Source organism: uncultured Dysosmobacter sp. (assembly GCF_947631165.1).
Classification (GTDB): Bacteria; Bacillota; Clostridia; order Oscillospirales; family Oscillospiraceae; genus Oscillibacter.
Genome location: NZ_CANRKH010000023.1, coordinates 1 through 42,651 on the forward strand (window position 1 = coordinate 1; position 42,651 = coordinate 42,651).

Here is a 42,651-nt window from a genome sequence, read left to right on the forward strand (position 1 = left end):
ACGCCCTTGCATACGATCCGCTGGTTTCTGGGATTGTCCGGGTCATCCAGATTGCTGATGATGGTGTGCCGCAGATCCGTGCCGGCGCTGATGGCGGCGCCCAGCTCCGAGGGGATATCGCTCTCCCGGTAAATGGCGTGTACGCCGTTGGCCTTGGCGTCCCGCAGGATCAGGGCCACATTGCCTGCGGATACTCGGGCCGCTACCGTTTGGGCGGCCTTCCGCAGGGAAAAAGAAAGTTCAGGAAGTCCCATTGTATGCTCCTCTCAATTACTGTCTTGCGCCGTGGCGCTCCCAGTATTTCCGTCACCAGTGAAAAGTCTTTCACTGGTTCCTCCTTTACGGTTGGCGTCAGTCCAATCGTTTTTCTCGACTGCGAGCCAGAAAGAGGGCCGGGCAAAGTCAACGGGCAGACATCCACATACACTGTCCGATCAGGCCATTTCTTCACCAGCCGGGCGTTGACGGCGTCCAGAATATCCAATACTTTCAACAAATCCCCCCTAAGAACATGGTCGAAAAGCGCGCTTCATGTAATACCTGCCCGGCAGTTATAGTTGTACATTTTTGTACACCAAACAGAAAATTAATTTTTTCAGGCTTTGCAAAACAGCATCTTCAATGCGCTTTGCCCCGGCCTCTGCCAGCCGGCAGCCTGGCCCTCCCGGATCACTCCGGGGGCTGCGTCTAAGGCGGCGGTCAGCTCTTTCAGACCGGTGATCTCAATGCTCTGCATCAGATGTCCTCCTGCCGCTCGATCACATACTCGTTTTTCCACTGGTCCAGGTCCAGGGCCTGCCGCACTGTGTAGGGCGCCCCGGTTCCAGGCTGGACCAGATCCCCCAACCGCAGGGCCACAGCCTTGGGCGTCACCAGGACCCGCCGCAGGGTCTCTGCCCTGTATATCTCATCCTGGGCGTTCTGCCGGTACAGTTCCGTCAGGATCCCGGGAAAGGTGAAGCTGGGCTGCTGCGAGGCAACAGGACGGTTCAACTCGTTTCGCTCAGTCCGGGCCTGGAGCCTCGCCGTCAGTGTCACCGGGTCACACAGGGCCGCCTTCAGTTCCAGCCGGTCCCGGTTCGGACTCAGGATTATAGAGGTCAGAAACAGGAATTGGCCGTTCCATCGCATTGCGTGGTGCAGATCCAGCCCCAGGCGGGGCCGCATAGTCACCGTGGCGCCGCGGGCACCGATGCCGACGGAGGAAAACAGGTTGTTTTTCACATCCAGTTCTATATCCGCCCAGCAGCGCCCGTTTTCTTCCCAGACAAAGCCGCCAACGGATGCATCCCCGGATATCCGCAGGATCTCCACCTTCTGCGTCAGCCGTGAGGAAAGATGGTCATGTTTCATCCACATCGTGGCCAAACAGGCTGTAGCCCCACTTGTAGGTGGCGTCCTTGTTCAGCAGATAGTTTCCATCGCCGTCCTTCAGCTTGCGGATGGCCGAACGGTAGCACGGCTCATGACCCAGATGTAGCCTGTCTGCAGCTTGTCGGGGATGCTCTCCTGCAGGTCGATCAGCTCGTCGGCGGCTGCGGTGCAGGTCTCTACCTTACCCAGAGCATGAGCCTGGTCGGCTGCGTCCAGGGTTGCGTCGATAGAGCGTACCTCGCCCAGGATGCCGGCATAAGTAGTCTGCTCCTCCTCGCTAAAAGCGCGGGTCTCCGTCTCGCAGGTCTGCACCATGCTCTCCAGCTGGCCCATCAGCTCCGCGCGGCGCTCACTCAGCTTCTTCAGGTTAAAAGGTCCCTTCATGTTCACATTCTCCTTTTCATCTTGTAGTTCTCAATGGTTTTACTGGCACAGGACATCACGCTCTCGTCCTCGGGCGTCTGGGTGGTCGTTTTGGCTTCCGTAGTCTGCTCTGTCTGGCGGATGTAATCAATCCCCTCCTCCAGTGGTTCATCAACACGGTATTCCACCAGAATATCACCGTCATCACGGGTCTCAACGCTGGTGGCAATGTTTGCTGGGGTCTTATCCAGCAGGGACACCTCCCGCAGCAGTTTGGTGGGCGGATGCAGGACAGAGGAGTGCTGCTTGACCTCCACGCATTCATATCCGACAGCCTCCAGCTTCTGGACCGTGGAGGTGGCGTTATAACGGTCGTAACCTATCTGCACGATCTCAACGCCGAACGTTTCTTACAGGCTCATAATCAGCCGCTCCACAAATCTGTAGTCGATGACCTCTTCACCCTCGGCAAAGCAGTTTCCGGCAGCGATCAGTCTCTTGTAGTCCACATCCTCTTTTTGACTTTTGATCTCCACCCGGTCCTTGGGAAGGATCCCCCAGACCTTGGCGCGGATCTTGCCGTTGTCCTCGGTCACCATGGAAACGGCGGTATTATCATCCGTCTGGGCCAGGTCCAGCCCCACATAGACACGGCGCCCCTTCCACCATGCCGGATCCTCCTCGATGCGGCACCGCTTGACCTTCTGGACGTCTCCACATAGCCCTCCACGCCCAGGCCCTTGTACATGATGTTGCAGTGCTTACAGAGGAAATTCTCCCGCTTATTCTCATAGAGGACAGCCATGGAGCGGAGATCCTTGATGGATTCAAAGGCCCCCTGGTTGTTGACTGCCACGGGATTGGCCTGATAGATAACCAGGTCATCCTTTTTCCACCGTTTTCAGAGCACGTCATCCGGCTCATACAGCAGGACGAATGCATTTTCCTTGTCCAGCACATCATCCAGCACTTTTTTTACGATGTCGATCTCATTGATCATCACATTTTCCATAACACGAAATTTGTGCAGACGGTGCTTGCACAATTTATATAACGTTTCTGAGCAAGAATTAAATTTGAGATTAAAACCGTAACCAAAAAAAGAAACCGCCTCTATTATGAAGCGGTTTTCTTGTCCTTTATGGCCTTATCCCTTGTCACCTTTACAGAAAGGAAGGGCCTTTTACAAAGTCTCTGTCCTGGTATGGTCATAAATCTTCATCAGCATCTTCAAATCGCTGTGTCAAAGCAGACGTGCCGTCATATGCGGGTCCATCCCCTGAGCAAACTGACAGGCACTATCGTACTGATCCTGTGTATATGACTGTTTGACTCTTCGAGTCTCATACTTAGGCTAACACTCTTTGTCATTGGAGCTCTGCTGCAAATCTAGTTATCCATAGCGGTTTCAAAGATCAATTTCAGGACGTTATACTCCCTATTGATCACTTCCGGCACATACTTCTTAGCGGTCTTATTGATATATTTTTAAATATGCAGGAGCTTATCCGAAAGTTTTAATAGCACTCTCCCCAATATGTGTTCAGTGGAAAATAATTCTGGTTTGCTCGAAATATCTACTATAAGTGCAATTAGAAGTTGAAAAAAATTTTCTGCCCCGAATATGTAAAATTCACTCGTGGAGTGATAAAAATTCTTTCACCTGTTCCACCACACAATGGCCGATGGCATTATCCGCTTCCATTGTTAGCCCTGCAATATGCGGAGTAAAAATGAAATTGTCGAACTCAATAAGTAGTGTTGTAAACGGAACATCTTTGGGTATACCGTCTAGCTGCATCTCAGCTGTCATAACATCCGCAGCACAGCCGCCCACGCGATGCTCACTAAGTGCTGCATACATGGCATCTTCATCTACAATGCCTCCCCGAGACATATTCAGTAACACACCCGTTGGTTTCATTTACGCGATACGGTCTGCCGTGAACATTTTTTTGTTTCTGGAGTCAGAGGAAGGTGAATCGTAATAAAATCTGCTTGAGCAATCATATCATCCAATTCCATCTTCCTCATGCCATATCCAGCAGCAGCTTCCGCTGTGACATAGGGGTCATAACAGAACACATTCATCTGAAAAGGTTCCGCCAACTCACGGAGCCGCCTGCCAATGCGGCCAAAGCCCACTAGGTCCAATATTTTACCAGTTACCTCGGTTCCATACCATTTGTACTTGTTAAAAACGTCGTTTAAACGAACATCATTGTATGCAGCAATCGTATGTCGAGATATTTCCAGCATTTTAGTCAAGCAAAGCTCTGCCACAGCATTGCTGTTCAGGCCAGCACAACGGGTTATCAGAACATTATTATGCAGGTACAATATCACTATATAATTCTGACAACACAATTTCGTGTGCCCGAGCGGTTTTCTGCCGCCCGGGCGTTTTTGTATTCTTACGGAGCCGCCTCGGGCCAACTTGGCCCGAAGTCCAGACCCGTTGCCGCTCCCTGCCGCCCTTCGTTTCGGCCACCCGACAGACCAAACACCGAAACGGAGGTACACAATGGAGGAAATCAATTTACGGGATTTTTACCCGTGGTATAAAGAGAATGTCATTATCGAAGTCGCAGAGGAAGTTGCGGAATAACTGCTGGCAGTCAATCCATTTTGAAAAGGAGGCTTCAATGGTACAATCCATCACTTATCAGAGCGAAACCAAGACCGTTCCTTTTCAGGGGAAAAGCATTGTGCTGGAAAATCTCACGCCGGTACTTTCCCCCAAGGAAAAGGAGAAGCGGAAAAAGGAGATTGAACGCTGTCTCTATGAAGTGTTCAGTAAGTACAAAAGGGCTGGAGATACCCCGGCCTGACCATCGACAACATTGCCCCTCGGGGCTATCAATGGTATCATATACTTGTAGGTTGGTAGCTCCATTTCCACAGGAAAGGAGCCCAACATGAATATCAGAGAAGATGTAATTTACGCAAGACAATCCGTAGACCGCAAGGACAGTATCAGCATTGAGAGCCAGATTGATTTCTGCAAATATGAGTTGAAAGGTGGTAGCTGTCGAATTTTCAAGGACAAGGGCTATTCGGGAAAGAACACCGACAGGCCCGAGTTCCAGGCGAGATCCGCAAAGGCAAGGTGCGCCGGGTAGTCGTTTACAAGCTGGACAGAATAAGCCGTTCTATTCTGGACTTTGCGAACATGATGGGGCTGTTTCAGGAATACGATGTGGAGTTTGTTTCCTCCACAGAGAAGTTTGATACCTCGACCCCCATGGGCCGGGCCATGCTGAATATCTGTATCGTATTCGCCCAGCTTGAACGGGAGACAATTCAAAAGCGTGTCACGGACGCTTATTACTCCCGGTGCCTGAAAGGCTTTCACATGAGCGGCCAAGCCCCCTATGGCTTCGACTTGGAGCCGACTGTGGTAGAGAATATCCGCACAAAAATGATGGTGGCTGACCCCATAGCCGCCGACCATGTACGGCTGATGTTTGAGATGTACGCCGAGCCGGAGACTTCTTTCGGGGACATTACCCGATACTTGGAGGAACAGGGTATCAAAGTGTATGGAAAATCTCTGACCCGCACTTACTTGTCCCAGCTACTCCGCAATCCTGTCTACGCACAGGCTGACTTGGAAATGTACGAGTTCTTCAAAAGCCAAGGTGCGGTAGTAGTCAATGCCGCCGCCGACTTTGCCGGGACAAACGGCTGTTATCTCTATCAGGGGCGGGATGTGAAAGAGGACAAGAACAAGAGCCTGAAAGACCAGATACTTGTGATAGCTCCCCATGAGGGCTTTGTACCGTCGGATGTGTGGCTTCGTTGCCCCGCAAGAAGCTGATGACGAACACCACCTTCCAGAATGGCCGCAAGGCCCGGAACACTTGGCTGGCCAGGAAAATCAAATGCGGGAAATGTGGGTACGCACTCAAAACGACCCACAATCCCTCTGGCTATGAATACCTGCGCTGTTCCAAGAGGGCCGACCACAAGGGCTGTCCTCCCAGCAGATTGAATTGCTGTCCGGGTATCTGGACGATTGGGAGCATATCAGTTTTGAGGACAAATGGAAAGCCGCTGACGGCCTGATTTCTTCAATCAGCGCAACCAGTAACTATGTAAAAATAGAGTGGAAAATATGACCCCTTTTCCACTCTGTCAAACCACTTGTTTCTTTATACCGCTTGTAGCCCCTTGTACACCGATGCTTTTGAATGTTGAGGTAGATAGTCAAGCAAAGGAAATCGTGTGGAATCAGTTGCTGCTGACATCGGTACAGGGAAATCTGGTCAACGGCAGAGGGAAAGAGCTTGTTGTCGACACACAGGGTATTTTGTTGCTGGACGTATTGAAATACGCAGATGTGCCCATACACACAGAAGTAACTGTCATTACAGAGGACGCGTATCGTGCTGTGGTGACCAGTCAAGAAGGTTTTGCTGAAGGGCAGGTCTATTGGGTTGTACAGGATGACGGCGGTGTTCAGCTGGTAGTGTTTGGTGACAGCAACAGCAAACGCAATGTCTCTGATGTGAAACAGCTGGTGGTATCATGATTCCTTTTTACAGCAAGCGCAATCAGGTCTATCCGGTTGTATGGAAAGGCCGTACTGCTGTGGAAAACATTTTGCATTTCTCGAGGGCTGGCAGCGTGAATCCGCTCTTTACACCATGCTTGCAGGAAAACTACCGCTGCCGGATGTCCTGGAAAAGTGCCCCGGTGTTCTGATGCTGGAATATTGCCCCTTTGTCACCATGTTGGATGTTCTGGAGCGACAGGAGAAAACAGGACCTGAGCGCGGGATCGTGTTGGCAGGAGGAGCCTCTCGCCGGATGGGACAGAGCAAAGCAGAACTTCCGCTTTTGGGCAGGTCCTTGTTGGAATGGCAGGTAGAAAAGTTTCGGGCTATGGGGATCGCGGACATTCTGCTCTCCGGAGAAAACTGCCCGGCAGGCGTGTGATTCCGGATAAGTTTCCAGATCGCGGACCACTGGGCGGCCTTCATGCCTGCCTGCGTGCGGCGAAACATGCCCAATGCCTTGTACTGAGCGTTGATGTACCGCTGGTACCATGCTCTGTCTTGTCGCATCTGTGCGGAACGCACACGGAAGATGTTATCGTATTGCGCCATGCTGGTAAAATAGAGCCATTGATTGGGATCTACGATAAATCGTTATGTGATGTTATCGCGCAGCTCATTTCCAACGGCGGTGTCTCCGTACAAAAGCTAGCTGATTGTACAGCTTGGACGTTCTTTGATTATGTCGGCCCCGAAGTGTTTTTACAGAACTGCAATACTCCGGAAGAATTTTTAAAAATTCAAGCCGTGGAGGCGCCGCTACTTAATGCGTGATAAGAGAAAAAGCAAGGAAATGGGGCTGTTGACAAAGTCTGTTTGGATAGCCGGGGTAGGGATTTTTGCGGCAGAGAAAACAAAAAACGTAGCCAATACTGGATGTCTTGGCGAGGCTTTTGTGATCTGTGACGGGCAAAGGCACATCCGGACGCCGAACAAGGATTTTGTCAACAGCCCCGAAATATCGGCAATTTCATCATTACGCAGACGCACGGTCTGTTGGCGTCGCCAGGGTGTCAAATACAGCCGCATATAAAAAGATCGTCCTCCCGGTGCGCAAGCACTGAGAGGACGATCTTTCATTTTGCGGAATACGGCATTTTTGCGGAGTCTGTTCGTAATACCGGAAGTGAACTTTGCACTTTACTTCTGCCCCGGCGTGAAAGCGGCTGCCGAAAAGAATCAGAGCCAATGGAAACGTCGAAGTGATCTGCGTGTCTCCTCCTCTGTATGCCTGTATCTTTTTCAGCGAAGCGATGGAAAGCTCATCCGCGCAGAGAGACCGGATAACTGAAAGGCCCGACTCGCTGTGCGGATCAAATCACGGCGCCACTTCGTTATGCAATTTGCATATTGCTTATGAAATCAAAAAAGACACGCCCCGCCGTTTCCATGTGATTTCGCAAAATGCTCCCTACTCAGTCTGCATCTCTGTCACGAAAATGGTTGATACTAAAATACAGCACCCTCAGTGGATAATGGACAAACGGCCCAGATCAACCCGGCAGGCATATTGTCCTTTATCCACAGAAGGCGCTGTTTCCTCGAAACCTTTAAGGTGTTTTAGCACTCTATCAAGGAATAAGATCACACCAGCGCCGTGATCCACTCATAGGCCCAAATCAACGCCGGCATAGTGACAACACTGCACAGCATCGTCACGACAGCCATAAAGCTGGCATAATCCGGATCCTTGTCAAACAGCTGCGCCATTTGACTGACGACGACGCCGATCGGCGCGCCCGCACCCAGTGTGCTGATCATAATGATTTGATGCGCACCGGGGAAGAGCGTGTCCAGCCGCAGCAGCAGGAAAATTGCCAGCATGAGGAGTGGATAGAGAATCAGCCGGTGCAATGTAACAGCCAGGACACGAAAGATCCGCTTAACGTCGATACTCTTGATCGTAGCAACGGAAATGCCGATGGACAGCATACTGGCGGCTCCCAGCGTGTCTCCAATGCCATCTAGTGCAAGTCCGATGTCTTCAGAAAATTGGATTTTCAGAAGGAACAGGATCAGGCCAACTGCCACAGCCAAAATATTCAGATTGCAGAATGCCTTCTTCAGGTCGATTTGCGGTTCCTCGCAGATCATGCTTTTGCCATGGGTCCACACGAAAATCTGAAGTACGCCCATATAGGCGCAGGAGTAGAACATCCACTCCTGGCCCATGGTGGCGGCGACCAGCGGCATCAGAAGATTCCCACTGTTGGAATAGATCATGGAAGCCCGCTCAACAGCGGTAAAATGATATAAGCCGCTGCCAAGTAAACGTGTGATAAAAATAAATACGACATGTGACAACACCGCCGCAAAAACAGCCAGCAGCAGCCCCTTGAGCCGTTCTGGAGTGTACTCCACCTGAAAGGCATAGAGGATGGCGCATGGCCGGATCACGCCCACGATCACCTGAGAAAAGCCCTTTCCGCAGGAAGCGGGCATGATGTGCGCCTTGACCGCCAGGAACCCGATCAAAAGCATGAGGAACATTTTCAAGATCTGATGGAAAAATGTAATGGTCAATTCTGGCATGGGATGAACTCTCTTTCTAAGGATGATCGTCCGGATTTTTATGATTCAAAATCAGCCGCGGTCATTTCATAAAGAGATCTACGACCTTGGAATCCAGCCCGTACATCTCCTGGCAGCGGTTGACCACTGTCTGGACATAAGCGGCATCATCCCGGTTCATCAGTGCTTCAATGATATTTTGATGGTGTGATTGCCGTTTCGTGGGTTCGCTGCTGTCATGGAAAGCCACTTGCAGCTGAAGCAGATGCAGGCGGGAATAGACCTCCTCCTGATACTTCATCAGCAGATAATTCTTTCCGATAGAAGTAACGTAGAGATGAAAATCCCGGTCCGCACTGATGCGGCCATACAAATCGTTGGACTGGTGGTATCTCTCGCATATATCCGCCAGATTGCGGAGGCGGGCAAATTCTGCATCACTGCCATAATAAATTGCCAAATGCCCCGAGAGAATGTCCTGGGACATACGGATCACACCAAGACTGGACGCCATTTCAGGGGTAAAATATGTGACCTCCGTATGGCGTTTGGGATAAATCGTGACCAATCCCTCATTGCTGAGCTTGCGCAGCGCCTCCCGCACAGGGGTCCGGCTGGTCTGTAAAATGCTGGCGATCTCATCCTCCAGGATCTTTTGACCAGGCTTTAACTGATTATGCATGATCTGGTTTTTTACATACTGATATACCTGCTCGCTTTTAGCGGGAGAGGAGCCTTTTTCCCTCTGTTCTGCCTGGGACTGTTGAAAAAAAGCCTGGGAAATAAGAATCGTTGTATCTATCATAATACTCAAACCCTTTCTGCCGGAAAAAAGGCCTGTGTGCTCCGGCATACTTATTTAATTTCTAAGAAAACTTGTACATATACCCCAAAGAGCATCCGAGCCATTTTTGAATACTACATTTAAAATCAGTGTTTATTAATAGCTAATCTAGCTTAATAGATATTTTTTGTATACATTTTAATTGTACCACACACAAGACTAAATGTCTAATGTCTTTTATAAAAACAATGTTTATATTAGTAACATATTGTTTTTATTATAGGCCGTTTTTTTGTAGTAAGATGTTCATGTTTTTGTGAATAAACACGGATAAAGAGGAAAATGCACAATATAAATCATCAATTTTGACGAAGTTTATAAAAATATGAAATTCACATGATAAAGCTTGACAGCAAGAAATCAATTAAATATAATGATCTTACTTCGAATACATAGAAAATAAATTGTATACAATATTATTTTAAGTATTCGAAGCACATGTGATATTGCTGTTGAGAGCCAGCAAATCACATGGAAATTTATAATTTGGAAAGGAATGGAACATCATGAAAAGAACGTTGGCTATGCTTTTGACCCTGCTGATGCTGCTGAGCCTGGCTGCCTGCGGCGGGCAGAAAGAACCCGCGAAAACCGAGGAGCCCGCGAAAACTGAAGAACCCGCGAAAACCGAGGAACCCGCTCCCGCGGCTTGGGCCCCCTCCGGCAACATTGACTTCGTGTGCCCCTATTCTGCAGGCGGCGGCTCTGATGTCTGCGCCCGCACCATTGCCACAGTCATGAAAGACGGCGGATACTGCGACGCCAATATCGTTGTCCAAAATCAGTCCGGCGCCAGCGGCCAGGTCGGAACCTCTTATGTCTATGGCAAGAAGGGCGACAATCAGTGCCTCATGACCTATGCCCCCGGCCAGCTGGGCGGTGCCATCGCCAATAACACCGAGTGCCAGTGGGATGCTGTGACTCAGATCTGCATCCTGGCCTTTGAGGAGCAAACTCTGGGCGTCCGCTCCGGTACCTTTGAGACTTTGGATGAGCTGATCGAGTATTCCAAGGCCAATCCCGGCAAGGTTGTCGTGGGCGGCACTTCCATCGGCAACGAGGACCATGTCTGCGCCCTGAAGCTGAATTCCGTCTGCGGTGCTGACATCACTTACGTCACCTATGATTCTGCCGGTGATATCATGACCGCGCTTCTGGGCGGCCACATCGATGCCGGTGTCTTCAATCCCTCCGAGTCTACCGCGCAGGTGAATGCCGGCGAAGTGAAAACGCTGTGCTCCTTCAGCGCCGATAACATCAACCACATCCCGGGTTTCGAGGATGTCCCCACTGCGAAGAGCCTGGGCTATGACATCGACTTTCGTATGTTCCGCGGCATTGCCGGCCCCCCTGAAATGAGCGAAGAGGCTGTGGCATATTGGGTCGACGTGTTCTCCAAGGTCGCCGAGGATCCCGCTTGGACTGAGGACTACCTGGCCGCCAAGGGCCTGATTCCCGCCTTCATGTATGGCGATGAGCTGAACACCTTCCTGCAGGATCAGTATGACACCTACTATGCCGTGCAGAAAGAGCTTGGCATCATCAAATAATGATTCAAAAGGCATAAAAGACCTCGTCTGATGATAATTGAGAAGAGCTGCGGAAACCACTTTCCGCAGCTCCTCTTGAAAGTGGAAAGGTAGAGACAGTCACATATCTCTCACTGTGAGAGGCGAGAATATGCGTTTATGAGATTTGAGGTACGAATATGGTCTTGATTGTAAATTTGGTTTTACTTGGCGTGGGCCTTTACTGGTGCATCACCGCCGTGACTACAATGCCTCTGTGGCAAGGGATATCCCTGGCAGGCGGTCTGCTGCCCGCAGTCGCCTCCGGAGTCATGGTCCTGCTGCTTATTTTTGAGTTGCTGGACATTTTAAAAAAGAATAAAATCAACAAGGAATATTTTGTGAATTCCTTTAAGGAAGTCAACTGGCAGGATATGATCCCTGTTGCGGTCGGTCTTGGCATCCTGGTCGGTATCAAGCTGATCGGCATGCTGCTGACCTTGACGCTTATGCTGTTCTGCTGGCTGAAATTTCTTTCCGGCTATTCGGTGAAAAAATCCGCCGTCGTGACGATTTGCGTGATGCTGTTCCTGTATGGCGTATTTAAGCTGTGGCTGAAACTGCCTCTGCCTCAGGGACTGTTGGGGTTGATTTAAGAAGGGCGGTACGAAATATGGAAAACTTCGCTTTACTGTTTCAAGGCATGGGTATTGCTTTGCAGCCCTATAACATCCTGATGGCAATTTTCGGCGGCATCATGGGCATCCTGGTGGGCGCTATGCCCGGCATCGGCTCTCTGCTGGGCTGCGCGCTGCTGCTGCCGCTGACCTTTAAGATGAACGCCACCTCCGCGATCATTATGCTGGCGGCGATTTACTACGGAAATATGTATGGCGGCGCGTTCAGCGCCATCCTGCTGAATATCCCCGGCGACTCTCCCGCGATCATGACGGCTCTGGACGGCTATCCCCTGACGAAAAAGGGGCGGCCGGGCGCCGCGCTGTTCACCGCCAATATGGCCTCCTTTTTTGGCGGTACGATCGGCATTCTCATCCTGACCTTCCTGGGTACCGCTCTGGCCGATATCGGCCTGATGTTCGGCCCCAGCGAGATGGTGGCCGTCATGGTGCTCTCCCTCAGCAGTATCAGCTACTTGCTGGGCGATTCTCCCAGAAAGGGTATGATCGCCACCATGCTGGGCATCATGCTCGCCACCGTCGGGATCGACAACACCACCGGTCTTCCCCGCTATACCTTCGGCAATATCAGCCTGTTGTCCGGCATCCAACTGGTGCCCCTGGTCATCGGCGTTTTTGGCTTTTCTCAGGTCATGCAGCTCTTCAGCCAGAAGGAAACTGATACCTCTGAACTGAAGGGGAAGCGCCTGCGCCTGAAAGACGCCATCATCACCAAGAAAGAGGCCAAGGAATGCGCGCCGTCCATTGCCCGTTCCGGCGTTGTGGGAACCATCGTGGGCATTCTGCCCGGTTCCGGCGCCACTATTTCCGCCTTCCTCTGCTATATCATGAATAAAAAGCTCAGCAAGCGCGGCGAGGAATTCGGAACCGGTATCCCCGAGGGCGTAGCGGCCTCTGAAGCGTCCAACAACGCTGCCGCCGCCGGTGCGTTTGCTCCCCTGCTGGCTCTGGGAATTCCGGGCTCCGGTACTGCAGCGGTGCTCCTCAGCGGCCTGATGATGTGGGGCCTGACACCTGGTCCCCAGCTGTTCACAGAACAGAGTGATTTCTGCTGGGGCCTGATCTCCAGTATGTATGTGGGCAATGTCCTGTGCCTGCTGATCGCCATGCTGGCCATTCCCATGCTGGTGAAGCTGATCAGCGTTCCCTCAAAGCTCATCTCCCCCGTCGTGGTGGTGCTGTGCTTCATCGGCGCTTTCGCCGCCTCCAACGAGATGACCAACATCTATGTGATGCTGCTTGGCGGCGTGATCGGCTACTTCATGAACAAGTATGAATATCCCACTTCCCCCATGCTTTTGGCCTTTGTGCTGTCCCCCACCATCGAAAAAAATCTGTATCGGTCTTTCCAGGTCAATGGCGGCAGCGCCTCTCTGTTCTGGACAAAGCCCATTACCATTGTTCTCCTGCTTGTGACCATCGCGCTGATGGTCGCGCCCCAGATCGTCAAGCGGGTCAAGGGCCGTCAGAAGAAAGTCTGAACGATAAAGGAGAAAAACAATGATCGTTGATCAGAAATTGTGCATTGGCTGCGGCCGGTGCCGGGTCTACTGCCCCGTGAGGGCCATCCGCCTTGAAAACCGAAAAGCGGTGATCGACCAGGATCTGTGCACAGAGTGTGCCAACTGCCAGCGGGCGAATATCTGCCCAAAGCAGGCACTGGTCAAGCCCGCCTTGGAATGGCCCCGTCAGGTCCGTTCTCAGATGAGCGATGTGACTACCGTGTACCGGGGCGTCAACGGCCGGGGCACGGAGGAAATGAAAACCAACGATGTGACAGGCCGGTTTAAAAAAGGCTTTGCCGGTATCGCCGTGGAGCTGGGCAGACCCCAGGTCTCCACCACCATGCGGGATCTGGAGAAAATCGCTATGGTCGTTGCCGCTCATGGCGCTGAGTTTGAGGAGTGCAATCCCATTACCAGCTATATCGTGGATAAGGCGACCGGAAAGGTGAACCCTGAGATATTGGATGAGCGGGTCATCTCCGGCATCATCGAAGTCACCGTACCCATCGAGCGGCTGCGAGAAAATGTGGAAGCGATCATTGCTGCCGCCGATCAGCTGGACACCGTGTTCAGCCTGGATGTGGTCTGCGTCAACAATGAGGACGGTTCCAATGACGCCCGAACCATTTTGGATGAAGCCGGCATCTGGTACCGCCCCAACGCAAAAAACAACGTGGGTCTGGGCCACTTGGACTCAAGGAGGGAAAAAGATGTCTCATACACTGCATAGAGAAGGCTCTGTCGAAAGTCTGAAGGGCGATTATGTTGTTTTGTGCATGTCTTCCCAGGGGCTGAACAAAGAGGGGTCCGGCCCTAAGTTCCAGCGGTATTTTGAGCTGGCCCGCCAGTTTCATCCCGTCAACATCGGCGAAAACAAGAACACCGGTTCCCTGGCTGCTTTCGATTATGATACCATTATAGAGAAGACCAATGACGGCTGCGTGTGCCTGGCGGTATTTGACGATCCAAAAAACCTCATTGGTTTTCTTGGTGCTCTGAAAAAGGAGGACCTGGGTCTGAGCGTTGTGGTCTCCGGCCTGATGGATCAGGTCAAGGAGTGCTGCGACCAGGTGGGACTGAAGGTACATACCGTCAACCTGTCGCTTGGTACATTTGGAAAAACGGAGAAGATGGCCGGCGAGAAGGAACGGGAAATCACCACCATGTGCGGACACGGCATGATTACCGGAGATCTGGTGCTGTACCATGTGGAACGGATCCACAAGGGGCTGGAGACTGCCGAGCATGCCTCCCAAGAGATCTGTAAGCTGTGCATCTGCGGCGCTTTCAACCCGGTCAGAGGGGCGAAGCTCTTCCAGGCCATGGCCGACAACGCCTGAAAAAAAGGAAAAGCGGCGGATGACAGATTTGCCGCTTTGTTCCCTTTCCTGTTGATCTGGAAAATGCAATGTTTGATTGGAGATGGAGCTTATGACGATTGACCTGATTGGAAAACGAGCGCTTGTCACCGGCGGCAGCCGTGGGATCGGCCGGCGGCTGGCTCAGGCGCTTCACGACGCCGGTGCGGAAGTCACTATTTTTTATAACAGCACAGATGGCGAGATCGTTGCGCAGGAGCTGCGGAACGGCGTGGGAGCCGCGGTCCACGCGGTCCAGTGCAATGTGGAAAAGCGTGAGGACATCCAAAAGGCCGTCCAGAAAACGCTGGAACTGATGGATGGCCGGATCGACATTCTGATCAACGCGGCAGGGATCAACCGCCGTTACTATCTGGACGAATTTCCCATGGAGGAATGGGACAAGGTCATCAATATCAACCTGAATGCCGCGGTGTACTGCACGCAGCTGGTAGGCCGCGTAATGCTGGAGCACGGCTATGGGAAAATCATCAACCTGGCCTCTATGAACAGCTTTGTTGCAGCACAACGGGTAGGCGCTTATGTCGCCTCCAAGGGCGCCATCGCCCAGATCACGAAGGCTTTTGCCAACGAGTGGGGCAGCCGGGGCATTCGTGTCAACGCCATCGCTCCCGGATACATCCGAACCGACATGACACAGGCGCTTCAGCAGGATGAGAAGAGCTATCAGGATATTCTCAAAAAAATACCTTTGGAGCGTTGGGGAACGCCGGATGACCTGGTGGGCCCAGTTCTGCTGCTGGCCTCCGATGCCTCCGACTATGTCAACGGGATCGTCATGCCTATTGACGGCGGTTACTTGACCCGGTAAGGGCGGAAATCGATCTGAGGAAAAGGGCTGCGGTCACAGCCGCCTCAGTTGTTTTGGGCCACACATTTTGTAAAAGAAGAATACGAATCAAAAGGAGTGGGTTTCTATGAAAATTAATCAGGAACTCTGTGTAGGCTGCGGCATGTGCGTGCCGTATTGCCCGGTCGGCGCTATCCATTTAGAGGACCGTAAGGCCCATATCGACGCGGACGCCTGCGTAGAATGCAGCTGCTGCCGCCGCAGCGGCGTATGCCGCAAAAATGCGATCGTTCAGGATGAGCTGAGCTGGCCCAGAGGGGTCCGCTCGGTGATGAGCGACGTGTTCACGGTCTATGAAGGCACCGGCGTCAGCGGCCGGGGTACCGAGGAAATGAAGACCAACGACGTGACAGGCCGGTTCCGTCCCGGCTGGGTCGGCGTGGCCGTTGAGATGGGCCGCCCGATCGCTGCCTGCACCTTCCGTCAGGTGCAAGAGGTGTCTGTGGCGCTGGCCGCCAGCGGCATCGTGGAATTCGAGCCCTGCAATCCCATTACCGCCCTGATGAAGGACAACAAGACCGGATATTTCCAAGATGACATCTTGGACGAGCGGGTTTATTCTGCCATCCTGGAATTCCCCGTAAAGCTGGAGGATCTGCCCCGCGTCCTGGAGCTGTGCAAGCAGGCGGCGGAAAAGACAGACACCCTGTTCAGCCTGGATGTGTGCAGCGTAACGCAGGATGGACAGAATCAGAAGGTCTTGGAGATTTTGGATAAGGCCGGCATGAGCGCGCGTCCCAACGGCAAGGTCAATCTGGGGCTTGGCAAGCCTGCTTATCAGTTTTAAAGGGGGAAAATCGACATGTCACACACTTTACATCGCAGAGGCAGCGTGGAGAGCCTGAAAAAGGACATTGTTTTCCTGGCCCTGCCGGCTCATAGATACAACGATCAGGATATCCCTATGGAAGAGGTGGGTGCTAAGCTCCGCCGCTTTATGGAGATCGGCCTGGAACAGGGCTGCATCTGCATCGGAAACGCTTCTACCGGCAATCTCCACACCTTGGGCGGCGTGCAGCAGATCCTTGATTCTACCACCAGCGGCGCTACTGTCCACTGCGTCTTTGACGATCAGGAAAAGGCCATCGCCATGATGCAAGCTTTGAAGGAAGCGGACCTGGGAATGAGCGTGGTTGTCTCGGGACTCTTCGATATGCTTGGCGAGTGCTGCCAGAAGAGCGGACTGCACATGCACACCGTTGAATATTCCCTGGGTATTTGGGGAAATACCTCCGGCCTGCCGGCAGAGCCCATCATGGAGATCAACACCATGTGCGGACACGGTATGGTCTCTGTGGGCCGTATCCAGGATGTGGCCGACAAGATCAAAAAAGGAAGAATGACCTGCGAGGAGGGCGGCAAAGAGCTGGCCAAAACCTGCACCTGCGGTATTTTCAACTGGAAGCGCGCCGCGGAGATCCTGGCTGAAATAGCCAGCTGAGAAAAAGAAGCGGGAGCCCCTCCAAGGCAACGCCCGCAGGAGTGAGAAGGGGGATCAAAATGGCAGAGATCATGACATTGAACCGTGAACAGGTCATGGCGATCATTCCCCATCGGGACCCTATGCTGCTCATCGATACCGTCAGTGAGCTGGTGCCCGGACAGCGGGCGGTCGCCTCTTTCTGGGTCGACCCCGCGCGGGAGATCTTCAAGGGGCATTTCCCCAATGATCCTGTCCTTCCCGGTGTATACACTGTGGAAGCCACTGCCCAGGCAACGGATCTGGTCTTTATGACGAAGCCCGCCTACGCAGGGAAAATTCCTCTGTTTCTTGGGATCGACCAGGTGAAATTCCGAAAAAAGATACTCCCGGGAGATACTCTGGAGATACATGCGGAGATGCTCCGTGAACGGGAGGAAAAAGCCATTGCCACCTGCCGCTGCAAGGTCTATACGGCGGGAGAATTGGCCGCGGAGTCCGAGGTCACTATCGCCATGCGCTGAACTGTGAGAAAAAGCGGCGGATGTCCTCGCCGGGAAAGCCGCCGCCTTTTCAAAATATTTTTAATATCTTTTCCCGCCTTGCTGGCGGCCTGACGGAAAAACGAAGTGATTTTGCGCCATACGCAGATAGAAAAGGAGGATATTATGGCAAAGGAATTGCCGATTTTAGGCGTTATGCTGGGAAATTCCGCTGGTGTGGGTCCTGAACTGGTAGCAAAGCTGGCGGTTGCTGACTACTATGCCGATTATTGCCGTCCCATCATCATCGGGGATGTCCGGATGTTTGCCCATGGACTCAAGGTAGTGGGCGGAGAGGTCCCCTATTATACCATCGACGATGTGAGCCAGTGTGACTGGACGAAGGGCTATCCCGTCCTGGATCTGAAAAACCAGGACCCTGAACAGGTTTCTTACGGAAAGGTCACGGAATACTGCGGGGCCAGCGACCTGGCACAGTTGGATACCGCCATTGACCTGTGCAAGCAGGGAAAGATCGAGGGATTCATATTCGGTCCTCTCCACAAGGGCGCTATGAAGCTGGCCGGACTGAAGGATGAGAGCGAGCACACCTATTTGGCCCACGCCTTTGGTGTGACGACCCCTTTCTGCGAGGTCAATATGATGGATGACCTGATGACCGTTCGGGCCACCAGTCACATTCCCCTCAATGAGGTCTGCGCCAACCTGACAGAAGAGACCGTTCGGGACGCCATTACAATGGGCGAGATCACCGGTGAGAGCTTCGGCATCCGCCCCCGCATCGCCGTAGCGGCGGTGAATCCCCATGGCGGTGAAGTGGGCCTCTGCGGCCGGGAAGAGGTCGATCTGCTCCAGCCTGTGATCAAAAAGGTAGTGCAGGAGACCGGTTGGAATGTTTCCGGCCCCTACCCCGCGGACACTTTGTTTATCAGCGCCTTGGAGGGCAACTTTGACGTAGTGGTCACCATGTATCACGACCAGGGGCAAATTGCCCTGAAGCTGGTGGGCTTCAAGCGCTGCATTACCATCGCCGGCGGGCAGCCTTACCCCATCACCACCTGCGCCCACGGAACCGCCTTTGATAAGGTGGGCGGCTTCGCCGCGACGGACTCCTTTGAACGGGCTGTCAAAGCGGCCTCCAAAATGGCGGTGGCCAAACGTGCGAAAACGTAAAAGCCGTCCGGGTTTTATATCAAATAGAAAGGAAGCGGTCCTATGGCTTTGGAAAGCAGTAAAAATAGCGTTGTAGAACAGCTTTGCGATACCATCACACTGCCTAAAATGATACGCGTACGGCAGATCTTCGATCAGACCCATATGGAACCCGCCGAGATCCCCGCCGCCGTTGCGGCGCAGCTGGAGCGTGACGCCATCAAGCGAAATATCAAGCCAGGCATGTCCATCGCGATCACCTGCGGCAGCCGCGGGATCTCCAATATCGCTATAATCATCAAAGCGATCGTGGATTTTGTCAAGGCGCAGGGTGCGGAGCCTTTCATCTTTCCCGCCATGGGCAGCCACGGCGGGGCTACCGCCCAGGGACAGTTGGATATTTTAAAGAGCTACCACGTGACGGAGGAGACCATGGGCTGTCCCATCCGGGCCACCATGGAGACCGTATATCTGGGCGATACAGTGGAGGGCAGCCCTGTTTATCAGGACCGCTATGCCCATGAGGCGGATGGCGTCATCCTCTGCGGCCGGATCAAAGCGCACACCTCATTCCGGGGCGCCTATGAGAGCGGATTGATGAAAATGGCGGTCATCGGTATGGGCAAACAGCACGGTGCGGAGAGCGTCCATGAATCCGGCTTCCAGAATATGGGCAGAGTGATGCCCCAGTTTGCCCGGGTGATCTTTGACAACACCAATATCGTGGCAGGGGTTGGGATCCTGGAAAACGCCTATGAGCAGACCTGCAAGATCGCCGCGCTGGACGCCGGAGAGATCTGGGAGCAGGAGCCTCTGCTGCTGCGGGAGGCCAACGAAAGGATGGGCCGTCTCTGGATCGAGAAGGCGGATGTTCTGGTGGTAGACCGGCTGGGAAAAAACATCTCAGGAGATGGAATGGATCCCAACGTCACCGGCACCTTTGGCAGTCCGGGACGTACAAAAGGCCAGGAGCCGGGTCCCATCCAGGCACAGCGCACAGTGGTTCTGGACCTGACGGATGAGACCCATGGAAACATGAACGGCCTTGGCGCGGCGGATGTGACCACCAAACGGCTGGTGGATAAGATCGATGTGGACACCACATATCCCAACGCTGTGACCTCGACTCTGGTCAACCTGGTGAAGATCCCTATTTTTACCCACAGCGACGCCCACGCCATTCAGTTGGCCCTGCGCATCTGCAACATGATCGACAAGGAGCATCCCCGGATCGTCCGCATCGAAAACAGCCTGGCGCTAGAACACATCTGGGTGTCCGAGGCCCTGGCGGATGAGGTCCGGCAGAATCCTCATATGGAGTTGGAGGGCGAGCCGGAACCATGGTCCTTCGACGAAGAGGGGAATCTTTGGTAACAGCGATTCACGGAGGAGAGCATTATGAAAAATGCAATGATGATCGACAGCAAGGATAACGTCTGCGTTGCCATTGAGGAGATCCCCAAGGGCTCCATTGCCGTGTATATGCGAGAAGGCAAGGAAATATCTCTTCCGGTGCTGGAGGATATCACCATCTACCACAAGCTGGCGGCTCGGGACATTGCCAAAGGTGAGCCTGTTGTCAAGTACGGCGAACATATCGGTGTTGCTTCCTGTGATATCAAGGCCGGCGAACACGTCCACGTCCACAACGTGGAGGGCCGCCGGGAGGATCTGGAAGCGAAAGAGTAAGGGAGGAAAAAGGCCATGACTTTTTACGGATATCGCCGTCCAGACGGCCGTGTCGGCGTACGGAACCATGTGCTGATCCTGCCCGCCAGCGTCTGCGCCTCCGATACGACCCGGATCGTGGCCCAGCAGGTGGCGGGGACTGTGACCTTCAGCAACCAGCAGGGCTGCTCTCAGGTGGCCTCCGACCAGCAGCTGACCATGGACGTAATGGCTGGCTATGCCGCCAATCCCAACGTCTACGGCACCGTGGTGGTGTCCCTGGGCTGTGAGAACTGCCAGATGGACCTGGTGGTCAAAGCCATCCAGGAGCGTACCAACAAACCCCTGAAGCAGGTCATCATCCAGGAAGTGGGCGGTACACTGAAGGCTGTGGATATCGCCGTGCGCTATGCCAAGGAGCTGGCGGCGGAGGCCTCTATGCTTCAGAAGGAGGAATTCCCCATGTCGGAGCTGATCATCGGCACCGAGTGCGGCGGCTCCGACCCCACCAGCGGTCTGGCCGCCAATCCCGTCATCGGCGAGATGAGCGACCGCATTGTGGCCGACGGCGGCACCTCCATTCTGTCCGAGACCACGGAGTTCATCGGTGCGGAGCATATCCTGGCCCGCCGGGCCGCCACACCGGAGGTCCACGACCGCATCTTTGAGATCGTCCACCGCTATGAGGCCGCTCTGCGGCTGGTGGGCGAGGAGGTCCGCGAGGGCAATCCCTCTCCCGGCAACAAGGCCGGCGGCATCACCACGCTGGAGGAAAAATCCCTGGGCTGCATCCATAAGGGCGGCCACAGCCCCATCTGCGCCGTGTATGACTACGCCAAGCAGGTGGAGGCCGGGCAGGGTCTGGTCATTATGGACACCCCGGGCAACGATCCCTCCTCTGTTGCGGCTATGGCGGCGGGCGGCGCCCAGGTAGTGGTGTTTTCCAGCGGCCGTGGCTCCCCCACCGGCAATCCCATCGTGCCAGTCATCAAGATCACGGGCAACAAGCTGACTTTCGCCAAAATGGAGGATAACATCGATCTGGACGCGTCCCCCCTGATCTACGGCAGCAAGACCCTGGAGGAGCTGGGCGGCCAGCTGTATGAAATGGTCCGCAAGACTGCCTGCGGCAAGCTGACCAAGGCTGAGGCGCTGGGCTTCACCGAAATGGCCATCGCCCGTGTCTGCAACTACGTATGATCCCTTTTTCAGCAATTTAATGATGGAGCGTGAGATTTCAATATGAATAAGGTCAATATGCCCTCAATGGACGCTGTCAAGCGCTTCAGAGATGGGCTGAATACCGAAAAGGGCGTCTTTGGCCCCTTTATGATCGCCACCGACCCTGCGATGGTGGAAAGCGCCGGGTATGCCGGGTATGATTTTGTGCTGTTGGATATGGAACACGGCACCACGACCTTCCAGACCCTTCCAAATCTGATCCGGGCCGCCAATGTGGCGGGTGTGATGCCTGTGGTGCGTGTGCCCCGCGGCAGTGATATTTGGATCGATCAAGCTTTGGATGTGGGTGCCGGCGGTTTGATGATTCCCCAGATCGACACTGCCGAGCAGGCTCGGGCAGCGGTGTCCGCCGCCAAGTTCGCCCCTCTCGGGACCCGGGGCACCTGCCGGTTCGTCCGCTCCGCCTGCTTCGGCGGCGTTCCTGGATCCGAGTATTTCCAAAAGGCCCAGGACACCGTGGTGATCGTGCAGGCCGAGGGCAAGAAGGCCGTTGAGAATTTGGACGAGATCTTGGACGTGGAGGGCATCGACATTGTATTTGTCGGCCCCTATGACTTGTCCAGTTCTCTGGGCGTCATCGGCCAGATCGACCATCCCAAGGTCATGGAGTGCATCCAGGATATCTGCCAGCGAGCCAGTTCCAAGGGCGTAAAGGTCGGCTGCTTCGCAGATACGGTACAGTCCGCCAAGCACCTGCGGGCCATGGGCGTCCGCTTCCTGGGCTACTCCTGTGACACGGCCATCTTCCAAAATGCCGCAAGAGCTGACGTTGCGGCATATGCGGAAGAAGTTTAAAATTGGAGGAGAACTGCTATGAATAAAAAATACGTTGTGATGGACGGCAACACCGCCGCGGCCCATGCGGCCTATGCCTTTACCGAGGTTGCGGCCATCTACCCCATCACGCCCTCCTCTCCCATGGCGGAGAAGGTAGACGAGTGGTCCGCCAAGGGCCGCAAGAACCTGTTTGGCTCCACGGTGGATGTGATCCAGATGCAGTCTGAGGCTGGTGCGGCAGGCACCTGCCACGGTTCCCTGCAGGCCGGCGCTCTGACCACCACCTTCACATCCTCTCAAGGTCTGATGCTGATGATACCTGCCATGTACGCCATGGGCGGCCAGTTCCTGCCCAGCGTCATGCACATCGCCTCCCGCGTGGTCACTTCCAACCACCACTCCATCTTCGGCGACCACACGGACTTCATGACCTGCCGCACCACCGGCTACGCCATGCTGATGTCCTCCTCTCCCCAGGAGGCCATGGATCTGGCGGCCGTCGCCCATCTGTCCGCCATCAGTGCCCAGTACGCCTTCATGCACTGCTTCGACGGTTTCCGCACCTCCCATGAGATGCAGCGCATCGAGGCACTGGACTACGAGGACCTGCGGGGTCTGGTGGATCAGGAGGCCCTGAAGGATTTCCGCCGCCGCTCTTTGAATCCTGAGCACCCCACCAACCGGGGCAATAACGTCAATCCAGATATCTACTTCCAGTGCAAGGAAGGCGCCAATATCAAGGCCGCCTCTGTGCCGAATACCGTCCAGCACTATATGGACGAGATCAACAAGCTGACGGGCCGTGATTACAAGCTCTTCAACTACTACGGTGCGCCGGACGCTGAAGAAGTCATCGTGGTGATGTGCTCCGCCTCCGAGGCGGTGAAGGAGACTGTGGACTATCTGAACGCCCAGGGCCGCAAGGTGGGCCTGGTGCAGATCCACCTGTACCGCCCCTTCTCCGTGGAGCATTTTGCCGCCGCCATCCCCGCTACCTGCAAGAAGATCGCTGTGCTGGACCGCTCCAAGGAGACCGGCTCTGTGGGCGAGCCGGTGTATCTGGACGTGGTCACCGCCCTGAACCAGGCGGGCCGGAGCGATATCCAGGTGGTGGGCGGCCGGTACGGCCTGTCCAGCAAAGACACGACCCCCGGCCAGTTCATTGCCGTATATGACAATCTGAAGCAGGCTCAGCCCAAAAACAACTTCACCATTGGCATCATCGACGACGTGACCCACACCTCCCTGGATTACCAGGAGATCGAGCTGCCCCATCCCGGCCAGGTATCCTGCAAACTGTGGGGCCTGGGCGGCGACGGCACCGTGGGCGCCAACAAGAACGCCATCAGCACCATCGGCCTGACGGCGGACAAGTATGCCCAGGCATATTTCTCCTATGACACCATGAAGTCCGGCGGCCTGACCCAAAGCCATCTGCGCTTCGGCGACCAGCCCATCCGGTCCACCTATCTGGTGTCCTCCGCCGATTTCGTGGCCTGCCACGCTCCCACCTACGTCAATAAATACGACACTACCGAAGACCTGAAAGAGGGCGGCATCTACCTGCTGAACTGCCCCTGGCCTGTGGAGGAGCTGGAGACCCGCCTCCCCGCCAAGATGAAGCGGGATCTGGCGAACAAGCACGCCCAGTTCTACATCATCGACGCCGTGAAGCTGGCCAGTGAGATCGGCCTGGGCAAGCGTACCAACAGCATCCTGCAGGCCGCCTTCTTTGCTCTGACAAAGGTCATTCCCCTGGACGTGGCTGTGGAGGATATGAAGCGAAACAACTATAACAGCTACTTCAAGAAGGCCGGTCAGAAGATCGTGGACCTGAACAACCAGGCTGTAGACGTGGGCATGAACGCCGCCGTGAAGGTGGACATCCCCGCAAGCTGGGCAAACGCCGAGGACTCCCCCGCCGCCGAGATCCAGGCCACGCCCTTTGTCAAAGACATCGTCATTCCCATGGATCACCAGCAGGGCAACAAGCTGCCTGTCTCCGTGTTCCAGAAGTACGGCGTGCTGGACGGCACCTGGGAGAACGGCACATCCGCCTATTCCAAGCGGGGCGTGGCCACCATGGTGCCTAAGTGGAACGCTGAGAGCTGCATCCAGTGCAACCGCTGCGCCATGTCCTGCCCCCACGCGGCCATCCGTCCCGTGCTGCTGAGCGAGGAGGAGAAGGCCCAGGTACCTGCTTCCTTTGTGACCGTGCCTGCCAAGGGCCTTGGCAAGGACGCCCCCGCCTACTCCTTCCGGATGCAGATCTCCCCCTATGACTGCCTGGGCTGCGGCGTGTGCCTGACGGCCTGCCCCGCCAACCAGAGCGATAAGACCGCGGACGCTCTGGTGATGACGCCCTTCGAAGAGATGAAGCCGGAGCAGGAGAACTTCGATAAGGTGGCTATGGACGACAGATTCCTGAAGAAGGATGTCATCAACAGCAAGAGCGTGAAGAACATGCAGTTCGCCAAGCCCTACTTCCAGTTCTCCGCCGCCTGCGCGGGCTGCGCGGAGACCACCTACATCAAGCTGCTGAGCCAGATGGTGGGCGACCGGATGTATGCGGGCAACGCGGCGGGCTGCTCCTCCGCCATCAGCGGTGGCGCGCCCATCCTGCCCTACTGCAAGGACAGCCAGGGCCGGGGCCCCGCCTGGGAGCACTCCCTGTTCGAGGATAACGCGGAATTCGCCTACGGCTTCTTCCACGCCCAGGACGCCATCCGCAAGGAGCTGCTGATCCGTCTGGAGCGCATGAAGAACGCCGGCGTCGCCGTGGAAGCCATCAGCGATTACCAGAACAGCTGGAACGACAGCGAGAAGTCCCGGGCTGTGTCCGACGCTCTGATCGCGGCCCTGGAAGCTGCTGAGCAGACCGAGGATGTGACGTACATCCTGGAAAACAAAGAGTACTTGTCCAAGAAGTCCATCTGGGCCATCGGCGGCGACGGTTGGGCCTACGACATCGGATTCGGCGGCATCGACCATGTCTGCGCTCAGAACCGGGACGTGAACCTGCTGGTGCTGGATACAGAGGTCTACTCCAATACCGGCGGACAGTCCTCCAAGTCAACCCCCACCTCCGCTGTGGCGAAGTTCGCCGCCGGCGGCAAGCAGGTGGCCAAGAAGGACCTGGGTGCCATCCTGATGAGCTACGGCTACGTGTATGTGGCTCAGGTGGCCATGGGCGCCGACCAGGCTCAGACCCTGCGGGCCTTACGGGAGGCGGAGGAATATCCCGGCCCGGCCATCGTCATTGCCTACTGCCCTTGCCTGGAGCAGCACATCAAGGCCGGCATGGGGTGCAGTCAGGATGAGATGAAGAAAGCGGTGGAGTGCGGCTACTGGCACCTGTACCGCTACGATCCCCGCCGCACCGCCGAGGGCAAGAATCCCTTCCAGCTGGATTCTCCCGCACCCAAGACGGAAAAGCTCATGGACTTCCTCATGGGCGAGAACCGCTTCGCCTCTTTGAAGAACAGCTTCCCCGAAAAGGCCGAGGCCCTGTACGCCAAAGAGATCAGTGATGTCAAGGCCCGTTATGCCAAGTATCAAAAAATGGCCGAAGACGCCTAAGCCTCTTTAAAATTGAGCTTGCCACATTCTCTCCTATAAAGAGCCGGGAGGCGCATGGATATGCTCCATGCGCCCCCGGCTTTTTTCCCAACCTCTCCTTTTATCGTTTACAGAAGGCGGGAATGGGGTTATCAGCCGAAATTTCGATCAGTCAGCTGAAAACCGCTGGCCGCAGGGCCTTCTCTTCGGTTTTCCAACTGTTTCCCCGCAAAAAAAGAGCGGGAACAGGTCTCCCCGTTCCCACTCATGCGTTTCAAATGTACGTATCTGCCGATCAGAAGTAACGCTTCAGCAGACCAGCGAACGCCTTGCCGTGCCGGGCCTCGTCGCGGGCCATCTCGTGGACGGTGTCATGGATCGCGTCCAGGTTGTACTTCTTGGCCAGCTTGGCCAGCTCGAACTTGCCGGCGGTGGCGCCGTTCTCGGCCTCGACCCGCATCTCCAGGTTCTTCTTGGTGCTGTCGGTCAGAACGTCGCCCAGCAGCTCAGCAAACTTGGCAGCGTGCTCAGCCTCTTCCAGAGCGGCCCGGCGCCAATACTCACCGATCTCGGGATAGCCCTCGCGATGGGCCACACGAGCCATGGCCAGATACATGCCGACCTCGGTGCACTCGCCCATGAAGTTGGCGTTCAGACCGTCGATGATCTCCTTCTGGACCTCCTCGGGAACGTCGGCGCCAAAAGACTTGCCCACGCCCAGAACATGCTCGGCAGCCCAGCTCATCTCGCCCTTCTGCTCGGTGAACTTAGAGGCGGGAACACCGCACTGGGGGCACTTCTCGGGGGGATTCTCACCCTCAAATACATAACCACAAACCTGGCAAACCCACTTTTTCATGTTATTGAACCTCCTATAAATGTAAAATCAGACGATCTCATTTTCCTCGTCCCTTTGGACGTATTAAGTATATCAAGATATGCCCGCTTCTGCTAGTTGCTTTTGCAACTTTTCATGAATTTTGTCACGATTTTATAAATTGTTCATGATTTGCAAGCAAATTGACGGTCCGCCGCCGCAAAAAGCGGCCCGGGAGGCTCCCGGGCTGCTTTTAAACTGGTGTCACTCCTGCCCACCCGATACTTTGCATCGTGCGGGGCCCCTCGCATTTCACTGAAATCATCCGAAATGGATTCGGCCGATTTCAGGGTTTTGCCTGCGCAAAACACTTTGCACGCCGCACTTCCGGCGAATATTCCTTAAGCCTCGGCCAGCGCCTTGGCTTCGGCGATCGCCTTCTCCTGGGCGGCAGGCGGGCAGTCCTCGTAGCGGACGAAGTGGAAGGTAAAGCTGCCCCGGCTCTGGGTCATGGACCGCAGGTCGATGGCGTAGCTGCCCATCTCGGCCATGGGGACCTCGGCGGAGATGACCTGGCTGCCGTCGCCGGTGGGGTCCATACCCATCACGCGGCCCCGGCGCTTGTTCAGATCGCCGATGACGTCGCCCATATAGTTGTCAGGCACGGTGACCTTCAGCTCACCCACAGGCTCCAGCAGAACGGGATTGGCCTCGGGCAGAGCGGCCTTATAGGCCAGCTGCGCGGCGGTCTTGAAGGCGATTTCAGAGGAGTCAACGGGGTGATAGGAGCCGTCGTACAGCACGGCCTTCAGATTCACCACCGGATAGCCCGCCAAAGGACCGTGGACGCAGGCCTCCCGCAGGCCCTTTTCCACCGCGGGGAAGAAGTTCTTGGGCACGGAACCGCCGAACACTTCCTCAGCAAAGACCATTTCCTCCTGGTCCATCTGCGGCTCGAAGCGGATCCACACATCGCCGAACTGGCCGCTGCCGCCGGTCTGCTTCTTGTGGCGGCCCTGCTTCTGGACGGTCTTACGGATCTTCTCCCGGTAGGCCACGCGGGTGGGCTTCAGCTCGGCCTCCACATTAAAGCGGCTCTTCAGCTTGCTGACCAGCACGTCGATCTGCATGTCGCCGGCGCCGGAGAGCACCATCTGATGGGTCTCGGCGTTGTTGACCACGGAGAAGGAGGGGTCCTCCTCGTTGAGGCGGTTCAGGCCCTGGGCGATCTTGTCCTCCTGGCCCCGGGTCTTAGGCACAATGGCCACGGAATAGCACGGCTCGGCGAAGGGGATCTGCTTCAGAGCGACCACTTTGCGCTGATCGCACAGGGTATCGCCGGTCTTGACCTTGTCCATCTTGGCCACCACGCCGATATCGCCGCAGCCCAGTTCCTTGACCTCAGTGGTCTTTTTGCCCCGCATGGTATACAGGCGGCCCAGCTTCTCAGAGGAGCCGGTGCGGGCGTTGACCATGGGCATATCGGGAGTGATGCTGCCGGAGAGGACCTTCACGAAGGAGTACTTACCGTACTGATCGGAGACGGTCTTGAACACGAAGGCAGTGGGGACGCCGCCGGGGGAGACCACGAACTCCTCGGTCTCGCCGTCGGCCCGGGTCGCCTTGTGATAGTTGCCCTCCATGGGATTGGGCAGCAGATCCACAATATAGTCCATCAGCATCAGACTGCCCATGCAGTTGACGGCGGAACCGCACAGCACGGGGAACAGACTCAGTTCCCGCACACCCTGGCGCAGGCCCTGGATCATCTCGGCATAGGTGAAGTCCTCGCCGCCGAAGAACTTCTCCATGAACTCCTCGCTGGTCTCGGCCACGGATTCCTTCAGGGCATCGTTGAACTCGGTGATTACGGCCTCCTTGTCGGCGGGGAGGTCGATCTCGACCCGCTTCAGGTTCTGCATCTCATAGGCGCGCTTATTCAGCACGTCGATGATGCCAGTGACCTTCTTATCCCCATTCCAGATGGGGACCACCAGAGGCGCGATCTTGTTGCCATATTTGGCACGCAGGGCCTCAAAGGTCTCATTATAGTCGGAGTTTTCCTCGTCGGTCTTGGATATATAGATGAAGCGGGGCATATTCCGCTCCTCACAGTATTTCCAGGCTTTCTCCAAGCCCACGGAAACGCCGTCCTTGGCGGAGCAGACGATGATGGCGGCGTCGGCTGCACGCAGGGCCTCCATGACCTCGCCGGAGAAATCGAAAGCGCCCGGGGTGTCCAGCACGTTGATGCGGCAGCCCGTGAATTCCAAAGGCGCCACAGCGGTGGACAGAGAGATCTGCCTCTTGGCCTCTTCGGGATCGTAGTCGCAGACGGTGTTGCCGTCCGCCGCGCGGCCCATCCGGTCGATGGCGCCGGTCATGTAAAGCAGGCTCTCCGCCAGGGCGGTCTTGCCGCTGCCGCTGTGACCCAGCAGGCAGACGTTGCGGATGTTCTGTACTGAATAGCTCATGATTCATTCCACTCCTTATGTTGTGCTGTCAACGCGGCCGCCGCGAAAGCGAACGCGAATCGGACTCTTCGACATCAGTCAAAATCCCTAATGTAGAAATTATACAACGTTTGCCCCGGCAATACAACAAAAATTTTGGCAGGTTCCACATTTTGGGCAGTTGAGAGAAAAAACACCACTAAATTTTGTGACAGACGCAAAAAAAGCGGGAAATATGCCGCTGATCTGTGCTCAGAAACCTGATCCAGATCTCAATTTCAGATCAGCAGGAACGCGCCCGCAAGCAGCATCAAAAGCCGCAGCAGCATTCGAACAGCAGCGGTGTCCCAGGCCCGCCGGCCACCGGGCAGCAGGCTCAATAGCGCCCCGTCCAGTCCGCCATCAGCAGCACCGGCAGGGTCCACAGCAGCAAAAACACCTCCAGCGCCAGGGGCGACAGCAGGTCGTAGGCCCCCTGGAATACCAGGTAAAAGGACAGCAGGGCCCCCGCCATACTGCCCAGGATGGACAGGATGGTCCCCCGGCGGACCGCCTTGCACAGGCGGCGGCTGCCGGCCACCGTCTCGGCGTAGGGCAGCAGGCCCTCCCGAAACAGCAGCGCCCGGGGCAGGTCCCGGTCGTGCTCCGCCTCGCTGAGGGCGACCCGGGCGGTCAGGTCCGGGAACTCCACCTTCCCCTGCTTGCTGAATTTCCGCTTCAGCAGGGCCGGAGTGATGTTGGGGTCCCGGGAGGCCAAGATGGGGGTGATGTGGCTGCGCCGCATCATCCGCAGGGCAAAGTCCACGTTTTCCGACGGCTGGTACTTCACCGCGAACACTGCGGTCAGCTGCCGGTCCACCGCCAGGAAAATGCCGGTTTTCAGGTTGATATCCCCCGGCAGCCGCACGCCCATTTTCCGCATGAAAGGGGCAGTCCCCAGCAGCACGGACTCCCCGTGGATGGCGGCAGAATAACCGCCCTCCTCGTAAAAGCTGAATTCGTCGGCGGTCTCATAGCGTCCCAGCTCCGCCCGCAGCAAGCCGTCGAACAGCCGCTCCAGACCGCAGCCGGCGGCCCGGGCCATGGTAGCAGCGTAGGACACCGCACGGCTCAGCTCCTCGCCAAACACCTTCACACCGTTGAGCTGGATGGTCCCCGGCGGGAACAGGTCTCCGTCGGTGACGATCATGGCCCGCCGGCGGCTGATCTTCTCCGCCCCTGACCAGCCCGCCACGGCGCAGCCGGTCTGCTGCAGGTGCCGGGCCAGCCGGGACCAGGGAAGGCTCCAGCAAAGGGGCAGGGACAGGTTTGCCCCCGCCGCCAGGATGGCGGACCAGTTCAGCAAAAAGTCGCTCCCCCGGCCCTGGCCCAGGGAGCTCAGCCCCGCGAACACCAGGGAACCCACCAGCACCAGCGGCAGCAGCGCCGTCTGCAGCGGAACGGACAGATCATCTCCCATGGCGGCGGTGTAAAAGCCGGGGACGGCGCCCCGCTGCTTGCAGGCGCCCTTTTCCGTGTCCGTCACCAGATAGGGCGGATCGTCATCCATGGCGGCGGCGCGGAACATATCGTACATGCCGCGGCTCTCCCGGCTGACGCCCCACTGGGCCGCCGCCAGGGCCAGACAGGCCACGGCTCCGTAAGGCTCCGCGGGGGTCCTGTCCTCCAGCAGCAGCCGGGCCGCGCAGTCGGCGGCGGCCGCCAGGGCGGACAGCGCGGCCAGCAGCTCACCGGTACACCGCCGCCGGTGGACCATGGCAGCCGCTTTGGCGAACACGCTCCGGCACAGCAGAGCCACCGCCGCCAGGCAGGCCAGCAAAAAGATGCTCTGGACCCCCGGCTCTCCGCTCCAGTAGGGCACCGTCACGTCATATCTCTCCGCTGCCAGCAGGACGGTGGGGATCAGGGCGATCAGCAGGGCTGGGACCACTGCGCCCCGCTGACGCCGGTAGGCGTCCCTCCAGTCGTCCGCCGCGTCCCGCAGGTCCCGCTCCGGTCCAATAGGCTCGATCTCCGGCTCAGGCTCCGGGGCCGGGGCGGCGAACAGCTCCTCCGTCTCCTCCAGTTTCCGCCGGGAAAACAGGCTTCGCCTGGGCCGCAGCAGAGGCTCCTGCTCCTCCATCACCGCGTCCACGGTGCTGCCCACCACCTCTTCCAGCGAGATGGGCCGGGGCGCCCGGGGCAGCTCCTTCTCCAGCTTTTCCAGATCCACTGCCTGGGCTAGCAGCTTATCCCGGGCCTCCTGCCTCAGGCGCTCCGCCTCCAGGGCGGGGTCCGGCGGTTCCTCTGCCGGCGGCGCAGGCTTTTCCTGGGGTTCGGGAGCCGGACTCTCCGGCTGAGAGGCAGGCTCCGCCTCCTCCGCCAGCTCCCGCTCCACGTCGCGCAGCATGTGCTGCTCCAGGCTGCCGCCGTACTCCGCCAGGATCTCCTCCAGGGAGAAGTCCCCCTCGGCAGGCACGCCGGTCTCGTCATACAGTTTTTCTTCGTCCTTTGGCGCCATATCGTTCCTCTTTGAAAAATTTTCCGCAGACGGCGGTTCAGCCCCGCTGCCGCACCGCCTCATACAGCATGATGGCCGCGGCGGCGCTGGCGTTCAGGGAATTCAGCTTGCCCCGCATGGGGATGCTGACCAGAAAGTCGCAGTTCTCGGCCGCCAAGCGGGTCATGCCCTCCCCCTCGCTGCCGATGACGATAGCCGCCGGCCCCTTCAGGTCGGCGTCATACAGGGTCGTAGCGCCGTCGGCGGCGGTGCCGAACACCCACACCCCCTGTTTTTTCAGATCCTTCAGCAGCGCCGGGATATTGGGGACTCGGGCCACCGGCACATGGGCCACTGCCCCAGCGGAGGTCTTGGCCACCACGGCAGTCAGGCCCGCACTGCGGCGCTTGGGGATCACCACGCCATGGGCGCCGGCGCACTCGGCGGTGCGGATGATGGCCCCCAGGTTGTGGGGGTCGGAGATCTCGTCGCACACCACCAGCAAGGGGGCCTCCCCCCTGTCCGCCGCCGCCTGGAGGATGCTCTCCACGCTGACGTATTCCCGCACCGCCGCCAGAGCAATGACGCCCTGGTGGGCGTGAGTGCGGCTCATGGCGTCCAGCTTCCGGCGGTCCGCCTCCACCACCACAACGCCGGCGGCTCTCGCCTTGCAGGCGATATGCCCCAGGGTCTTGTCGGTCTCGCCCTTCTGCAGGTAGATCTTGTCGATGCTCTCCCCCGCCCGCAGGGCCTCGATCACGGCATTGCGGCCCTCGATCACGCCGTCGGCCTCAGCGGTCAGGCTGTTTTTCCTCTGCTCATCCATAGTTTCTCCCTCAAAATATGATTTGTTGCACTTGTGAAATAGTATAGCATACAAGCGGGAGACAATAAAGTGTGAATTTACAGAAACTTCATGAAAAAATCCCCCCTTGTCCTTGTGGCCCCAGCGCTTTTGTGGTATACTGCGATTTGATTTCAGCCGGTTTTTTCTCCGCGGGCCGCGCCTTTTGGCTGGCCGCGGGACTGGAAAGGAGTTTCCATATATGGATCAAAACAATAAAAACAAAAAGCCCAACCGAGGCAAAAACGGCGGCAGCTGGCGGGGCGTGGTCCAGCTGGTTTGTTGGGCGTTGCTGCTGACGGCCATATTCAGCTACGCCAGCAGCTACATGAGCAGCGCCGCCCGCTCCAGTTCCTCCATCGAGCTGGAATACAGCGATTTCGAGGCCATGGCCCAGAGCGGCCAGATCGCGGAGGTGGCCTTCGACAACAGCGAGGCGATCCTGCACATCACGCCCAAGGACGGGTATTCCCACACCGCCGAGAACGGCGTCACCTATCTCAAGCGCACCGACGAAAAGGGAAACGCTGTCTACTCCGTCATCGCTGGGAACGGCGTCAGCCAGCTGCCGGACGTGACGCTGGACCTGTTCACCGTCAAGATCGAATCCAATGACGCCACCCGGGCCTACCTCCGGGAGGCGGACCCCTCCATACGGGTCAAGCAGGATTATGAGCCGCCCATGAGCACCCTGATGCTCATCTTGATCCAGCTGCTGCCCTTCGTCATCATCATTCTGGTGTTCTCCCTGTTCATGAGCTACATGGCGAAAAAAGGCGGCATGGGCGGTATCGGCGGCATCGGCGGCGTGGGCAAGGCCAACGCCAAGGTGTATATGGAAAAGCAGACCGGTGTCACCTTTGCCGACGTGGCAGGCCAGGATGAGGCCAAGGAATCCCTGACGGAGATCATCGACTTCCTCCACAATCCCGGCAAATATACGGAGATCGGCGCCAAGCTGCCCAAGGGCGCGCTGCTGGTAGGCCCTCCGGGCACCGGCAAGACGCTGCTGGCCAAGGCCGTGGCCGGCGAGGCCAACGTCCCCTTCTTCTCCATCAGCGGCTCCGACTTCGTGGAGATGTTCGTGGGCGTGGGTGCCAGCCGTGTCCGGGATCTCTTTAAGGAGGCCAGCAAAGTGGCCCCCTGCATCGTGTTCATCGACGAGATCGACACCATCGGCAAATCCCGTGACAACCGCATGGGCGGCAACGACGAGCGGGAGCAGACCCTGAACCAGCTGCTGGCGGAGATGGACGGCTTCGACCCCACCAAGGGCGTCATCCTGCTGGCTGCCACCAACCGGCCTGAGGTGCTGGACCAGGCGCTGCTGCGGCCCGGCCGGTTCGACCGCCGCATCACCATCGACCGGCCCAATCTGGCGGGCCGCATCGCGACTCTCCAGGTCCACACCCGCAACATCAAGCTGGCGGAGGACGTGGACCTGAAAAAGGTGGCCTTGGCCACCGCTGGCTGCGTAGGCGCGGACCTGGCCAACCTGGTGAACGAGGCCGCTCTGCGGGCTGTCCGCAAGGGCCGCCGTCTGGTGACCCAGGAGGACCTGCTGGCCGCCTTCGAGCTGGTCATCGCCGGTACGGAGAAAAAGGGCAGCGTTCTGACAGAATTCGAGAAAAAGCTGGTGGCCTATCACGAGGTGGGCCATGCCATGGTGGCCTATAAGCAGAAAAACACCGAGCCGGTGCAGAAGATCACCATCGTTCCCCACACCCAGGGATCTCTGGGCTACACTCTGCTGATGCCCGAGGAGGACAAAACGGAGCTGCGGACAAAGGACGAGCTGATGGCCAAGATCGCCGTCTCCATGGGCGGCCGTGCCGCCGAAGAAGTGGTAATGCACACCATGACCAACGGTGCGTCCCAGGATATTCAGGACGCCACCAACGTGGCCCGCAACATGGTGGCCATGTTCGGCATGAGCGATGAGTTCGGCATGATGGCCCTGGCCTCCCGCCGGAATCAGTATCTGGACGGCGGCTACGGCATGGACTGTGCTCAGGACACCGCCGCCCGGATGGACAAGGCGGTGAAGGAGATCCTGGACAACTGCTACCAGCAGGCTGTAGAGACGATCAAAGAGAACCGGGACGACATGGACAAGGTGGTTGCCTATCTTCTGGAGAAGGAGACCATTACCGGCGCGGAGATGGTAGCCATCATCGAGGGCCGGGACCCGGAGCTGGTAGAGAATCCTTACGCCTCCACCAAAAAGCTTGAGGGCGGTTTCCGCCCCTCCAGTCCCGAGGTCATTGAGCCGGCGGCCAAAAAGGTCCACATGATCTCCCAGAAAATCGAGGCCCCGGAGGCTCCTGCGGACGCCTCCAGCGAAGAGAGACCGGCCCAGCCGCCGGAGACTCCGGAGGAAAACGCTTCAGCGGACGGCGAGGCCCAAAACTGATACAGGGGCAAGCCATGCGGGTGCTGGGGATATGCTTTCCCAACGCCCGCATGTAATGAACGCCAACAAAAGAACGACAGGCTGTGCCTGTCGTTCTTTTGTTGCAATAAGGAGTCAAAATCGATTTTCTATTCTCTGGATGTTTTTGTTGCATACTATTGCAGCTAAGCGCTTTAAGCTCAAATCGTGCGCTCCGTCACGGCGACCTGGGTAATCACATCCCGCAGGCGGTCATTGCCGACCATATATTCCAGGAGTTCATCCGCAGTATCACACCACTTTTCAGTTTGAGCGTTTACTTCCACAGAACCGGCTTGGCATATTACCATGCGCGGAGCCTGGCCTGGCGCTGGACGTACACAGCCAAAACAGCAATAGGAAACACCTTTCCAATCAAATTGAACTTCGCCGCCTCGCTTCATGCGCCACGTAAAGTCGCTGATGGATTGAAAGCGATTTTGTTCTACGCTATTGGATGGTACGAAAGTAGCCATTTTTCTCCTCCTCAAAAATTGTTTTAGTGAATCTTCTTCGTGGCTCAAGTGGGGACCTTGATCATCCCAGATAATCTTATGCCCATGTGGAACATCATGGAATTTGGGTTGTCCATGATTCGTATGATGAATCTCATGATCTGCTTTTCCATCTGATCCAATATATGTTTCTATCAGTTCACCTTTTGTTGTATAGGAGATTTTGATTTCACCCGGTTCTCCTAAAAAACGTTGATCTTGTGGTTTATTGGGGCTTGGCCTCCACCGACCTCCGTAGGCACTGCCGCCGCCTTTGACGACCGGCACATCCATGAATGGGGCAATTATATCATGGGATGTCTCAACCACCGGCCGTTCCGGTGGTATGCACAGGCCCCCTTAGGGCCTTTTACCAGCTGGGCCTATAGGCTCAGCGAGTTTTCTTTCGCTTGCATAAGGTGCCCTACTGCTATTGAAATAGCGGCAGGGTATCTCTTTTTCAGATTTTCGGAACTTGTTAGTTTTCGCTTCGTACGATTTTAATAGTTGTTCCTCGCTTCGCTTGGATATTTTATTCTAGGCATAACTAAAGCTTTTTGGAACCACCGGCACTGCCGGTGGTTTCCTTAGTGCAATGAAAGCAACCTATCTTTTGATTTTCTCAAAAAACAGGTTGCTTTGGTTTGGAGCAACCGCCCACTTTCGAACCCGTCCCCCCTCGCCCTGCAAGCCAGCGGAGCGTTTGCAGGGCAAAAAGCGAAGGAATTCCCAACGGAGCGGTGTTGGGAATTCCTGAGCTGTATCAAGGCAATGAAAATACTTTTCCAGCCAAAGGACTTACCAGAACCAAACCGAAGCCCAGCGTAAGCGGGTTCGGTTTGGAGAGGAGGAGCAGCAAAATGAGTGCGCTCTGACTTTTATAAAAAGTCGGAGCAAGCGATATGTCGCTTGCGGCGACTTGGATTACCCGCCCACTTTCGAACCGCGTCCCCGTCCCTCTCGCCCCGCAAACCAGCGAAGCGTTTGCGGGGCGAAAGCGAAGGAATTCCCTGTCCTGCGTAGTTTTCGCCGCAAGGCGGAAACGGAGCGGTAAGGGGAATTTCTGAGCTGTACCAAGGAGAGAAAAATACTTTTTTACCGTCAGGGTTCAGAGGGAAAGGGCGTGTGCAGGGCTGCTTCACAGAGCATGCCAACGCGCAACTGGGCGAAGGCCATTCCTTTGGAACGCACAACAATACGGCCTTTCGCCTCCATATTTCAGCCGGACGCCAAATGGACGCCAAACTGGGGATCTGTAACTTTTATGCCGCTCGAAAAGTTCAAAAAACCGCCAATTTCTTCCGAAATCAGCGGTTTTAATGTAGCAAGCGGTTAAAATCGTTTTTTTGAGAACCCCGGCTCCCATGCCCCGCTCTCCTGCTCCAGAGCGATCTGCTAATCTCAAAAACCTGCTCAAATAGGATCGATACATTTAGAATACAAGGTCACTCAGTAGACCCTTGAATTCATACCGAGTTGTTTTGTGTTTTTCTTGTTCCTTCGTCCGCACTACCGCTCTTTTCTGGGAATCGTTTTAAACATCTGGCAGGTTTCGGCCTGCCTCCTCCATGAATGACTCGGAGAGTTCAAGAAATTGCACAGGTTCTCCTTCGGCGTCTCGTCCGTGGAACAGGGTGATGTTGGAGAAATAATCATCTTTTATACGTAAGGCATCCCGATATTTTCGACTTGTATTGGTTTCCCAGTGGCGGTATATCTCTTCTGGAAGTTCAAAGCCATAGCACTTTTCTCGATCTCGGAGCACCCAGTAACGCCGGTCATCGTTGCTCCAGTGGATGCTGCATCCGTCATCATAGCTTCGCCCAGATAGGTACGCAACATTTGGTTCCAGCCGAACGAGAAATAGAAGCGTTCCATCATCCAGTAGTCCGATGCTCGTCTTCCTTCGAAGATTCTCAAGTTCTTCCAAAAAACTTTGCAATGTTTCATCATGTATCGAATTCGGATCTACATCGCGGTCACTGTCCCTGATCCATCTCCTGAGACAAGACAGCACGCGCTCCGTAAACGCCGCATCGTTCTTTGCCTGCTGTTCAACGGCCTCTATGTCGGCTCGGATTGCTGTAAACAAACCGCTCTGTGCAAAAGAGAGCAGCGGGATCCGGTGGGCCTGGGCAAAGGCTACGGCTGTATCCTTGAAACCGTCCAACGAGGCCACCGCCACCTGATATAGGTATCGCCTGCGTGTATCGTATTTGGGCCCTTGACGCCGGGGGTGCTGACGGTTTTTTAGCATCTCATCAGTGACGATCTCAAAATGGTTGATGTCCTCCCGCAAACCCAAGGCATTGCGGACGATCGGCAGACCGATAGGGCTGTCATAGCACTTACATTCGACTAGTAGCCTGGTAGGGTAATAAAAAGGTGTCTGAAACAGCGGCCGAAGGAGCACATCCGCATTATGGGGCTGTCCTGCCCCCTGCACCATCAACCCGGCAGTACCCCGGTAAACCAGTGGCTGCTCCTCCTTCACCGGCAGAAATCCATGGCCGATCAAAAGCCGTTGAACAAAGTACTCAAAGAGTTTCCCTTTTACTGCTGTCATGGCAAACCTCCTGCATTTTTCCTACGTTAATTCTTTCTTTTATCTGTAGCACAGAACTTAAACAGCACTTGTTTCCATCCCGTGTTTTTCATATAGATTTTTAATGAAGTTTTCAATCACATTTATTGCTTTGCCAGAATCAATAAATTCATATCCGCCAAAACGATATACTTCATAACCATAAAGCATTAAAGCTCTATCATCCGCTACCATCTCAGCGTATCTTTTCGGAGAGCTACTTCCGTCAACATTAGAATAATGTTGTTTCCCGTCTATTTCTATAACGACTCTCATGTTGCCAGGAAAAAGAATGAGAAAGTCCATACGCTGATGGACATATACTTGTCCATCCCTCATCTTAGCGGTCTTTGGATCGTAATGGCAATATACTTGCGGGATCAATGCAGGAAGATTGTTATTACTCTGTTTATAAATAAAATTATAGTATGTTCGCAGGAATAGGACTTCAGGATCGGAATCTAACGACTGGCTAAGTCTTTTGACTAAGGCTTGTTGAATAGCAAGGTCGTAGTCTTCATTGCCATTATTCCACCAAACAACTAATTCGTGCCAAGAGAGGCCGTTACTTGTGATTGGCGCAGTATAGAACAGGCAATTCTCTTTATCTTGGATAACATTAAGTCTGTTCGTGAGAGCATCTTCAATAACAATGTCAGGCTTTCCGCCAATAGCTCCAAAAATGATATTGCATATCTTACCCTCGACACCGTTTACTGTTTTCTCTATTGTATATATCGGATTGCCAGCAATGCTTTTCTGCGAAAAAAGGCGATAACCACATGCTCCGATAATATGGTTAATCTCTTTGATATAACGGCTTTGACTTTCGGCACTTCGCACTGGTGGATTTACAATGGTCTCTATAAATTTAAATAATTGCCTATCTGGAATATACATAAAATCAAGAATATCTTGAAAAAGTTCTTCGTAAGAAATATCCTCATTCCTGACCATATGCTGCATAATATATTCTCGAGCATTGTGCTGGTTTTTATCCCAGCCAATAATCTGAAGTGTATCAATATTCCAAACAGGGGACAATAATTGGACAATATTTACAGTACCTTCAAGATTTACTTGGGAACACAACCAGTTTAGCAATGTGCGGCGAATAGTCATCGGGACAGCAAAAAAATCGTCATTCAAGAATGGTTCAACTTCGTGAACAAAAGAAGCGTCACAGCCTTCAGAAACAATTTGCCGTACAACATCCTTTATCTGTTCAAAACTCTTCTTTGCAAAACCACTTCTCAAATACACACGCTTACTGTGCGCGGGATTTAGCGTTTTGTCGCATTCAATTCCGTATTTTTTACAGATACCCTCCAACTCGTAGGCTTTCGTACCGTTTGCAAGAAACTCAATGATAATATCCCTTACCTGAGTAAAATCATTCACTTTTCTACCCGCCCTTTACTTGTGCTGAAACGTTCGATACCACTGCACCAGTTCCAACATGAACTCCGGAAATAGCCAAGCCCGGAACATCTCTGCAATTTCTGGATGAGCCGTTGTCCCGCCGCCCTTACCGCGGCTTGTACGCATTCCTAACGCATGCGTAGTGTTGATCCACAGTGAAGGTATCAGTGTGGTGCTGGTGGTGTGCACCATGTGAATCAGCTCATCACAGGCATTCTCTTGAAATTGAGGATTATAAATCTTCTCCCACATCCGTAGATACTCGATGGTGGTATTGCTTCGCATCCAACTTTGGATGAGGTAGCTGGGACTGGAAGTGTTCTTTCCTCTGGCGATTTCCGTCATAGAGTCATAGGGGTTGACTCGCACATCCTCGGCTCGCATCTTGTCTCCAAGAGGGGATGGGAGAAATCCAGGAATCTTTTTGGTATCCAGTTGCTCAAACAGTTTTTCTGAGGACTCATCCGCCTCCGTTTGCGAGATGAATCCTTTCTTTACTGCGCGCCGGAGAATTTTCTCCGTGGATATTTCGTAAGTCCATAGTGCCTCAATCTGTGCTTCTCGATCCGTCATGGCAAATACCCCTCTCTAAGCAAATCTGCGTATAGGGATATTATACCATATAGCCCACTACAAAGATAGACTTAATTCGGCAACAATTCAAGATAGTCTATACTGTCGCAGTTCTATGTGCATGGTTCCGTTCTGTTGCACAGCGATATATCCAACGGATTCCTTTACGGCTTGCTCATCAAAAGTTTCTAATCCTAATCTCTCACAAACTATGCCCTTAATTGTTTCCTCCAGGATCGACGGAGAATGCTTGCAGAACTTCTTTCCATGTTCTACCCGATTGGCACAGCGCCAGACCACCTCGCCGGAAGGCCGTGTGATACGCCGGTAGTTATGCTCGCACTCGGCACAAATCAAAAGGCCGCTCAATACGCTCTGAGAGCTGTACCGGGTGGCCTTCCGATGTTTTGTATTCTCATCAATATTGCTTCGGTTTCCTTTTTCACCTTGCACTATGAAGTACTCATCAAAACTGACAATGGAACCGATATATTTTTTGTTGGAAAGTAGATCACTGATTACTGGTTGTGTCCAGCTCGTCTTGCCTGTTGGAGAGGGGATACCCTGTTGATAAAGAAAATCGGCAATCCTGCCCAGACTCATACCGGAGAGGTATTGCCGATAGATCATTCTCACAATATCCGATTTCTCATTGTCGATGGCAATATGACCATCACTATTGTAACAAAATCCGTAAGGTAGCCTCATGACAATCTCCTTTCGTTATTTTAAAGTCACATATATGGATGTTTCTGCTGCGTTAAATTCTTAAAGGCGAATATATGCACGTTTTACTTGGCAAATACTTCCAAATCGAGGAGCTAATACCTTGATAGCCTAAAAAAACAGTCCTCATCCGGCCAAAAATGAAAGCAACCTGTCTTTTGATTTTCTCAAAAACAGGTTGCTTTGGTTTGTATCAAGGCAATGAAAATACTTTTCCAGCCAAAGGACTTGCCAGAACCAGACCGAAGCCCAGCGCGGCGGGTTCGGTCTGGAGAGGAGGAGCAGCAGAACGAGCGCGCTCTGACTTTTGCAAAAAAGTCGGAGCAAGCGATATGACGCTTGCGGCGACGCACGATAAGCGGTTAAAATCGATTTCTTGTTTACCGGGCCGCGTCCCCCGTCCCCTTTCGCCCCCGAGCCCAGCGAAGCGGTAAGGGGATACCAGTCAACACTATAGATGCCGTCAAGAATTAATCAAATTGTTCTCTCCCAGACTATAACCTGTGTGATGACATCCCGGAGCCGGTCATCGCCAACCATGTACTCTAACAGCTCGTCGGCAGTATCGCACCACTTTTCGGTAGATGCGGGATCATCTATATAAATCTGTGAAATCAGCATCTGGAGCGGAGCATCCGGCGTCTTACGCAGCTTGGGCCAAATCCCAAAGGATTTTCCCCTCCATTCAAATTCCACTTCTCCGCCGCAGTTCACACACCACTTAAAATCGCTGATACTCTTGAAACGATTATCTTCCAAGCTATTTGTTCCGATATCATAAGACATTTTCCGAATCCCCCCAAACCATTTGAATTCCGGCGCTCCGTTTGGATAGTTGATGGGAGGGCCAGGAATAGGGTGACCAGTTGACCAATCAATTATGTGGTCGTGTGGATCCGTGTGAAGATCCGGCCTTCCATGGTCTGTATAATGGCGTTCTGAAGCGGCTCTCCCATCATCACCGATCTTTGTATCACGGTCATATCCTCCGTGCCTGCCTGGCGCATGAGAGGAAATTGTCTGACCAGGTTCGCCCAGAAAACGTTCATCTCCTGGTTTAGCGGGCTGCCAGGAACCCCCGTAGACGCTGCCGCCGCCTTTTACCGCTGGCACATCCAGGAATGGAGCAATTGTATCATACAATGTTCCTGGCTGTCCACCGATTTTGAACGCTTCCAGATCATTCTGACGGAAAGAGCGCTTGTAGCTCATGTATCTCCAGGAGCTGCGTTCATAGTCCACAAATACAATGTCCCCCCTGCATTTCAGGGAATGGTGTGTTATAGCAGATAATTTTCTTAGGTTCAATCCGCCGCAGCATTTCGTTGTACCCGGCCATGAACCATTCCTTCTGATCGCATCTGTTGCCATGCTCTGATGCCATATAGGTAGAAACGGCCACCACGCTGCCCTTTTCAATTCCTTCAAAGCAAAAATCAAAGGTTGATTCATCTCCCCAGTTTACCGTTGGAATCACTCGAATGCCTTTTGACGCCCAATAGGCACCGCACCAACGGTTGCGGAACACATTGTAAAGCTGCATGACCGGGGCCATTTCCAGATACATACTGAAATCCGGCGAGAGGACCGCACGGTATCGGGATAACTTCTCAACGTCATTATCAGGATGTTTCCAGACGCGCTCAAAGCGGTAATCGTACAGAAAGAAATGAACTATGCGGTCGAGATGATTTTGATCTTCCAGGTGGGTTTTATCAAATCCAATCAGAAGAAGATCATCAAAATCTCCAGTGTGCGGCTCGAATTTTGGTATGATGGGTATCTCCCATTTGCCGTTTCCGGGAAACTGATTGCGAAGTAACGTCTGGCTTGTGCGGTAGTGTTAGCGCCGGGCGAAAATCGCCATTCCGGGCCGGGCGAAAATCGCCAATTTTGGCCGGATGAAAATCGCCAATCG

General features: G+C 54.8%; 40 protein-coding genes and 3 pseudogenes. 22 read left to right on the top strand and 21 right to left on the bottom strand.

The genetic code is table 11. The annotated features are described in order from the left end of the window. From Q0Z69_RS11300 to Q0Z69_RS11335, 8 genes and pseudogenes are all read right to left on the bottom strand, one after another. A pseudogene (locus Q0Z69_RS11300) lies at positions 1-254 on the bottom strand (hypothetical protein); the annotation flags it as partial. A 341-nt stretch (positions 255-595) separates the two neighbouring features. After that, positions 596-736: a hypothetical protein gene (locus tag Q0Z69_RS11305; protein WP_298033481.1), complete on the bottom strand. Its 141-nt coding sequence runs from the start codon at positions 734-736 to the stop codon at positions 596-598. After that, complete coding sequence (locus Q0Z69_RS11310) at positions 736-1,353, bottom strand: hypothetical protein (protein ID WP_298033484.1); 618 nt, start codon at positions 1,351-1,353, stop codon at positions 736-738. The genes Q0Z69_RS11305 and Q0Z69_RS11310 overlap by 1 nt, the downstream gene beginning before the upstream one ends. 78 nt (positions 1,354-1,431) lie before the next feature. After that, the gene (locus Q0Z69_RS11315) at positions 1,432-1,758 is read right to left on the bottom strand and encodes a hypothetical protein (RefSeq protein ID WP_298033487.1); all 327 of its coding nucleotides are present in this window, start codon (positions 1,756-1,758) and stop codon (positions 1,432-1,434) included. Positions 1,759-1,760: 2 nt separating this feature from the next. Next, the gene (locus tag Q0Z69_RS11320; protein WP_298033489.1) at positions 1,761-2,126 is read right to left on the bottom strand and encodes a hypothetical protein; all 366 of its coding nucleotides are present in this window, start codon (positions 2,124-2,126) and stop codon (positions 1,761-1,763) included. A gap of 21 nt (positions 2,127-2,147) precedes the next feature. After that, positions 2,148-2,381 carry a hypothetical protein gene (locus tag Q0Z69_RS11325; protein ID WP_298033492.1) on the bottom strand — a complete coding sequence of 78 codons (234 nt, stop codon included), beginning with the start codon at positions 2,379-2,381 and terminating at the stop codon, positions 2,148-2,150. A 989-nt stretch (positions 2,382-3,370) separates the two neighbouring features. After that, the gene (locus Q0Z69_RS11330; protein ID WP_298033494.1) at positions 3,371-3,646 is read right to left on the bottom strand and encodes an NAD(P)-dependent oxidoreductase; all 276 of its coding nucleotides are present in this window, start codon (positions 3,644-3,646) and stop codon (positions 3,371-3,373) included. Positions 3,647-3,657: 11 nt separating this feature from the next. Then, positions 3,658-3,996, bottom strand: a complete 339-nt coding sequence (locus Q0Z69_RS11335) for an NAD(P)-dependent oxidoreductase (RefSeq protein ID WP_298033569.1) — start codon at positions 3,994-3,996, stop codon at positions 3,658-3,660. Between the two features lie 386 nt (positions 3,997-4,382). On the opposite strand from Q0Z69_RS11335, the gene Q0Z69_RS11340 reads away from it, so the two are divergent. From Q0Z69_RS11340 to Q0Z69_RS11360, 6 genes and pseudogenes are all read left to right on the top strand, one after another. Then, positions 4,383-4,568, top strand: a complete 186-nt coding sequence (locus tag Q0Z69_RS11340; protein WP_298033496.1) for a hypothetical protein — start codon at positions 4,383-4,385, stop codon at positions 4,566-4,568. Between the two features lie 87 nt (positions 4,569-4,655). Further along, positions 4,656-5,858 (top strand): annotated as a pseudogene (locus tag Q0Z69_RS11345) (recombinase family protein). 104 nt (positions 5,859-5,962) lie between these two features. Beyond that, positions 5,963-6,271, top strand: coding sequence for a hypothetical protein (locus Q0Z69_RS11350; RefSeq protein ID WP_298033498.1), 309 nt, complete (start codon positions 5,963-5,965; stop codon positions 6,269-6,271). A 40-nt stretch (positions 6,272-6,311) separates the two neighbouring features. Next, positions 6,312-6,677, top strand: a complete 366-nt coding sequence (locus tag Q0Z69_RS16900) for a molybdenum cofactor guanylyltransferase (protein ID WP_367272307.1) — start codon at positions 6,312-6,314, stop codon at positions 6,675-6,677. Beyond that, a complete protein-coding gene (locus Q0Z69_RS11355) occupies positions 6,674-7,069 on the top strand; it encodes a molybdenum cofactor guanylyltransferase (protein WP_367272308.1) in 396 nt (131 codons plus the stop codon). The genes Q0Z69_RS16900 and Q0Z69_RS11355 overlap by 4 nt, the downstream gene beginning before the upstream one ends. Beyond that, the gene (locus Q0Z69_RS11360; protein WP_298033500.1) at positions 7,062-7,328 is read left to right on the top strand and encodes a hypothetical protein; all 267 of its coding nucleotides are present in this window, start codon (positions 7,062-7,064) and stop codon (positions 7,326-7,328) included. The genes Q0Z69_RS11355 and Q0Z69_RS11360 overlap by 8 nt, the downstream gene beginning before the upstream one ends. A gap of 551 nt (positions 7,329-7,879) precedes the next feature. On the opposite strand, the gene Q0Z69_RS11365 is transcribed toward Q0Z69_RS11360, so the two are convergent. Both Q0Z69_RS11365 and Q0Z69_RS11370 read right to left on the bottom strand, forming a co-directional pair. Then, positions 7,880-8,827: an AEC family transporter gene (locus Q0Z69_RS11365; protein ID WP_298033502.1), complete on the bottom strand. Its 948-nt coding sequence runs from the start codon at positions 8,825-8,827 to the stop codon at positions 7,880-7,882. A gap of 61 nt (positions 8,828-8,888) precedes the next feature. Continuing rightward, entirely contained in the window at positions 8,889-9,659 is a 771-nt protein-coding gene (locus Q0Z69_RS11370) for a GntR family transcriptional regulator (protein ID WP_367272309.1), read from the bottom strand. 497 nt (positions 9,660-10,156) lie between these two features. Here Q0Z69_RS11370 and Q0Z69_RS11375 point away from each other — a divergent pair, with 497 nt between their 5' ends. From Q0Z69_RS11375 to nifJ, 15 genes are all read left to right on the top strand, one after another. Then, positions 10,157-11,200 (top strand): tripartite tricarboxylate transporter substrate binding protein, encoded by a 1,044-nt coding sequence (locus Q0Z69_RS11375; protein WP_298033505.1) that lies wholly within the window; start codon positions 10,157-10,159, stop codon positions 11,198-11,200. 158 nt (positions 11,201-11,358) lie between these two features. Further along, on the top strand, positions 11,359-11,814 hold the full coding sequence (locus Q0Z69_RS11380) for a tripartite tricarboxylate transporter TctB family protein (protein WP_298033506.1): 456 nt from the start codon (positions 11,359-11,361) through the stop codon (positions 11,812-11,814). A 17-nt stretch (positions 11,815-11,831) separates the two neighbouring features. Next, positions 11,832-13,337: a tripartite tricarboxylate transporter permease gene (locus tag Q0Z69_RS11385; RefSeq protein WP_298033509.1), complete on the top strand. Its 1,506-nt coding sequence runs from the start codon at positions 11,832-11,834 to the stop codon at positions 13,335-13,337. A 19-nt stretch (positions 13,338-13,356) separates the two neighbouring features. Beyond that, complete coding sequence (locus Q0Z69_RS11390) at positions 13,357-14,091, top strand: 4Fe-4S binding protein (protein ID WP_298033513.1); 735 nt, start codon at positions 13,357-13,359, stop codon at positions 14,089-14,091. Next, positions 14,072-14,701, top strand: a complete 630-nt coding sequence (locus Q0Z69_RS11395; protein WP_298033515.1) for a hypothetical protein — start codon at positions 14,072-14,074, stop codon at positions 14,699-14,701. Before Q0Z69_RS11390 ends, Q0Z69_RS11395 begins: the two co-directional genes overlap by 20 nt. Positions 14,702-14,792: 91 nt before the next feature. Then, positions 14,793-15,551 carry a glucose 1-dehydrogenase gene (locus Q0Z69_RS11400; protein WP_298033518.1) on the top strand — a complete coding sequence of 253 codons (759 nt, stop codon included), beginning with the start codon at positions 14,793-14,795 and terminating at the stop codon, positions 15,549-15,551. Positions 15,552-15,657: 106 nt separating this feature from the next. Beyond that, positions 15,658-16,377, top strand: a complete 720-nt coding sequence (locus tag Q0Z69_RS11405; RefSeq protein WP_298033521.1) for a DUF362 domain-containing protein — start codon at positions 15,658-15,660, stop codon at positions 16,375-16,377. A gap of 15 nt (positions 16,378-16,392) precedes the next feature. Then, the gene (locus Q0Z69_RS11410; protein WP_298033524.1) at positions 16,393-17,031 is read left to right on the top strand and encodes a hypothetical protein; all 639 of its coding nucleotides are present in this window, start codon (positions 16,393-16,395) and stop codon (positions 17,029-17,031) included. Between the two features lie 59 nt (positions 17,032-17,090). Then, positions 17,091-17,534: a 3-hydroxyacyl-ACP dehydratase FabZ gene (gene fabZ / locus Q0Z69_RS11415; protein WP_298033527.1), complete on the top strand. Its 444-nt coding sequence runs from the start codon at positions 17,091-17,093 to the stop codon at positions 17,532-17,534. A gap of 144 nt (positions 17,535-17,678) precedes the next feature. Then, positions 17,679-18,686 carry a PdxA family protein gene (locus Q0Z69_RS11420; RefSeq protein ID WP_298033530.1) on the top strand — a complete coding sequence of 336 codons (1,008 nt, stop codon included), beginning with the start codon at positions 17,679-17,681 and terminating at the stop codon, positions 18,684-18,686. A 42-nt stretch (positions 18,687-18,728) separates the two neighbouring features. After that, positions 18,729-20,039, top strand: coding sequence for a lactate racemase domain-containing protein (locus tag Q0Z69_RS11425; RefSeq protein ID WP_298033533.1), 1,311 nt, complete (start codon positions 18,729-18,731; stop codon positions 20,037-20,039). A gap of 24 nt (positions 20,040-20,063) precedes the next feature. After that, positions 20,064-20,354 (top strand): UxaA family hydrolase, encoded by a 291-nt coding sequence (locus tag Q0Z69_RS11430; RefSeq protein WP_298033536.1) that lies wholly within the window; start codon positions 20,064-20,066, stop codon positions 20,352-20,354. 15 nt (positions 20,355-20,369) lie between these two features. Next, positions 20,370-21,533: a UxaA family hydrolase gene (locus Q0Z69_RS11435; RefSeq protein WP_298033538.1), complete on the top strand. Its 1,164-nt coding sequence runs from the start codon at positions 20,370-20,372 to the stop codon at positions 21,531-21,533. A 42-nt stretch (positions 21,534-21,575) separates the two neighbouring features. Then, a complete protein-coding gene (locus tag Q0Z69_RS11440; RefSeq protein ID WP_298033540.1) occupies positions 21,576-22,370 on the top strand; it encodes an HpcH/HpaI aldolase/citrate lyase family protein in 795 nt (264 codons plus the stop codon). Between the two features lie 18 nt (positions 22,371-22,388). After that, positions 22,389-25,931, top strand: coding sequence for a pyruvate:ferredoxin (flavodoxin) oxidoreductase (nifJ, locus tag Q0Z69_RS11445; RefSeq protein WP_298033543.1), 3,543 nt, complete (start codon positions 22,389-22,391; stop codon positions 25,929-25,931). A 274-nt stretch (positions 25,932-26,205) separates the two neighbouring features. On the opposite strand, the gene Q0Z69_RS11450 is transcribed toward nifJ, so the two are convergent. The 4 genes from Q0Z69_RS11450 to rlmB form a co-directional block, all read right to left on the bottom strand. Continuing rightward, entirely contained in the window at positions 26,206-26,769 is a 564-nt protein-coding gene (locus Q0Z69_RS11450) for an NADH peroxidase (RefSeq protein WP_298033545.1), read from the bottom strand. A 359-nt stretch (positions 26,770-27,128) separates the two neighbouring features. After that, positions 27,129-29,201 (bottom strand): elongation factor G, encoded by a 2,073-nt coding sequence (locus Q0Z69_RS11455; RefSeq protein WP_298033547.1) that lies wholly within the window; start codon positions 29,199-29,201, stop codon positions 27,129-27,131. A 355-nt stretch (positions 29,202-29,556) separates the two neighbouring features. Further along, on the bottom strand, positions 29,557-31,680 hold the full coding sequence (locus Q0Z69_RS11460; protein ID WP_298033549.1) for a hypothetical protein: 2,124 nt from the start codon (positions 31,678-31,680) through the stop codon (positions 29,557-29,559). A 37-nt stretch (positions 31,681-31,717) separates the two neighbouring features. Further along, entirely contained in the window at positions 31,718-32,485 is a 768-nt protein-coding gene (gene rlmB, locus Q0Z69_RS11465) for a 23S rRNA (guanosine(2251)-2'-O)-methyltransferase RlmB (protein ID WP_298033551.1), read from the bottom strand. A 220-nt stretch (positions 32,486-32,705) separates the two neighbouring features. On the opposite strand from rlmB, the gene ftsH reads away from it, so the two are divergent. Then, on the top strand, positions 32,706-34,916 hold the full coding sequence (gene ftsH, locus Q0Z69_RS11470) for an ATP-dependent zinc metalloprotease FtsH (RefSeq protein ID WP_298033552.1): 2,211 nt from the start codon (positions 32,706-32,708) through the stop codon (positions 34,914-34,916). A 179-nt stretch (positions 34,917-35,095) separates the two neighbouring features. On the opposite strand, the gene Q0Z69_RS11475 is transcribed toward ftsH, so the two are convergent. The 7 genes and pseudogenes from Q0Z69_RS11475 to Q0Z69_RS11505 all read right to left on the bottom strand — a co-directional run. Beyond that, a complete protein-coding gene (locus Q0Z69_RS11475) occupies positions 35,096-35,758 on the bottom strand; it encodes a hypothetical protein (protein WP_298033554.1) in 663 nt (220 codons plus the stop codon). A gap of 1,204 nt (positions 35,759-36,962) precedes the next feature. Then, positions 36,963-37,994: a hypothetical protein gene (locus tag Q0Z69_RS11480; RefSeq protein WP_298033557.1), complete on the bottom strand. Its 1,032-nt coding sequence runs from the start codon at positions 37,992-37,994 to the stop codon at positions 36,963-36,965. A gap of 57 nt (positions 37,995-38,051) precedes the next feature. Next, positions 38,052-39,413: a hypothetical protein gene (locus Q0Z69_RS11485; protein WP_298033560.1), complete on the bottom strand. Its 1,362-nt coding sequence runs from the start codon at positions 39,411-39,413 to the stop codon at positions 38,052-38,054. A gap of 15 nt (positions 39,414-39,428) precedes the next feature. Continuing rightward, positions 39,429-40,007 carry a KilA-N domain-containing protein gene (locus Q0Z69_RS11490; RefSeq protein WP_298033562.1) on the bottom strand — a complete coding sequence of 193 codons (579 nt, stop codon included), beginning with the start codon at positions 40,005-40,007 and terminating at the stop codon, positions 39,429-39,431. A gap of 87 nt (positions 40,008-40,094) precedes the next feature. Beyond that, on the bottom strand, positions 40,095-40,715 hold the full coding sequence (locus tag Q0Z69_RS11495) for a recombinase family protein (RefSeq protein WP_298033565.1): 621 nt from the start codon (positions 40,713-40,715) through the stop codon (positions 40,095-40,097). Positions 40,716-41,207: 492 nt separating this feature from the next. Next, positions 41,208-41,945, bottom strand: a complete 738-nt coding sequence (locus Q0Z69_RS11500) for a hypothetical protein (protein WP_298033567.1) — start codon at positions 41,943-41,945, stop codon at positions 41,208-41,210. 19 nt (positions 41,946-41,964) lie between these two features. Continuing rightward, positions 41,965-42,525, bottom strand: a pseudogene (locus tag Q0Z69_RS11505) (DUF4417 domain-containing protein); the annotation flags it as partial. Between the last annotated feature and the right edge of the window lie 126 nt (positions 42,526-42,651).

What these genes read in the sequence shown, in the direction of transcription:
- Q0Z69_RS11305 (WP_298033481.1), bottom strand. Translation starts at nt 736, where the DNA reads ATGCAGAGCATTGAGATCACCGGTCTGAAAGAGCTGACCGCCGCCTTA.
- Q0Z69_RS11310 (WP_298033484.1), bottom strand. Translation starts at nt 1,353, where the DNA reads ATGAAACATGACCATCTTTCCTCACGGCTGACGCAGAAGGTGGAGATC.
- Q0Z69_RS11315 (WP_298033487.1), bottom strand. Translation starts at nt 1,758, where the DNA reads ATGAAGGGACCTTTTAACCTGAAGAAGCTGAGTGAGCGCCGCGCGGAG.
- Q0Z69_RS11335 (WP_298033569.1), bottom strand. Translation starts at nt 3,996, where the DNA reads ATGCTGGAAATATCTCGACATACGATTGCTGCATACAATGATGTTCGT.
- Q0Z69_RS11340 (WP_298033496.1), top strand. Translation starts at nt 4,383, where the DNA reads ATGGTACAATCCATCACTTATCAGAGCGAAACCAAGACCGTTCCTTTT.
- Q0Z69_RS16900 (WP_367272307.1), top strand. Translation starts at nt 6,312, where the DNA reads ATGGAAAGGCCGTACTGCTGTGGAAAACATTTTGCATTTCTCGAGGGC.
- Q0Z69_RS11360 (WP_298033500.1), top strand. Translation starts at nt 7,062, where the DNA reads ATGCGTGATAAGAGAAAAAGCAAGGAAATGGGGCTGTTGACAAAGTCT.
- Q0Z69_RS11365 (WP_298033502.1), bottom strand. Translation starts at nt 8,827, where the DNA reads ATGCCAGAATTGACCATTACATTTTTCCATCAGATCTTGAAAATGTTC.
- Q0Z69_RS11370 (WP_367272309.1), bottom strand. Translation starts at nt 9,659, where the DNA reads ATGCCGGAGCACACAGGCCTTTTTTCCGGCAGAAAGGGTTTGAGTATT.
- Q0Z69_RS11375 (WP_298033505.1), top strand. Translation starts at nt 10,157, where the DNA reads ATGAAAAGAACGTTGGCTATGCTTTTGACCCTGCTGATGCTGCTGAGC.
- Q0Z69_RS11380 (WP_298033506.1), top strand. Translation starts at nt 11,359, where the DNA reads ATGGTCTTGATTGTAAATTTGGTTTTACTTGGCGTGGGCCTTTACTGG.
- Q0Z69_RS11385 (WP_298033509.1), top strand. Translation starts at nt 11,832, where the DNA reads ATGGAAAACTTCGCTTTACTGTTTCAAGGCATGGGTATTGCTTTGCAG.
- Q0Z69_RS11390 (WP_298033513.1), top strand. Translation starts at nt 13,357, where the DNA reads ATGATCGTTGATCAGAAATTGTGCATTGGCTGCGGCCGGTGCCGGGTC.
- Q0Z69_RS11395 (WP_298033515.1), top strand. Translation starts at nt 14,072, where the DNA reads ATGTCTCATACACTGCATAGAGAAGGCTCTGTCGAAAGTCTGAAGGGC.
- Q0Z69_RS11400 (WP_298033518.1), top strand. Translation starts at nt 14,793, where the DNA reads ATGACGATTGACCTGATTGGAAAACGAGCGCTTGTCACCGGCGGCAGC.
- Q0Z69_RS11405 (WP_298033521.1), top strand. Translation starts at nt 15,658, where the DNA reads ATGAAAATTAATCAGGAACTCTGTGTAGGCTGCGGCATGTGCGTGCCG.
- Q0Z69_RS11410 (WP_298033524.1), top strand. Translation starts at nt 16,393, where the DNA reads ATGTCACACACTTTACATCGCAGAGGCAGCGTGGAGAGCCTGAAAAAG.
- fabZ (WP_298033527.1), top strand. Translation starts at nt 17,091, where the DNA reads ATGGCAGAGATCATGACATTGAACCGTGAACAGGTCATGGCGATCATT.
- Q0Z69_RS11420 (WP_298033530.1), top strand. Translation starts at nt 17,679, where the DNA reads ATGGCAAAGGAATTGCCGATTTTAGGCGTTATGCTGGGAAATTCCGCT.
- Q0Z69_RS11425 (WP_298033533.1), top strand. Translation starts at nt 18,729, where the DNA reads ATGGCTTTGGAAAGCAGTAAAAATAGCGTTGTAGAACAGCTTTGCGAT.
- Q0Z69_RS11430 (WP_298033536.1), top strand. Translation starts at nt 20,064, where the DNA reads ATGAAAAATGCAATGATGATCGACAGCAAGGATAACGTCTGCGTTGCC.
- Q0Z69_RS11435 (WP_298033538.1), top strand. Translation starts at nt 20,370, where the DNA reads ATGACTTTTTACGGATATCGCCGTCCAGACGGCCGTGTCGGCGTACGG.
- Q0Z69_RS11440 (WP_298033540.1), top strand. Translation starts at nt 21,576, where the DNA reads ATGAATAAGGTCAATATGCCCTCAATGGACGCTGTCAAGCGCTTCAGA.
- nifJ (WP_298033543.1), top strand. Translation starts at nt 22,389, where the DNA reads ATGAATAAAAAATACGTTGTGATGGACGGCAACACCGCCGCGGCCCAT.
- Q0Z69_RS11450 (WP_298033545.1), bottom strand. Translation starts at nt 26,769, where the DNA reads ATGAAAAAGTGGGTTTGCCAGGTTTGTGGTTATGTATTTGAGGGTGAG.
- Q0Z69_RS11455 (WP_298033547.1), bottom strand. Translation starts at nt 29,201, where the DNA reads ATGAGCTATTCAGTACAGAACATCCGCAACGTCTGCCTGCTGGGTCAC.
- Q0Z69_RS11460 (WP_298033549.1), bottom strand. Translation starts at nt 31,680, where the DNA reads ATGGCGCCAAAGGACGAAGAAAAACTGTATGACGAGACCGGCGTGCCT.
- rlmB (WP_298033551.1), bottom strand. Translation starts at nt 32,485, where the DNA reads ATGGATGAGCAGAGGAAAAACAGCCTGACCGCTGAGGCCGACGGCGTG.
- ftsH (WP_298033552.1), top strand. Translation starts at nt 32,706, where the DNA reads ATGGATCAAAACAATAAAAACAAAAAGCCCAACCGAGGCAAAAACGGC.
- Q0Z69_RS11480 (WP_298033557.1), bottom strand. Translation starts at nt 37,994, where the DNA reads ATGACAGCAGTAAAAGGGAAACTCTTTGAGTACTTTGTTCAACGGCTT.
- Q0Z69_RS11490 (WP_298033562.1), bottom strand. Translation starts at nt 40,007, where the DNA reads ATGACGGATCGAGAAGCACAGATTGAGGCACTATGGACTTACGAAATA.
- Q0Z69_RS11495 (WP_298033565.1), bottom strand. Translation starts at nt 40,715, where the DNA reads ATGAGGCTACCTTACGGATTTTGTTACAATAGTGATGGTCATATTGCC.
- Q0Z69_RS11500 (WP_298033567.1), bottom strand. Translation starts at nt 41,945, where the DNA reads ATGAGCTACAAGCGCTCTTTCCGTCAGAATGATCTGGAAGCGTTCAAA.